Origin of the sequence: Pseudarthrobacter sp. AG30, from assembly GCF_003116525.1 — a bacterium.
Taxonomy (GTDB): Bacteria; Actinomycetota; Actinomycetes; order Actinomycetales; family Micrococcaceae; genus Arthrobacter.
In genome coordinates, this window is record NZ_QEHL01000023.1 from 1 (window position 1) to 49,177 (window position 49,177).

General features: G+C 64.6%; 43 protein-coding genes, 3 pseudogenes and 1 riboswitch. Of the genes and pseudogenes, 22 read left to right on the forward strand and 24 right to left on the reverse strand.

The window, feature by feature from the left end:
* Positions 1–68 precede the first annotated feature (68 nt).
* Positions 69–1,055 (forward strand): annotated as a pseudogene (locus tag DC347_RS18050) (penicillin-binding transpeptidase domain-containing protein); the annotation flags it as partial.
* Between the two features lie 574 nt (positions 1,056–1,629).
* Here the strand turns inward: DC347_RS18050 and DC347_RS18055 are convergent.
* From DC347_RS18055 to DC347_RS18080, 6 genes are all read right to left on the reverse strand, one after another.
* Positions 1,630–1,893, reverse strand: coding sequence for a hypothetical protein (locus tag DC347_RS18055; protein WP_109863928.1), 264 nt, complete (start codon positions 1,891–1,893; stop codon positions 1,630–1,632).
* A 395-nt stretch (positions 1,894–2,288) separates the two neighbouring features.
* Positions 2,289–3,242, reverse strand: a complete 954-nt coding sequence (locus tag DC347_RS18060; RefSeq protein WP_168225756.1) for a M56 family metallopeptidase — start codon at positions 3,240–3,242, stop codon at positions 2,289–2,291.
* A gap of 11 nt (positions 3,243–3,253) precedes the next feature.
* Positions 3,254–3,634 carry a BlaI/MecI/CopY family transcriptional regulator gene (locus DC347_RS18065; protein WP_240617848.1) on the reverse strand — a complete coding sequence of 127 codons (381 nt, stop codon included), beginning with the start codon at positions 3,632–3,634 and terminating at the stop codon, positions 3,254–3,256.
* 179 nt (positions 3,635–3,813) lie between these two features.
* Positions 3,814–4,737, reverse strand: coding sequence for a sialidase family protein (locus DC347_RS18070; protein WP_165838069.1), 924 nt, complete (start codon positions 4,735–4,737; stop codon positions 3,814–3,816).
* Positions 4,738–4,885: 148 nt separating this feature from the next.
* Positions 4,886–5,107, reverse strand: a complete 222-nt coding sequence (locus DC347_RS18075) for a hypothetical protein (RefSeq protein WP_109863932.1) — start codon at positions 5,105–5,107, stop codon at positions 4,886–4,888.
* Entirely contained in the window at positions 5,104–5,334 is a 231-nt protein-coding gene (locus DC347_RS18080; protein ID WP_109863933.1) for a hypothetical protein, read from the reverse strand. Before DC347_RS18080 ends, DC347_RS18075 begins: the two co-directional genes overlap by 4 nt.
* Before the next feature lie 580 nt (positions 5,335–5,914).
* Here DC347_RS18080 and DC347_RS22190 point away from each other — a divergent pair.
* On the forward strand, positions 5,915–6,220 hold the full coding sequence (locus DC347_RS22190; RefSeq protein WP_165838070.1) for a DUF3817 domain-containing protein: 306 nt from the start codon (positions 5,915–5,917) through the stop codon (positions 6,218–6,220).
* A 292-nt stretch (positions 6,221–6,512) separates the two neighbouring features.
* On the opposite strand, the gene DC347_RS18090 is transcribed toward DC347_RS22190, so the two are convergent.
* From DC347_RS18090 to DC347_RS18115, 6 genes are all read right to left on the reverse strand, one after another.
* Positions 6,513–8,828 (reverse strand): bifunctional SulP family inorganic anion transporter/carbonic anhydrase, encoded by a 2,316-nt coding sequence (locus DC347_RS18090; protein WP_109863935.1) that lies wholly within the window; start codon positions 8,826–8,828, stop codon positions 6,513–6,515.
* Positions 8,829–9,323: 495 nt separating this feature from the next.
* A complete protein-coding gene (locus DC347_RS18095; protein WP_109863936.1) occupies positions 9,324–9,947 on the reverse strand; it encodes an isoprenylcysteine carboxylmethyltransferase family protein in 624 nt (207 codons plus the stop codon).
* Positions 9,948–10,934: 987 nt separating this feature from the next.
* Positions 10,935–11,759, reverse strand: a complete 825-nt coding sequence (locus DC347_RS18100; RefSeq protein ID WP_109863937.1) for a M23 family metallopeptidase — start codon at positions 11,757–11,759, stop codon at positions 10,935–10,937.
* A gap of 4 nt (positions 11,760–11,763) precedes the next feature.
* A riboswitch (cyclic di-AMP (ydaO/yuaA leader) is annotated at positions 11,764–12,010 on the reverse strand.
* Between the two features lie 402 nt (positions 12,011–12,412).
* Complete coding sequence (locus DC347_RS18105; protein ID WP_109863938.1) at positions 12,413–13,051, reverse strand: hypothetical protein; 639 nt, start codon at positions 13,049–13,051, stop codon at positions 12,413–12,415.
* Positions 13,052–13,199: 148 nt separating this feature from the next.
* Positions 13,200–14,462, reverse strand: coding sequence for a ZIP family metal transporter (locus tag DC347_RS18110; RefSeq protein WP_240617849.1), 1,263 nt, complete (start codon positions 14,460–14,462; stop codon positions 13,200–13,202).
* Complete coding sequence (locus tag DC347_RS18115) at positions 14,459–15,601, reverse strand: multicopper oxidase domain-containing protein (protein WP_240617850.1); 1,143 nt, start codon at positions 15,599–15,601, stop codon at positions 14,459–14,461. Before DC347_RS18115 ends, DC347_RS18110 begins: the two co-directional genes overlap by 4 nt.
* 46 nt (positions 15,602–15,647) lie before the next feature.
* Between DC347_RS18115 and DC347_RS18120 the strand changes: the two genes are divergently transcribed.
* Positions 15,648–16,322: a metal-dependent transcriptional regulator gene (locus DC347_RS18120; RefSeq protein WP_109863939.1), complete on the forward strand. Its 675-nt coding sequence runs from the start codon at positions 15,648–15,650 to the stop codon at positions 16,320–16,322.
* A 367-nt stretch (positions 16,323–16,689) separates the two neighbouring features.
* Here the strand turns inward: DC347_RS18120 and DC347_RS18125 are convergent, their stop codons facing one another.
* The 6 genes from DC347_RS18125 to DC347_RS18155 form a co-directional block, all read right to left on the reverse strand.
* Positions 16,690–17,145: a hypothetical protein gene (locus DC347_RS18125; RefSeq protein ID WP_165838071.1), complete on the reverse strand. Its 456-nt coding sequence runs from the start codon at positions 17,143–17,145 to the stop codon at positions 16,690–16,692.
* Between the two features lie 144 nt (positions 17,146–17,289).
* Positions 17,290–18,387, reverse strand: coding sequence for a hypothetical protein (locus tag DC347_RS18130; protein ID WP_109863940.1), 1,098 nt, complete (start codon positions 18,385–18,387; stop codon positions 17,290–17,292).
* A 489-nt stretch (positions 18,388–18,876) separates the two neighbouring features.
* A complete protein-coding gene (locus tag DC347_RS18140; RefSeq protein ID WP_109863942.1) occupies positions 18,877–19,185 on the reverse strand; it encodes a hypothetical protein in 309 nt (102 codons plus the stop codon).
* A 286-nt stretch (positions 19,186–19,471) separates the two neighbouring features.
* Entirely contained in the window at positions 19,472–20,401 is a 930-nt protein-coding gene (locus DC347_RS18145; protein WP_109863943.1) for a TIGR01906 family membrane protein, read from the reverse strand.
* Between the two features lie 803 nt (positions 20,402–21,204).
* Positions 21,205–21,699 carry a DUF3515 domain-containing protein gene (locus DC347_RS18150; protein ID WP_109863944.1) on the reverse strand — a complete coding sequence of 165 codons (495 nt, stop codon included), beginning with the start codon at positions 21,697–21,699 and terminating at the stop codon, positions 21,205–21,207.
* A gap of 554 nt (positions 21,700–22,253) precedes the next feature.
* Entirely contained in the window at positions 22,254–22,706 is a 453-nt protein-coding gene (locus DC347_RS18155) for a hypothetical protein (protein WP_109863945.1), read from the reverse strand.
* 195 nt (positions 22,707–22,901) lie between these two features.
* Between DC347_RS18155 and DC347_RS21730 the strand changes: the two genes are divergently transcribed.
* The 3 genes from DC347_RS21730 to DC347_RS22195 all read left to right on the forward strand — a co-directional run bounded on the left by DC347_RS21730 (position 22,902) and on the right by DC347_RS22195 (position 24,688).
* Positions 22,902–23,075 (forward strand): hypothetical protein, encoded by a 174-nt coding sequence (locus DC347_RS21730; RefSeq protein WP_165838072.1) that lies wholly within the window; start codon positions 22,902–22,904, stop codon positions 23,073–23,075.
* Between the two features lie 303 nt (positions 23,076–23,378).
* Positions 23,379–24,083 carry a DedA family protein gene (locus DC347_RS18165; RefSeq protein WP_109863947.1) on the forward strand — a complete coding sequence of 235 codons (705 nt, stop codon included), beginning with the start codon at positions 23,379–23,381 and terminating at the stop codon, positions 24,081–24,083.
* 389 nt (positions 24,084–24,472) lie between these two features.
* Positions 24,473–24,688 carry a DUF3817 domain-containing protein gene (locus DC347_RS22195; protein ID WP_165838073.1) on the forward strand — a complete coding sequence of 72 codons (216 nt, stop codon included), beginning with the start codon at positions 24,473–24,475 and terminating at the stop codon, positions 24,686–24,688.
* A gap of 37 nt (positions 24,689–24,725) precedes the next feature.
* On the opposite strand, the gene DC347_RS18170 is transcribed toward DC347_RS22195, so the two are convergent.
* Positions 24,726–26,039 carry a type II restriction endonuclease gene (locus tag DC347_RS18170; protein ID WP_240617851.1) on the reverse strand — a complete coding sequence of 438 codons (1,314 nt, stop codon included), beginning with the start codon at positions 26,037–26,039 and terminating at the stop codon, positions 24,726–24,728.
* 1,081 nt (positions 26,040–27,120) lie between these two features.
* Here DC347_RS18170 and DC347_RS18175 point away from each other — a divergent pair.
* The 10 genes from DC347_RS18175 (at position 27,121) to ccsB (ending at position 36,273) form a co-directional block, all read left to right on the forward strand.
* On the forward strand, positions 27,121–27,498 hold the full coding sequence (locus tag DC347_RS18175) for a DUF305 domain-containing protein (RefSeq protein WP_165838074.1): 378 nt from the start codon (positions 27,121–27,123) through the stop codon (positions 27,496–27,498).
* A complete protein-coding gene (locus tag DC347_RS18180; protein ID WP_109863949.1) occupies positions 27,495–28,244 on the forward strand; it encodes a cytochrome c biogenesis CcdA family protein in 750 nt (249 codons plus the stop codon). Before DC347_RS18175 ends, DC347_RS18180 begins: the two co-directional genes overlap by 4 nt.
* 43 nt (positions 28,245–28,287) lie before the next feature.
* Positions 28,288–29,844: a multicopper oxidase family protein gene (locus DC347_RS18185; protein ID WP_109863950.1), complete on the forward strand. Its 1,557-nt coding sequence runs from the start codon at positions 28,288–28,290 to the stop codon at positions 29,842–29,844.
* 8 nt (positions 29,845–29,852) lie between these two features.
* On the forward strand, positions 29,853–30,761 hold the full coding sequence (gene lgt / locus DC347_RS18190; protein WP_109863951.1) for a prolipoprotein diacylglyceryl transferase: 909 nt from the start codon (positions 29,853–29,855) through the stop codon (positions 30,759–30,761).
* Complete coding sequence (locus DC347_RS18195) at positions 30,758–31,393, forward strand: DUF3105 domain-containing protein (RefSeq protein ID WP_109863952.1); 636 nt, start codon at positions 30,758–30,760, stop codon at positions 31,391–31,393. The genes lgt and DC347_RS18195 overlap by 4 nt, the downstream gene beginning before the upstream one ends.
* A 48-nt stretch (positions 31,394–31,441) precedes the next feature.
* Positions 31,442–31,696, forward strand: a complete 255-nt coding sequence (locus DC347_RS18200; RefSeq protein WP_109863953.1) for a hypothetical protein — start codon at positions 31,442–31,444, stop codon at positions 31,694–31,696.
* A gap of 2 nt (positions 31,697–31,698) precedes the next feature.
* Positions 31,699–32,607 carry a cytochrome c oxidase assembly protein gene (locus tag DC347_RS18205; RefSeq protein ID WP_109863954.1) on the forward strand — a complete coding sequence of 303 codons (909 nt, stop codon included), beginning with the start codon at positions 31,699–31,701 and terminating at the stop codon, positions 32,605–32,607.
* A 203-nt stretch (positions 32,608–32,810) separates the two neighbouring features.
* Complete coding sequence (locus DC347_RS18210) at positions 32,811–33,485, forward strand: TlpA disulfide reductase family protein (protein WP_109863955.1); 675 nt, start codon at positions 32,811–32,813, stop codon at positions 33,483–33,485.
* A 68-nt stretch (positions 33,486–33,553) separates the two neighbouring features.
* A complete protein-coding gene (locus DC347_RS18215) occupies positions 33,554–35,215 on the forward strand; it encodes a cytochrome c biogenesis protein ResB (RefSeq protein ID WP_165838075.1) in 1,662 nt (553 codons plus the stop codon).
* Positions 35,215–36,273 (forward strand): c-type cytochrome biogenesis protein CcsB, encoded by a 1,059-nt coding sequence (ccsB, locus tag DC347_RS18220; protein WP_109863956.1) that lies wholly within the window; start codon positions 35,215–35,217, stop codon positions 36,271–36,273. Before DC347_RS18215 ends, ccsB begins: the two co-directional genes overlap by 1 nt.
* 226 nt (positions 36,274–36,499) lie before the next feature.
* Here the strand turns inward: ccsB and DC347_RS18225 are convergent.
* Positions 36,500–36,583: pseudogene (locus DC347_RS18225) on the reverse strand (four-helix bundle copper-binding protein); the annotation flags it as partial.
* Between the two features lie 240 nt (positions 36,584–36,823).
* Here DC347_RS18225 and DC347_RS18230 point away from each other — a divergent pair.
* Entirely contained in the window at positions 36,824–37,123 is a 300-nt protein-coding gene (locus tag DC347_RS18230) for an anti-sigma factor (RefSeq protein ID WP_109863957.1), read from the forward strand.
* 1,076 nt (positions 37,124–38,199) lie between these two features.
* Positions 38,200–40,905, forward strand: coding sequence for an AMP-binding protein (locus tag DC347_RS18235; RefSeq protein WP_109863958.1), 2,706 nt, complete (start codon positions 38,200–38,202; stop codon positions 40,903–40,905).
* Positions 40,906–41,211: 306 nt separating this feature from the next.
* Here the strand turns inward: DC347_RS18235 and DC347_RS21740 are convergent, their stop codons facing one another.
* Entirely contained in the window at positions 41,212–41,625 is a 414-nt protein-coding gene (locus DC347_RS21740; protein WP_165838076.1) for a four-helix bundle copper-binding protein, read from the reverse strand.
* 473 nt (positions 41,626–42,098) lie between these two features.
* Between DC347_RS21740 and DC347_RS18240 the strand changes: the two genes are divergently transcribed.
* Positions 42,099–42,617 carry a hypothetical protein gene (locus DC347_RS18240; protein ID WP_133247107.1) on the forward strand — a complete coding sequence of 173 codons (519 nt, stop codon included), beginning with the start codon at positions 42,099–42,101 and terminating at the stop codon, positions 42,615–42,617.
* A 438-nt stretch (positions 42,618–43,055) separates the two neighbouring features.
* Here DC347_RS18240 and DC347_RS18245 read toward each other — a convergent pair whose 3' ends face one another.
* The 3 genes from DC347_RS18245 to DC347_RS21990 all read right to left on the reverse strand — a co-directional run bounded on the left by DC347_RS18245 (position 43,056) and on the right by DC347_RS21990 (position 45,889).
* Positions 43,056–43,397, reverse strand: coding sequence for a hypothetical protein (locus DC347_RS18245; RefSeq protein WP_347886651.1), 342 nt, complete (start codon positions 43,395–43,397; stop codon positions 43,056–43,058).
* A gap of 550 nt (positions 43,398–43,947) precedes the next feature.
* Positions 43,948–45,315: a YibE/F family protein gene (locus DC347_RS18250; protein WP_109863960.1), complete on the reverse strand. Its 1,368-nt coding sequence runs from the start codon at positions 45,313–45,315 to the stop codon at positions 43,948–43,950.
* Positions 45,316–45,547: 232 nt separating this feature from the next.
* Positions 45,548–45,889, reverse strand: a complete 342-nt coding sequence (locus DC347_RS21990; RefSeq protein WP_240617853.1) for a hypothetical protein — start codon at positions 45,887–45,889, stop codon at positions 45,548–45,550.
* A 57-nt stretch (positions 45,890–45,946) separates the two neighbouring features.
* Here DC347_RS21990 and DC347_RS21995 point away from each other — a divergent pair.
* The 3 genes and pseudogenes from DC347_RS21995 to DC347_RS18265 form a co-directional block, all read left to right on the forward strand.
* Positions 45,947–46,597 (forward strand): annotated as a pseudogene (locus tag DC347_RS21995) (penicillin-binding transpeptidase domain-containing protein); the annotation flags it as partial.
* Between the two features lie 359 nt (positions 46,598–46,956).
* Positions 46,957–48,087 carry a hypothetical protein gene (locus DC347_RS18260; protein ID WP_109863962.1) on the forward strand — a complete coding sequence of 377 codons (1,131 nt, stop codon included), beginning with the start codon at positions 46,957–46,959 and terminating at the stop codon, positions 48,085–48,087.
* Between the two features lie 151 nt (positions 48,088–48,238).
* A partial coding sequence (locus DC347_RS18265) for a prolipoprotein diacylglyceryl transferase family protein (protein WP_133247108.1) occupies positions 48,239–49,177 on the forward strand: 939 nt, incomplete at its 3' end.

Consider the following 49,177-nt stretch of genomic DNA (forward strand, 5'->3'; position numbering starts at 1 on the left):
CCGTCATTAGGTTCGGCATGTCCGGCTGGTGGGTACCGTTCGGGCCGTCCTAGTGGGCTCCGATCAGACTGTCATACTCAGGTGGCTTTCAACCTGGATCCACCATGAAACCGTTCATATTCGCCCAATGGTTAAACGAGGGCAAAAGCATCACCGCGACAGTGGATGCGTCCAAACGCGTCTACCCGGTCGGCTTCCCATGGAAATCGACGTGCGGGAAGGTTTCCGGCGCCTACAGCACGGTCCAGAAAGCTGCCCGTCTGGATGCCGCGGACGACCTCCAGAACGCCGAGGAAGGGTTCTACCGGCCCATGCCAGTAAATTACGGGCTGTACAACTCCATCAACACCGCCACATTCGCCTCGGCAGCCCAACTGGACTTCTGCGGAATCCAGAAAGTAGTCGACGCTCTGGGGGTGCGCAACGGCCTGGACAGCACGCCCGTGAACATTCATCAACTCGGCAATCTCCTGGGAGGCACCGGCGTATCGCCTCTAAACATGGCCAACGCCTACGCTACATTCGCCAACGACGGGCAATACTGTGAACCCCGAGCCCTGGTTCGCATCACGCAGGCCGACGGAAGCGAACTCCCCGTCCCGGGAACCACCTGCCGCGAGGCCCTCAAACCGGACGTCGCCAAGGGCGTGAACTACGTGCTTCAAGATGTCCTCAAACGAGGCTCGGGGGTATACATCACACCTAAGATCCCCGCCGGAACACCGGCCGCCGCTAAAACGGGTACTTCAAACAACAACGGCGCCACCTGGGTGGTGGGTTACACTCGAGGACTTGCTACAGCCTCCTTCTTCGGGGACGCGCTGGAGGGACAACAACGCGCAGGACAAAACGTAAGCATCAACGGCAAGTTCTACAAAGGCATCGACGGGTACATGATCGCTGGCCCACAGTGGGCAAATTACATGTCTCAGGTCGCCGGCCTGTACTCCACGGAAGCGTTTCCCGAACCGCCCGAGACGATGATCAGGAACCAGCCCTCAAGCCCACCAACTACGGCAGCGAGGCCGGCACCTTCAGCCTCGCCGTCCCGCTAACCCTGATCGGAGAGGGCGGTGGCGAGGTGGCTGCGCTCACGGGAACCCACCCGCGACGCAGCAATTTCGCTGCCGCCTGAATGTCGGCGACCGGCTCAGAGCGCCTGCGGACCACTCCCGTCGATCCCGCCACAGTCGTCAACCAGCTTGGCAGAGACACCGTCGCAGAGGAGTCGCTGGTCGAGTCCGTCGCGGTCCATCTCACCCACCGCCAGCACCGGTCTGTCCTCGTCGTCCCGCTCGCCCGCACCCCAAACACCATCCGAAGGAGGGCCACTGATGGAACCGCCCGCCCTTGCGCACGACCCGGCACCGCAGCCACGGAGCGTTTCGCCATCGATAGCGGCCCGGCACAAGCCACAGACGACGACACGGATCGCGGAATGAATCTCACGAGGCGCGTCGCGTCCAAGGCCCGGTCTCCTTGGAGGGCCACGGTGCCACTTTGTGCCCGATCTTCTGCCGAAGCCCGCCCCGAGCGCTCGATCGTTACATAGTCCAGCGCTTGGCGCACCTTGAGATAGTCAGGGTGGTCGATTAGGGCAGGCGCTGTGAAATCGAAGATCGACATAGGTCATCCAGGGGTACCATCGGAGCCGCCGGGAGACTCCACGAGGTCGACCAAATGCCTCATGCCTGCTTCGAGGTCGCGCAGCTCCGCGTCGGACGGCACAGCCGGGAGCCCGCGTCCTTCCCGCTTGGCGGCGCTCAGTTTTTGGTGGATCTCCGAGATCAACGGACCAGGGCCGGAGACTTCGTGGAGCTCCTCCGGCGTGAAGCCCCAGGGACCGAGAGCGAGGATCGCGCCGGCTGCCAGCAGGCCCGCCTTCGCATTCATCCCGGGCGCTTGCACGCAGCTCGGCTTCAACCACCCTCTCCAAGTCCTCGGTCCATGCTTCCGCTTCATTCGATGTGATGGTGGTCCCGCCTCGCGGCAACGTCGCCCGCACGAGGCGCAGCAGGGTGATGGCGTCGACCAGCACGCCGGAGCCGGACGTTTGGGAGGTTAGCCGCCCGAAGTAGCCGCGGAGGATCCCGTCGACCGGCTTCAGCGTGTTGAGCCCGAACCCGGTTGCGAGGACGATTTCGTAGTCGATGTGGTTGAGCACACCGTCTCTTCTATGTGCTGCATCTCTTAGTGCCCGCGCCGAGGCGTGCCAGTCGCGTAGGTCGGCACGCGCTTCGGGATTGCCGGGCCCCGCCTAAACGCGGGGAAAGCATAACCGGTCCAGGTCAAGTCGCTCTTGCGATGCCATCGGCAGGGCAGGGCGGCATCGCGCCGGCCGCGGACGCGGGGACGACCGCGAAGAACATCGGCAGGGCCAGCAATGCCCCGGTTGCCAGCGTTGCGACAACGGTCTGCCCTGCCCCCAGTGGCCGGGCAGGTGCGACGAGACGCCGGACGCGGCTCAGCGCGGATTCGTCCCCGGCTCCGAGCGCTGCCGCGGGGGTCGCGCCGTGCTCCGCCATCCGAACCAGGGCCGTGGCCACTGTCAGGCGGTCGGCGCACCGGGCGGCGTTGTCGTCGGCCAGCATCTCCACCAGCCGCCCCAGGGCGCTCCGGGCCTCGCGGAAGGCCGCCACGCCCGGGAAGGCATGACGCAGGGCATCGGCCGCTGCAAGAATGAGATGGTGGCGTCCATTCAGGTGTGCCCGTTCGTGGGCCATCACGGCGTCGAGCTGACCGCGGTCCAGGGCCGCCAAGGCGGCGCTGGTCAAAACAATCCTGCCGCCCCGGCCGGGAAGGCAGTACGCGGCCGCAGCCTGATGTTCGACCACAAGCGCGTCCACGTCACGGTGGGGACGGGCGATCAACGCCAGGGACTGCAGCTGCCGGCTTCTGGTACTGGCTGCGGCTCTCAGGCCCCTGGCCGCGCTGTATCCGACCCTGGCAAGCACGGCGAGAACGGCGAGGACGCCGGTAGTACTCACGACGGCGCCGCCCGGAGTGGAATACTGCTCAACCAGTGCCATCGCGCAGGCCCGGACGAGTTCCGCCAGATCCGTGGTCCACGGCACCACCGGAACTGCCACCGCCGCACCGGCGAGTATGACCGTGGACACCAGCGAAAAGCTCAGAGCCTGCCAGGCGGCAATGCCTATTCGCGGGCACCGCTCCAGCCAGCTGCTCCGCCGCAGCACGACAGGGCCCAGCAGCGCCAGCATCAGCCCAAGAAGAATCAGCATCACCGGAGCAATCATCGGCTGGCCTCGTTCCCTTCCGGACGGCGCGCGTCCAGCGCCTCGCGCAGTCGGGCCGCCTCATGCGCGGGTATCTGTTCCAGGAAGTGCAGCAGCGTCACTTGCCGGTCACGGCTGCCGGCCAGGACCTCGCCCATGAAGGCGGCCGCGTGCTGTTCTCGGGTCTGCGCAGGGCGGTAAAGGAAGGCCCGTCCGGCCTTTTTCCGCGTCAGCACGCCCTTGCGGCGCAGGTTGTCCATCACGGTCATCACTGTCGTGTAGGCCAGGACCCGTTCGCGCTGCAGGTCTTCGAGGACCTCGCGCACGGCAACGGGATGGTCCCGGGACCATATCCGGTCCATGACCAGCTGTTCCAGTTCCCCTAGCTGACTTGCCACAACCCGCGCCTCTCCGTGTCCGGCCGGAGCGGCCGGACTCAACTATGTTCCATAGTAATCCCCCAGGCCCCTAACGCTGAGGACTCGGCGGACAGGACAGCTGAAGTGGGCTACAGGCCCGGTCCTGCATCCACAACCAGCAGCTCTAAAGCAGCGTCCGTACGTTGGCCGGTCGGGACTCAGTTCAGAGCCTTCCAGGTCTGTCCCTGGTCGGTACTGGCGAAGACGGCAGCGGTCGAGCCTTCGGGCGCCGCGGCATAGATTGTTGTGCCGTCCGGGGAGAACGTCGCTGCGGCTGCGCCCTGGGGCACCGTCAGGGGGGTCCAGGTTTTGCCGCCGTCGCTGCTCAGGGCGCTTTCGGCCATGCCGACGGCAAGCAGCCGCTGGGTGTTGGTCGGGTCCCATGCGGCTGCCATCGCCCCGCCCGGACCGCCCAGCGGCTTCCAGGTAACGCCGCCGTCGGCGCTGGCCACAAGGCCGGCCGACATATCGGGGGCGATCAGCCGTTGCGGGTCAGCGGGGTCGACCAGGATCACGCCCATGAACATCCTGCCGGCCTCGGCGTTACGGGCCTCCCAGCTCCCACCGCCGTCGTTGCTGGCCAGCAACCCCCGCGCCGCGGTTCCGGCGTAGACGGTGCCTCCGGCACCGCCAAGGGCGTGGACATCCCCCAGCCCGCCCTGGCCCGTGACCTTGCTGAAGGAGGTCCCGTCCGTGGACCGGAACAGGCCGGGGTGCCCCCCGATAAGCGTCGTATCGCCGCTGGCTGCCGCACCCATCGGATCCGCACCCTTCAACGAGGCCAGCTGAGTCCAGGTCCTGCCGTTGTCGGCGGAGACAGCCCCGCCGTCGTGCCCGCCGACATAAAGCCGGTCCCCGAGGGCTGTCAGCACGTGCAGGTCCCCACCAACGTACGGTTTGATAGCGGCCGCAGTCCCGTCCCTGGACCCACCGCTCGTGGCCAGGAAGAAACCTATCCCGGCGCCGAGAGCGATCACCGCGGCGGTGGCGATGGCCACCCATCGTCGGCTGATCCTGCGCCCGGATTTGGAAGTTTTCGGCTGGGGTTTTTTGATGGCAGTGGGTTTGGATGCAGTAGGCACGTATTGATCCTTGCAGTTTGGGGCAGATGCCGGATGGATGGCCTGTCCGGGTCGAATGGTGTGCGGGCAGAGGCAGACCGCGGCGGCAGCACCAGATAAGTCAGCCGTTGCCGGGCTTCGGTCTTCCGCCGTCAGGTCACTATGGCGGTCAGCGGGATTCGCGGGTCGGGGTTGCCGCATGCAGCGCCGCGATCTCGTCGCGCAGGCGGGTGATTTCAGCCTCGCGATCCACCGGAGCGGCGAAATGTCCGTCGGCCTGGGCCTTGGGCGCCATGGCGCACCGGCCCCGGCGCATCGGACGCAGACAGAAGAAGTACGTGAGGGCCAGCGATGCCACAAGGACCGCCGCGGCGAGGACAAGCCCGCTCATCGGAATCCGTCAGCTGTGGCAGGCGGCTCCACGGTGGTGTCTGCGGCTTCCCGCTGGGCCGCACGCAGTTGGTCAACTTGGGCACGGAGTTTTGCCAGTTCGGCGTCGTTGTCAGCTGGCGGGGACGGCTCCAAGCTGTCTTTACCACCACGCATCATGAACCACATCATCAGCCCCATGGTCAGCGGGCATGCCAGCAGAGCCAAGGGAAGAAGCACTTCACTCATAGTAAGCCTCCATAATTCTCAGGTACGTGTCTGAGGGCTTCCGGTCGGCCGCCGGCCATGTCCGGCATGCCGTACGTCATCTGCTCGTGCATCCGCCCCGTGCCGACAGCAAGCGCGGTGCCTGTTGAAGCTACGACCGAAAGCAACGAAGCGTCGTCGCCGACGGTAGATATCCTTGTCCAGGAGCGCATTGGCGCCGCCGTCTTCCTCATCTACTAAGGCTCATAGTAATACGCAAACCGTGCGCCGGCCAACAGCCGCTGAAAGCCACCCCTGGCGACCCAGCGACGAGGCGCCTAACCTGGGTGCGGCGAAGCGCCAGGCGTCAGCTTGCGGCAAGGGCGCCATCACAGCTCAGGTGATGGCTTTCGTGCACCGACTTGTATTACCCGTTACAGCGAACCGCCCCGGCGCCGTACGCGAAGCGGCCGTCCGATGGTCACGGTAGGCCATACTTCCGCCGGAGCCCGCGGGCAGGTAGTCCCGGACTTTGACGCGGCAGTGGTACGGGTCATGCTGGCGGATCGGATCAGAACGCTCCCCGGCATTCTCCCAGCCAATGCTGCTAACTTTTGGTCCCATGGACTTTCTGCGTGTATTCCGAGTGTTGGCCGTGGCTGAAGCTGCGTCATGGCTGCTGCTTATCCTGGCAACGATCGTGAAGTACGGGATAGGGCAGGCGGGCGGAGTTCAACTCTTGGGCCCTGTGCACGGTGCGCTGTTCGTCGCCTACGTACTTCTGGCCCTGTTCCTGTGGCGGAAAAATCAGTGGACCGGCCGGGTACTGGCCATTGTTCTTGTAGATTCCGTACTGCCGACGGGCGGCTTTTCGGTTGCCCGACGAACGGATTTGGGCGCCCGAAGGGTCCCCGTACCCGTCCCGTAGTCCGCCAAACCCTCGGTCGTTCAGCACGCGCCAGCCGAGAACGTGTTCAGCTCAGGTAATTGGCAGGCTGCCCGATGCGATGCGATGCGAAGCGATGCAGAACGCGGCCGAAACGGCTTGTTCTCTCGCCGGTTTTCGGTGGAGTCGCCCGTAGTGCAGGTATCGAACGTGTAAATCAGGGATCGGCTGAGTGCCGGTCGCCGGCCGGGCCCAAAATCGTGCCGCCGGACCCATAGGCCATCCCGGGAGCGGGATGGCCTATGGGTCCTCAGACCAAGAGACGTGGACGGTGCTAAATCCTCAGGGACTGCCCGGCTGGCTGGTCGAGGTGCTGGATTCCGTCCGCGGTGACCAGGATCACCCGGGCTGTTGCGATGTCGAAGAAGAGCCCCGTGGCCTGCAGTTGGCCTTCTGCCAGTGCGGGTCCCACCAGCGGGTGGTCTTCCAGTTTGCGCAACTGCACGGCCACGTTGACCATCCCCAGCTGATCCAGGCGTCCGAAGCCCGCAGCTGCTGCAGCGGCTGCCACCGGATGCCCGTCCAGGTATGCACGGTGGCTGGGACTGGCGTGTTCGAGCCAGGAGCTGAAGGCCTGGCCCAGGCCGGAGGCATCCGGCCCGGTGCCGGATTCGGCATCTGCGATGACGGCCTTCATGGCTCCGCAGTTGGAGTGGCCGCAGATCACAAGGGAATCCACGCCCAGTCCGGTGACGGCGAATGACAGGGCCGATTCGATGGAGGTGTCCTGTCCGTCGTTGCAGACCACGTTGCCGATGTTGCGCAGGGTGAGCAAGTCGCCCGGGCCGCTGCTGGTGATCAGGTTGGGGTTGACCCGTGAGTCTACGCAGGCGATGAACAGGGTGTCTGGGTTCTGGCCGTCTGCGAGATCCTGCACGTGCGGGAGTACCTTGTCCGCGTGCCGGCGGTGGTATTTGTCGACGCCAAGGAGGATGGACCGCAGTCCCAACTGCTCGACGTCGTCCGCGTCGCCGGACTGCCAGTTCGCCCTTGGCGGCAGCGGGAGTTCCAGGGCCTCCTGACGTTGGGGAGTGTTGCCTGCCGCGTCCCGGAACACAGTATTTCCGTACTCCTCGAGACGGACCGTGCCCCCGGTCGCGGCGTGCTGTTTCTTCCAAGCGAGCAGGGCCTCGTGGAACGCATGGTCGAGATAGTCCGCGCCGAGCTCCACCAGCACGTCCATGCCTTCGGGGATCGAGTGCAGCACGCGGTTCAACCGGGGCAACGCAAAAAAACTGCAGGAACCGGCGATTCCGACGCGCCAGATACCGTCAGGGCCCGGCTTGGGCGGCAGGACATGGATGGTGGCGCGAAGGACACGCCACAACACGAGCACGGCGGCGAAGCCCAGTCCGATCATGACGCCTTCCAGGAGGTTGAGAAAGATGACGCACAAAAGCGTCACGGCGTAGACCCAGATCTCTCCGGTGCGCAGGCTGGTCCTGATGTCCGCGATCTTGATCAGGCGGGCGCCGATCACGATCAGTAGCCCGGCCAGCACGGCCAGCGGGATCAATTGGATCAGTCCGGCGAACAGGGCGGAGAACAGCAAGACCCAGACACCGTGCAGCACGGCGGACTTCCGCGTCCTGGCGCCGGCCTCCACATTGGTTGCGCTGCGAACGATCACCCCGGTCACGGGGAGGCCGCCGAGCATCCCGGACACAAGGTTTGCCGAGCCCTGGCCCACGAGTTCCCGGTTGAGGTCGGTGCGGGGACCGGTGTGCATCTTGTCCACGGCTACCGCGGACAGCAGCGATTCGATGCTGGCAATGAGCGCCACCGAAATGACCGCCATGCCCGCCGTCGCCCAACTCCCCTCGGGCAGCTCCGGCAATGCCACGGCATCGAACACGGACCCGGAGAAGGTGATCCGTTCAATCCCGGGCGCGAACGCTATCGAGACTGCGGTGCCGGCGACGACGGCCACCAAAGGGCCGGGGACCTTCCGTACGGCCTGCGGCAGGTGCTTCCATGCAACGAGCAGCCCGATGACCAGCAGGCCGAGCACCGCCGAGTGCAGCTCCACATTTGTGATCGCCTCGGGAAGCCGGGCAAGGTTTTCCAGCGGTGACCCTGCTGGCTTGGAGCCTAGCAGGACCTGGAGCTGCTGCAGGACAATGGTGACGCCGATCCCGGCGAGCATCGCCCGGACGACCACCGGGGAGACGGCCAGTGCCACCCGCCCCACCCGGCTGAAGCCCAGCAGCAGCTGCACCACACCAGCGGCGGCCGTGATCGCGCAAGTCGCGGCCCAGCCGAACTCGTCCACGAGTCCGGCAACGACGACCGTCAGGCCGGCCGCCGGCCCGCTCACCTGAAGCGGCGAGCCTCCCAGGGCGCCGGCAACGATCCCACCGACCGCAGCAGCGATGAGACCGGCCATGACCGGAGCTCCGGAGGCCGCGGCGATGCCCAGGGACAGCGGCAGCGCCACCAGGAAGACAACCAGCGAGGCCGGGGCATCGTCCCTGAAGCCGTGTAGGAACGTCCTCCTCCCGCGCGGGGCCGCGCCCCTGTGTGGAGCGCCCGGGGGCGGCGCGACGGCGGAAGGGTCGACGGTATCGGACAGGTCAGACGATAAGGCCATGATTTCCTTCTAGGGAGGGGAAGCATCGGTCCTCAACAACGTATAACGGCAAGGTAACAGGGTGATGTCCGGGGCCCGAGTGTTTGCTGAGACTGATGGTGCGTCTTGTCGACCTGAAAGAGCCGGAGATCTGCAGTTGGGGCGGCTGCCGCAGAGGCGATTTCCTACCTTGAGCTTCTCAAAGTGCTGCGCGAATTCTGCCCCATTCCTCATGGTTTCCGTCCTTGTCATTGGCCCAGCGCAGCGGGCGGGGCTAGGTTCGGTTGGCCGGCGTGCAGGATGTCCCTGTCGAAGACAGCTACATATCCCGAGGCGACCATATGAGGGTCGGGTTCTTGTGCGCGGATGCCACGGTTGCCCTTCACGGGAACAGTGTTTTTCCCTGGTGCTTTCCTCTAAGTAGCAGGTGGCGTCGGCAGCTGAAGCGGTGCGCGGTCCCGGGTGGACGGCATCAGCTGCCTGCCGGGGTTACAGACTGCCGTCCCGTGCCAGACATCAACGCTCATTCCGCTGATCAGACCGTAGCCGTCCGATGCCGGGTAGGAATCGGCCCACCCGTGAGGCGTAGTCGGTATATGCGGTGCCATGCGTACGGCGCACGTATGGCTCTTCGACACGCCGCACCTGCATCTGGGTGCCGACAAGGATGGCGGCGAACCCGGCGACCGCGACCACGTTGGGCACCATCAGCGTCAGGCCCAGGAACGCCAGGAACACGGCACTGAAGATCGGGTTGCGGACGAGCCGGAACGGGCCCCAGGTGACCAGGACGGTTCGCTCGGTTTCGTCCACACCGATACGCCAGGATGCTCCCATCGCAAGTTGGGCGGCGAAGGTAGCCAAGATGCCGAGCACGGCAAGTGCCGTGCCGACACCGCGAGCCACCGGGTGGTCCAGAACCTCGAGCGGCGCGAGTCCGGTCAGGTCTGCGATAGGCGCGGCCACGCCCGTGATCAGGGTGCCGAATTCCATGCCCCAGTGCGCCCACCATTGCAGGGATCCAGGCCCGACCGAGAACTGCCGGATCCCGGCGTCGCCCGTGCTGCGTCGCTGGATCACGTGGCGCGCGACGTCGAGCAGGGCAAAAACTCCGGTGAGGATGAGAGCAGCGACAGCCATCACCCATCACCCCTCGTCACTACCCGGTTCATCAACATTATCGAATCGCTTCCTGCCGCCTAGGCTTTTTACCATAACTTTTTGGCGATCCAGCGGCCCGGACGCATCCGCCTCCGGCAATTTCCAGATTGCTGACACTGCGTAAGCTGTTCTGCCCAGCCCGGCTTCGATGACCTTTGGTGAGTGACCGGACGCGCCCCGGACCGGGCCTCGACCGTACTTCGGAGATCAGAGATGGCGGCGTGCATCTTTCACTTCTGCGCCGGCCTGGATCCCCTCGCTTGCGCTACCGATCGCCGGTATAAACGCGAAGCTTCCAGGGGACATGATTAGCGTGTGACGAAATTCGGCCCGAGGCCTGGAGGCGGCGGGTAGCGGGCCGACCCCGCCCAGCATGTCATCGGCGTGGCGGAAAGATGCTCGGCACGGGCTCGGCGTTGGACCGCTAGGTCCTGTGCGAAAGCGCCCCAGCTTCGGTGATCCCGGCCCGGAGTCCGTCCGGCTGCAGGGCATCTCTCCGTTCGCATCAGCGGCAACTTTTGCCCTCATCGCCAGGAGCCAGCGCCAGAGATCGCATCAGATCCCGACGCTCCACGGTAGAGCCGCGCACCAGCCCGGACTGTGGCCGTCAGGACGACCCGGGTTTTCCGGGAACGTGGACTGCGCCGAACTCAGTGATCATTTCCACTTCTTCCAGCGTCAGGAGTGCCGGCAGCTCAGGCGCACGGCCATCCCGGCTACCTCTGACGTGCAGCGAGTGCACTGGGCCATATGCAGCGCCTACATCTGCGGCATTACCGGGAATATCTTGTCCCGGCACACCGGCTACGAAATCGGACATCACCAGGGCCGTCCTGAAAGCCTGTCAGACCGTCTGCACGGACTCCCGGACGAGTGCGAATCGCATGCACGAGCACATTGGCGTATCTGCATGGAAGCCGGCCGCCGCTGCGAGCAAGCTTGCGCGGAGCCCGCTATCAGTTGAATTTAGAGCCAGCCGGTGGGGTCGACAACTTTCCCGTTGACTTCAACCTCGAAGTGGAGGTGGCAGCCGGTGGAGGCGCCCGTGGTCCCACTGAAGGCCACCACGTCTCCCCGGGATACTGCCTGCCCCTTGGTCACGTTGAAGGAAGACAGGTGGTTGTATGTGGTTTTCAGGCCGTTGCCGTGATCCACGACCACGCGGTTCCCTCCGCCATACTGGTCCCAACTTGCGAAGGTGACGGTGCCTGCGGCAGCGGCCAGGACGGAAGTGCCGCACTGGGCGACGAGGTCCTGTCCCCGATGGAAATCTCCTGAACCGCCTGTGATGGGACTGACCCGGAGCCCGAACGGCGAAACTGTGGTCATCGCAGCGAGCGGAGCGCCAAGAGTTCCAGCGGAGGCTGCGCGGGTGAGGGCACCGGCCGACTGGGCACTGAGCAGTTGTTTCAACTTGCCGTCCGGGTCCGCCTTCGTGGCTACCGGGGAGCGGCTGAAGTCGATTCGAGCTCCCGGCGCCGCGGAAATTTCAGGCTGTGGGGCGGCGGAAACGGCGGACGCGGCCTGAACGGGTTCCTGGGCGGCCATCACAGGGCCGGTCACCGGAACAGTCACGGTGAGTGCCAGGCCCGTTGCTGCCAACGCGATGCCGCCCTTCTGGCCGATACCGCTGGAGGCGGCGAAATCAGTGATCTGGCGGAAGGGTCCCCGGCGACGGCGTGCTTCTCGCTGCGGATCGCGGGGCCTGTCCGCGGTAAACACCTCGGTCGCCCGGCGCGCCGAAGCGGGGCCTGTCGCGCGTCGGCGGCCCCTGGAGTATTGCCTGGCCAAGATTTTTTCCTCTCCGGGTAAGCCTGCGAAGTTAGCTGTCGGATTCGGGTCAGAGAGTTCAAAGACCCGGTCCGCCGTAACAAGCACTCTGCGCAGAGATGTCCCCGGAAGGATTTTTAGCTGGATGAGGGCTTGCTGCTGACGGACTTCACCCCAAGGCAGTCCTGCGACTGCCGGTTATGGTTCCTCCGCCTCTGCCAGTTGGTGACTCGTGCACCTGATCCGCTGGCAGAGCTTGGCTCCGGATCAGGTAACGCTTTGGTATCGATGCTTCAGGCTCCACTATAGCTGACTAATCGGACCGTAATCGTTCCGTTAGCTTTGCGGAAGGGGCGTCACGGCATTACGTGCGCCGGGTCAGCGCAACTGGAGGAGTCGGGGTCTCGCCCATCCCGTGCTGCTCATCGTCGCTTAAATATGGTTAAGGATTCGGAACGCCATCATTTGGCCTTGACCACTATCGGCCCGTCGCCTTTGATGCCGTCTGCCGCCTTTGCCCCATGTGGCGGCGGCTGCGGAAGCTCTGACGTCGGACTTGATTCTTTCATTTGCCAGAAGGGCCCGTCCGAACCACATGAGACCGGCAATACTGACTTCACCCGCAGTTCGTTCGGGTGGAAACCTTCGCATTCTCCGGTGGGAACAGCGGATCGTCAGGGCAGCCTGGGCTTCCGCCGGGCGTCCCGGCGTCCCAGGAACACCGCCGCCCCTCCCGCCATCAGGCTCAGGATGAGAAGCACCCAGCCCCCGACCGTGAGGGCTGACGCCGCAGCCACCGCGCTGGCATCGGGCGTGGCAGGAGCAAGGGCGGCGTCAACGGCAGCGTTGGCCCACAGTCGGATGATGACGAAGAGTATCGGCGCCATCCACAACGCCCAACGCACGGTCTTGACGGCCACGTTCGTGCCGATCAGCAGGAGCCAACTGAAGCCGAAAATGAGAGGAAACAGCGTCCCCGCGGTTTTGTGGACGTAGCCGAGCTGCCCGCGGGCGTCATCGTCCATGGCAGCGCGCAGCTGCCCAACATACTCGGTGGAAAAGCCGCCCACAAGGGAATCCGGCATCGCGAGACCGCCGGACAACTGCGTCATCTGGTTCAGCGTGAGCAAGTGCAGGTACCAGAACAAGAAAAGGCTGGCTACGACGCCGGCAACAACGATCAGGTTGCTGTTACCTTGCGCCTTTTGCGGCGACCGGCTGGTTGTGGAGTTGATCACAGGAGGCAGTTGGTGGGCGGGGACCGTGGCTTTGCTGCCGTGTTTTTTGATGCGCTGGGCGGGAGTCTTGGCCATGGCCTCATTATCCCGCGCCAGCTTGATCCATCAGGACAACAACCTGATCGAACAGGTCGGGACCGGCGGGATGGATCCCTACTGTCTCAACGGCTGCTATGGCCAGGTGGCATGGCACGGGCCTCCGCCGGCACGGGTTTGGCCGGTTTCAGGCCACGACGAGCAGGCCGGTGCCGAACATGACGGCCAGGCCTGCCACGATTCCCCCGGCGGTCAGCGGCGTGAAGGTCTTTCCTTCGGGGTCCTTGAGCATTGGCAGGAGCTTGACAGCGACCTGGCCGACGGCCCCGGCGCCGAGACCGAGGAGGAATGCGCCCAGGGTGGGCTGGTACACGGTGGAGCCGATCAGTGCCCCGAGCACGGCAGGGGCGCCGGCGATCAGGCCCAGGACGGCGAGGCGGGCAAGGGAGGGTCTTGTTCGGGCCATGGGGGTGACGATGGCAAGGCCTTCGGTGGTGTTGTGGATGGCGAAGCCGATGATCAGGGAGGCGCCCAGGGCCAAGGAGCCCACGGCGTAGGCCGAGCCGATGGCGAGGCCCTCTCCGAGGTTGTGCAGCCCGATGCCGACGGCGATCAGCAGGGCCAGCCTGCGCGGCGAAAGTGCGGCGGGCTCCCCTGTGGTGTGCAGGTCCTGGTGCCGGCGCATCCAGGCGTCGGTCGCCTCCAGCACCAGGTAGGACAGCAGCGCCCCCAGGATCACGACGAGGGGTCCGCCGAAGGCGCTGGTGCCGGCGACGAGATCAAAGGCCTCAAGGGTGGCGTCGAAGGTCAGGAAGGCCAGCAGCCCGACGGTGACGCCGAGCAGTCCGCGCACCCAGGCGGCGGAGGAGCGCCGGACGAAAGGCATCCAGAGCATTCCCAGCGCCACCGGAATGACTCCGACGTAGACGCCGAGCAGTGCCATCAGGCCGAAAAAGGAGCCGTCGCGTTCGGGGCTCAGCGCGGCGGCGTCGATGGCGGCGGGGATCTTGCCCCCGATGGAGGTCACCAGGGCGATCTCGTAGGGGTCCCCGTCCACCCAGTGGTAGCTGACGGTGATGGTGCTGGTCTGCAGCGGGGCCATGGTCTCGGTGGTCTGGGTGAAGGCTGCGTAGTAGTCCGAGACGTTGACCTGGGCGATGGCCACCGGGTCCGGGCCTTCGTTGCGGACAGTGATGATGATCTGGCCCGGGGTCAGCCGGACGTCCTCCACCGCCACTTCTTCCTTGGGTGGAACTCCCTGGCCGAGCCGGGACAGGCCCGGGCCGTTCAGCAGGGAAAACAGGCCCAGGAGGACGGCTATCAGGACCAGGGGTCCGAGACCGAGCAGCCACCGGGGTTTCGGCCGCCGGACGACTGTCTGATCTGTTGACCTGGATGCCGGCGCTGACGTTGATGCCGGTGCGGCGGGTGTGGTGTGCGTGCGTGTCATGATGCGCTCACCTCGAAGAAGCCCATCCAGCCCAGTTCGGCGAATTCGGTCTTGTGCGCGTGGAACATGTACTTGCCCGGATACGGGAAGCGCAGCTCAAGCATGCCGCGCTGGCCCTGAACCTGGGAGATGGTGTCCGTGTATTCGCTCGGTGTCAGCATGGTCCCGGTGGGGTAGTAATGGAAGAAGTTCCCGTGGACGTGGAACGAGTTGATCGGGTCGTATTCCAGCACGTTGATCAGGTGGATCCGCACGAGTTCGTTCTGTTTGACCTGGACCGGGTAGTCCATGAAGTGGAAGGGCAAGCCGTTGACGGAGTAGAACTCGTTGTCGTCCCCGCCGTCGGTGTTGTAGCCGTTCATGACCATCACCATCTCGTCATCGGCCTTGGGCCGGCCCTCCTTGGGTTCGATAATGAAGGCCCCGTAGAGGCCTTTGGCGATATGCGGGGCCAGCGGTGACTGGTGGCAGTGGTACAGGTGCGTGCCAAACGGGGTCGCATTGAACTCGTAAGTGAAGCTCTGCCCAGGGGAAATGGACCCTGGGCCGATTCCCGGAGTGCCGTCCATTTCGGCCCTGTGGACACCGTGGAAATGCATCGTGTGCGGGTGCGCCCCTGCGTTGGTGAAGTTGATCCGCAGCGCATCGCCTTCCCGGGCCCAGAGCGAGGGTCCGGGGATCCGGCCGTTATAGCTCCAGCCCGGAAACGTCACCCCCGGAGCGATCTCGAAATCCTTGTCCACCGCCACGATGTCCCACTCCCGCAGGGTCCGCCCGTCCGGCAGGGTGCTGGTTTTGCCGCGGTCAAAGTCCCGCAGGATGGACGAAGGGTCAATCCCTGCCCGCTCCACGGGCACCGATCCGGTGGGGAATCCGGCATGCCCGGCCTGTGTCATCGCCACCGATGCCGGGGTGCCTGCGTTCGCAGGCTTGTTGGCGGCCGGTGGCTGCATGGCGCCGTGATTCATGCCTTCCGGACCTGAGGTTTCCCCCGGGCCTTTGGGTTCCGGTGCGGTAAAGGCCGACAGCGCGGGCACGGCAGCAAAGGCGGCGGCACCGGACAGCATCGCCCGCCTGCTCGGCATTTTGGACTTTGCCGATTTCAGGGCGTCCACAGGACCTCCATCTTCAAACATCATTGTTTGAGAAGTCTAACATTCATGTTTTGTTGATAAAATCTCTGTTATGCCTGTATCCGACCTGACCCATTCCGCCCAGGACTACCTCAAGCTGATCTGGACCGCCACCGAATGGTCCGCCACGCCGATCACCATTAGGGTCATGGCCGAGCGCTTGGGGGTGACCCCGCCCACGGTCTCCGACGGAATCCGGAAACTGGCCCGGCAGGGACTCCTCTCCCACGCCCCCTACGGCAGCATCGAACTGACCGATCTCGGACGGGAGCATGCACTCACCATGGTCCGTAGGCACCGGCTGCTGGAGACGTTCCTGGTCGAGGTGCTCCACTATGGCTGGGATGAAGTCCATGACGAGGCCGAAGTGCTCGAGCACGCGGTGTCGGACGCCCTGATCGAGAGAATCGACGCCCACCTCGGCCATCCCACGCATGACCCGCACGGTGACCCGATCCCGACTGCGGACGGTCAGCCCCATCTTCCGGCCGCCGGCCAGCTAACCACCGTGACCCCCGTCCGCGGCGTCACCATCACCAGGATCTCGGACGCCAACCCGGACATGCTCCGATACTTCTCCGAACTTGGACTCCGGCCAAACACACGATTGACCGTCCTCGGCCAGCGCCCCTACGCCGACGTCACCAGCGTCCGCGTTGAGGACAGCGGAAACGAAATCGATCTCGGATCGGCCGCGGCCGCTTCGATCTGGGTTGTCTCCAGCTAACGGGCCGTTTTAGATCTTTCGCATGCACAACGTTTTCGTTCCGGCCAGAACCAGGACGTGACTGTTGGTGACCGGATCCAAGCCGTAAGGGAGCCTGAGGGGGGTTGCGTGCGTCGGGGGATCGAGGCCCGCACGATGGCACTTATCTCCGCGCCCACGGGCACACCCCTGACAATGACGGCGGTCCTGGTGCAGGATGCGCACACTGTGTATCCCTCTCCGGATACCGGGCCAGCGGTATGCTGCGGTTTTGTTGAATGAGTTTTGGGCCACCGGAACCCCCTCCCGCAAGGCCTGGTCTTGGTGCCATGGTCCTGATCGGTGCCGGAATCGTTCTCAACGTGGTCGGATGCTCAGTGGGTGCGGCTCAGGCCTGACGCACGCCGTCGGCGTCCAGGAGAAGGTTTGCGGTGATGAACTTTGGGCACTGCGTGAGCTTGGGCGTGAAGGTAATCGTGCGGACGGGCAACGGTGACCCATCGGCGCCGACACCCGACACCGTGGCGTCAATAGGATCCTCCGTGATCAGATCCAGCCAAAGGTGGCCATAGAGTGTCCCGTCGGGAGACGCGGTCGGAGGGCACACGGCATCAGGGCCCTCGCAGCCTTCGTTCACGGGCTTGGTGCCGGCAGCCAGCGCCAGGTCACCCTCCTTGCACACCCCGGACTGGCATGCCTTCAGGTGGACAATGCGCACCGCCGGGACATAGCTTTGCAGGACAGTCACCGTCACCACAGGGGCCTGGGCAATCGCAGGGCATGACGTGACCGGTGACACGCATGCCGCGGCCAGCAAAGCTGTGGCCAGCCAAATCCTGCGCATGCTTCAGCGTAGATACGGTGCGCCGATCCCGGGCACCCCCACCGCATCCAGGTATGCGGAACCGCCATCGAGACCGGATCTTTACGGACTGTCCTTCAACAGCGCCCCGGATATTCGGTGCCGCTGGCTCCTTGCCAGAACTGCTTACTCCGGTGACCTGGCCACATTCGACGATGTCATTCCAAGGACGAAGACGGCGGCGAAGGACACCCCCGCTGAGACGATCACTACTCCTGTAACCATCTCCGGAGACCACAGAACGGGTTCTGCGGCGGCCACCGCAACAAGCTGTCCCGGCCAGAGCAGCAGAGGCAGCAGGGGTGCCATTACGAGTTCCCGAACCCGCACAGAGGCACCAAGCCCACCCAAACCTGCAAGCGCGAGGTCAGCGCCCGCGCCCGCGGCCGCGGCGGCCATGATGACGCCGGGGTTGGGGAAGTCCGCCAGGACGGAGGCCAAGAGGGCAAGTGATGTGACGAGGAAGGTCACTGTTCCCGGGACGGCCAGTCCGAAACGAATCAGGAGCGCCAGGGGAACCACGATGACCAGCGACGTCACGAGGTAGCTGGCAAGACCGGCGGACGCGATCGCCTCTCCCGTTATGTGTTCAGCTGTTCCTTCGGGGGCATGTGATATGGCCATGGTCGCCTGGTCCGCCAGAAACCCGGACAGGTAGCTGAGGGCGAAAGCGGCGACGGCGGTTATCGCCGTTACGGCGAGCAGGACAGGAACTCCCGTCAGCCGTGAGGATGAACCGGCCCGCAGCCGGGAAGCCCTGATGGGTCCGGAGAACAACAAGGCGCCCCCGGCGAACAAGACCAGATGCGTGGGACTGAGCAGGGCGTCGATTCCGAACTCCACACCGAAAAGCTGGTGCCAGACCATGTCGGAGATGCCTCCCACGCCAAAGACGGCGGCGCCCGCAACGGCGTGCCCATAGCCGGCGGGAACAACGGCCAGGCGGGCCACTCGCTGGCGAGCGGCCGCGCGCCTGCCAAGCACGGCCAGCCATCCCACGAGCATCAACAGGCCCCCATACAGGAAGGCATGCCATGGAGTGAAGAAGGAATCAGGCAGGCCAAGAACATGGGCACGCCCATCCAGGTATACGGCGGTCACAATCAGAAGACCAAGAACCGATGTGACCAGATCCTCGGCCACCAGTGTGGGCACCGCCCGCCCTGGCACGGCGCCGCTGTGCTGAGCGGACGACGAGGACTCGCTGCTGGACCGCACCTTCATGAAGGACCTCCTCTGTTGGCTTCCGGAAGGGACGGGTCTTCGCCTGGCTCTGCCAACACCGCCAAGGTATACCGCTGGGCGGCGTATCGGTCAACGGGCTTTTGGGGCCGTGCTGGAAACAGTACGTTCGTGGGTTTAGCCGATGCATCGAGATCCGGTCTGGTACGGGAAGGCCGCGCTTGAGGGTCGTCAGGGGTTTGGACAAAGGCGTCCCCGCACTTGGGGACGCGGGTGCCTGCGTGGACCTGGGCGAATTTGCTGACAATCTGCCCGGCGCTGTTGAGTTCAACCCCGATATATTGATGATGAACGCCGCGTCGGACCAGCCAGCGAAGGTGCAGACGTACGCTGCACCGGCGAACCCGCTGCCGCTTGGACTACTCCTCGCCGCTCTTCGATCTGGGGGCGGTCCTTGCCTCGACGGCTAACCCGGTCCGCTTTCCCGGAAAGAATCAGGAATGATCCGTTTTCGACCGCCGACGGCCGGCCTCAGGCACCTGAGTTTCTGGCCCGGCGCTGCGCCACGTAGAAGATGCCCCCGCCCAGTGCCAGCAGCGCGGCCGCGATCCCCGCGACCAGGGGCGCGTTCTCATCATTGGGTCCTCTGACCTGATCCGGGACGGCAGCTGCCGGCGCCGTGGCCGGCGGGGAGGTGGCCGCAGATGCGGAACCGGATGACATGGCGGAGCCGCCATGGTTCATGCCGGGCATGCTGCCGCCGGAGCCATCTGAGCAGCCAGCCAGCGCGATGGCTGCGGCGATCGCAGCGGCCGGGATGGTCATGTACTTCTTGTTCATGAAAATTTCCTTCAAGACATCAACAGACGCTGGGCGCCATCGTCAAAGCGCACGCCAGCTGAGTGCAGGGTTTCTAAAATCCTGACCGGTGTACGGGTATCGGCTGGCAGCAGAGGGTTCATAAAGAGGCCGGAGCGATGGCAGCAATCGGCCGGCATCGGGTCTGATGGGTGGTGGAAAGTTTGGCTGGGCTCGTGTCTTTCGAGGCCTTGTCCGTTGACGTTGCGATTCAGAGGTATATCCGTGCCAGTTCACCCAGTCTGAACAGGATGCCGGCCGGACAAGTTCACCGGGCATGCGCTGTCATGCCTCTGTTGCCGTCCTCGGGAAGTCGTGGCCGCCGGACGGGCCAGCCGAAGGCAACAGTGAGCGTGGTGACGAGGAACACGAGGGCGGCGATCGTCATCGCCGCGTCGGTCCAGAACTGTTCGGGAAACAGCCTGATCAGCGTGTCATCTACCCGGAACGTCCAGGTACCGGCGGCGAAGAACAACGCATGGATCTGAGTAAAGAAAGCTTCCCAGGCCAGGACCGCAAAAACCGTCAGCGCCACGATCAGGGCCAGCGTCAGCGCCGCCCCGGAGAACAGGGCCCTTCGGACCGCTCCGTGATACTTGCGGGCGAGGTACACGCACGAGGCTACAGCGGCCAGAAGCATCACGAACGCCACGAGGAAGGAGACCGAGAGGACACCCTTGACGTCCGCCATGTGTCCCACTTCGCTTTCAAGGAACAACCTTCCGCCCTCTGCGTTCACGAGTCTGCCGAGGTATCCGGCCGGGGCGAGGTTCAGAACATAATCGAGTGTGTAAGAGCCGTAGATCAGGCGTTCTTCGGTGGAAAAGCCGAAGCTGTCAGCCGGAAATCCGGGGCGCTGGTATTCGACCCAGAGGAACAACGGCGAAGTCACAGCCCGGACGGCACCGGCGACCACAATCACCGGGAAGAACACCGCCACAAGGACCTGAAGGAATCGTCGGAACAGGGATCCTGGGACGGCCGCGTGCCCCCTCGAAGGTGCGCTGTCGGCGCTGGTGGGCAAGTCGCTGGTTGATCCCCCGATGCCCGGCCCGGCTGTCGCTGGGCGGACCGGATCCCCGGGGCGGCCGGTGATGTCGCCGGCGGTTTCCTGGCCTCCCGCCAGCGGTTGTGGCGGAATCCCGGGAGCGTCTCGCGGGGATTCCATGGTCCTGCGGGGGTTTTCAGATCCGGCCATATGGATTCTCCTTGACTGTGCGCCGTCACACCACGCACATCAGTGCGACTTCTTCTTCCAACAAGGCTACAGGTCTCCATAGCCGCCGCGCTTTCGATTCCGCAAGAGCCGGCCGCCGCACGGAAGGGTCCACCGTTCCCGCCTGCCGTGCCAACTCCTTTTACGGAACGGCGGGAACCAGCCGCCTCGACGCCATGGATGGTCACCGTTGACCGGTCGAGGAAGTCCAGCATCACAATTGAGAACCGGGATCCGCCCACCCAAGAATTCGGACCGCCAAGGGATCACGGTTTTCGATGGGCATCAGCGCGGACTTCTCGAGCCACACCAGATGCGACCTTCCGAACCCTGGGTCCGGGCCGTTCTCTTATTCGGCAACACAACCGAATCCGTACAGGAAAAACTGCCGGTCTTGACCGCGAAATTAATCTTCGTCGTGAGTCCTTGGCTCGGCCTGCGAAGTCGAGCGTGACCAGGTAGCCCCTGAGTGCCAGTTGATTGATCGTCCTGGCCCTGCTCCGCCCCGACGACTTCGGCATAAACGCAGTTCACGCTGTGGCACACCGGTGAACCCGAAACTTCAGCACCCTGAAGTTTCTTGGCGCCGGGTCCAGCGCAGCGCGCGTAGAATTCGCCAGCCGTAGCCGCATGCTGCACAGCCAACTGGGAACCCAGGACCGAAGCCGCTACGGTCCGGCCCTTCACGGTCATTGACCGGAGTCACCGCGAGGGAGGGGTGCGTTTGGCCGGATCTGCATGCTTGGCGAGGTCTGTGGGACGCACTGTGGCGGCTCTTTCCTACCTCATCTGGTGTCTTCCTGCCCGAGGCACCTCCTTGTTGCCGGGATCTTTCCAACCGCATCGGCAAGATCGGCCAGGACTGTTGCCGAACTGATCTTGTCCGGATCCATCAGGATTTCCGTAGCAGGCTCGCGGCCGAAGGTGGTCAGTGTCCACACCGGGTCCCCTTCCTTGATAACCCAGTCGATGCCGTTGACGCTGACGCACCTGTCAGTTGTGGGGCCAGGTACGTTGACACCGCAGCGGAGGATCACGCGGGATGGATCTCCCCAGGCGGACGTGGCCTGGCTGTTGGTCTTGCGTAGGGTGGCATCCCCGATAGCGTCGGGAAGAGCCACCATCATCGGTGCACAAGCGGGGTTTGCCGCATCCTTCGCGGGTGTTACGTCCACGACTGGGGAGCAGGCTGTGATCACAACCAGGATTGCCGCTGCTGCTGGAAGACCGAACCATCGGATGGGACCACTGACGGTGGTAATTTTGTGGAGCGGGCGCATTTGTCCACCCTATCCGGTGCGTGGGATGGCCCCCCGCGCTGGGCCCGGAAGGATATATGGCAGCCGGCTTTTGAGGCTGAAACTGCCGTTTCAAAGCGAAACGTGGGCATCCCGAACACGTAAAGGCACATCCAAAATCTGGGGATTCCTGCCATGTTCGAGGGTACAAGCGCCGGTTTCGATGCCCTGCTCGGTGGTCCGCATGCCCAGGCAAGCGCGGGTCGGTTCATTTCAACCAGCTGACTCCGGACCATCCCGAAATTCGTGCCTCGGTCGTTACTTCTCCCTCTTCCGGCGAGGGTGCCTAGCCCCAGGGGAAAGACCTATCCACCCCCTGCGGCCGGTCAGCAGCACTCAGGGGCGCCCCGCTCCCCCGGTTATCTGCGCGCGCAACCCGAAGGAGCCGCAGTCACGTTGCAGGCGTCCTGACCGTGCCGGCAACGTGTGGGCGCATTGATTCAAAGACAAAGCGGCCGGCTTTGACCGTCGTCGGCCACCAAGTAGCGGCGGGGCGCAGCCCATGAGGTCCATGGACACGGGGCGGTCATGGTTGCTCAAGGATGGGCTTTGGGGCGCCGCCGAATGATCCTGACTACGACCGCCGATGCGACGCCAATTGCCATGACAACGAACATGACGTATCCGGATGTGAACAACCATCCGGCGAACTCAGAATGCGAGGACGCTGCATCCGCCTCCGTGCTGATCGACCAGCCATAAGCTGCAGTGATAGCCGTCCACAGCCCGCCCGCGACACAGACAACCCACGAGATCGGCGACATCCATGGTTTCTTGTCCCGATACGAAAGCGCCACGCCCAGCAGCGCTATGCCTGCGACGGCCAGGACCAGGCCACTGAAGTAAAAACGGCCTGCCACTATTCCAGCGAGAACGCCCAGGGATCCAATGATGAAAAGGCGCCGGGCACCGAGCGGCATCTGGGGCCCGCCTGCACCCGTGACCGGGACCGCTTCTGACATGCGGGGCATCTCTTCCTTATCACTCATCGGGTTTCTCTATTCCTTAGTATCGTGGTTTCGGGCGTGGCCACCGAACGACCGCCCCGATGCGCCTGACACCATCTTCTTGGTGAATCCAGCACTCAAACAGTACAGACTCGCCTGCCACCCTGGTGAATCCGGGCACCCCCGACAACGCGCTGAGCGGCAGCCGCGGCCGGGGTGTTGAGCAAGACCAGGAGCATGCGGACCATCGACGTCGAGTTGTTCGACAAGACCGGCACTCTGAGCAAGGGTGGACCCGAGCTCAAGGATGTCGCCGGGGCCGGCCCGATGGGGCTGCTGAAAGCCACACTGCCCTTCATCTACAAGCACTACGCCGTGACGCGGTACGGACGCAGGCGCCTTCAAACATAACGCCCTGTCGCGGTTGGTCAGCTACCGCAGAACCTGGCCCGGCCCCAAGGATTAGTGGGCCACGTGTGGGTCGCCGCGTTGATGAGAACTCTCTGATTCCGGGCTGCACGCTTTCCGGGCAGGATAACCCCAGCCAACATCGCCCAGAGCGTGGCAGGAGATGTGGGGCTCATTGGCGGATTTCACCGCGGCGTCAAACCCGGGCGCTTCGGATCGGACCGTGCCTGGGTCACAGCCGACGCCGGGCCATGAGACACTGAAGAGCGATTTCCATCGCCTCTATTTTGTCTGGGAGATGCCCGCATGGAGATTATTAGTCAAACCGTGCTCGATGCGGCCGGACAATGGTGGATCTACCCGCTTCTGCTCGTCTTCTTCTTTGTTGACGGCTTCGCGATGGTCGTCCCCAGCGAGACCCTCATCGTCGCGCTGGCGGCCTTCTCTCGGCAAAGCGGCGAACCCAGACTGTGGATTCTTGGCGTCACCGCCCTGCTCGGAGCCATCGCGGGGGACAATACGGCCTACCTGCTCGGCCGGAAAATCGGCCTGGAGCGGTGGGGGTGGATGCGTAAACCGAAGGTCCGGAAGGTGTTTGGCTGGGCACAATATGAGCTGGAGAAGCGCGGCGCCGTGCTGATCTTCACGGCGCGTTACATCCCGTGGGGGCGCGTGGCCGTGAATTATGTTGCGGGCACCACCGCCTTTCCGCGCCGCCGGTTCTTCTTCCTGGATGCTTTCGCGTGCATCACCTGGGTGGTGTATTCGGTCGGACTCGGCATGCTGGCCGGTTCCTTCCCCTGGCTGCACAGCAACCCTTTGCTCAGCGCCGGCATAGCCGTGGCGTTCGCAGTCGTTGTGGGCATCGTCATCGACCACCTCCTGCGCTGGTGGCACAAACGCCTCGGCCGCCATGACGCCAGGCCCGCTTCGGAACCGGCGGCAAGCGGTGAGCCGGCGGACGCGGTGCCCGCATCGTTGGACGCCCCGGCCGTCAAGCCCCGAAGCTAGAAACAGCCCAGCAGACGAATCCCGGCGGCCGAACGGACGGAAAATGGACGTTGCAGCGCCGTGACCCGGACAAGGTTCTGCCACCTCTTGCACTAGCTGGCCGGGCAAGGTCCACTATGAACAGGCACGATTTCAGGGCCGCCTTCGTGCCGTGCCGACCGCGGCCACAACTCCCCTAACGGGCACGAAGAGGCCGAGCCGGAGGCAGACCCTATGCATGGCCGATGATGCGTTTGTCCGGCATTCCTTCAGCGCCTGAGGCTCCTACGGCCTTCCAAAGGATTTCTGCGTGATCCCGGGTGCTGGCCGCGGCTGAAACTGTTCATGGCTGGTGCTCATTCCGGCAATGATGGTGAAGTATTTGACGGGACAGGCTGCGGAATTCAGGTTTGGGTCCGGTCCGCGGTGCGCTGTTCCTTGCCTACGTTCTTCTGGCCCTGTTCTGGTGGCGCACGAATAATTGGACAGGAAGCGCACTGGCGATGGTTCTTGTTGATTCGGTGCTGCCAATTTCTGGGTTGCCCGGCGGACGGATCCGGACGACCAGAAGGTCGCCGTACCGACCCCGTGAGTCTTGTCTCGGCTTCGGTCCCTCGGCAGGATAGTCCTCATCCTGCAGATGCGCCGTCGTGGCCGAGATGTTCAGCCCAGGTCGCGGGCAAGCTGCTCGACAGGATGCAGGCCACGCCCGAAACGGGCTATCGCGTGCCGGTTCGTCTCGAGCTCCCCATAGGGCAGGTATCGGACGTGCAGATCAGTGATCCGGCTGAAGGCCGGTCGCCGGAGCTGGGTCCGAACTTCCTCCTCACGGGCATCCGGAGCCACGAGATACAGTGCCTCTACTGCCCCGGTTTCACCCGAGAGAGCCAGATCAAGCATGCGGACGATTCCTGAGTATATCGATGTGCTGTGCTCAACTTCGAAGGCGGCGGTCACGCTTCCGCCCGGTTCCAGCCACAGGACGTCAATGAGCCTGATGGCGCTGGCGGCGGTGCCGTTCACCAGCCCTGCCGGCAGCTCCGTCAGGCAGCCGTCGGCCAGGCGGCCTCCCGCGTAGGCTCTGCCGCGATCGTTGCTGGCGATCCACACATCGAACCCGAGCGAGAGTCCGAGGTCACGCAGCCACCCCTGCACTTCGGTGTGAGTGAGGTCATCGCGCTCCGCGACGGCCTGCGCCTTGTCCAGCCTTGCTTCCTCACGGACCCGGGCAAGGTCGGCATGCCACGCTGCCCTCGCTGCGGCTGTCTCGGGACCCGGCAGCGGTGGGGCAGGGAAACGGCCGCTCCCGATGTCGAAGAGCAAGCCGGCGATCGCGCCGAGGTCGTTCGAGAGCAAATCCCGGAATGCAGTGTTGATGGACATCACGCCCTCGCGCATGCTCAGGTATTCGTCCCAGCTTCCGAGCTTCACCTTGCTTCCGGTCAACGCGTTATAGCCCTTGACGATCGCGGTGTTGAACGGCGGCATCAGCGTGGGGTGCAGGAAATACAGCAGATTAGCGGCGGCCGGGCCCAGCCCCTTGACTTTCCGCCGGGTGAACGACCTCACTGCCGCCAGCAATTGCGCCTCCGTATTGCAGCACCGGCACGTCTCCAACATCCGGCCGAACGCCAATTGGTTCTCGCGGTCCTCATAGATGTCGGGGATCCGCAGCTTGGGTTTCCAAAGAAACGCGTGATCTGCACCCTTGAAGATCTGCCGTTGCTCGGCGACCCCATGCACCACCGTCTCAAGTGAAGAACCCCGGAAAGCGGTACCGAACGTGCCGGCCTCGATCTCCGCACTCACCAGCTCAATCCCACGGCGAAGGGAGCGGAAATTCTTGACGCGCTCAGGCCAGAGGAACCATGTCCTGTAGGTGCCGGCAGGATCCTCCCGCCAGCGTAAAACCAGCTCCCGAAGGGCGGACTCGTCAAAGGGAGACAGGGAGGGCACAGGGAAGGGATCCGGGGTCACATTCAAAGTATGGGTGAATGGCCCCGCCCTTGCTTGGAATGACGCGCAGGTCCTGAGCGGTCGAGGCAGAGCGTATGACCTGTTGAGTCGAATGTCGGACCTGCGGCAGTTCGCGACGCATCCAGGGCACGACGCATCGCTGCGGTTTTTCACCCGCCAGTCCCCCGTGGCATGCCTGTTTTCCGTGCCCGATTAGGGCGTCCGCTGAAAGCGCAGCTGCGGGGCCGGATGAAACCAGCCGCGGCCGGGTATTCGCGGACCAGGGTGAACGGCCTGCGTGTCTGACGCGACACGGTATCCTTAAACGAAATCACGCCTGTCCGGAAGGGAGGAACGCCATGTCCGCACCTGCAGCGAGCCGGTCCCTGACCCCGGCGTCCTTGCACCGTGCGGGTCTGATGGTGTTGCTGCTGGCACTCATCGCCGGAATCTTCGGAATGCACCTTTTAACCGGCACCCCTAGCGTGTCCGGAGCCGTCACAGAACCCGGACCAGCAGCACTACAGACGCTCCCGGGACAGGCATCTACACAGACTGGCCGGGCAGTTTCCCGGGCCGCGGAGCCAGCGCCCCCGGCATCGTGCAGCAGCCCCCTTGAGCCCAGCCCATGCTTCGACTTCAAGAGCTGCGCCACGATGGCCGGGATGGATGCAGTCTGCGTCCCTTCACATGACGCCGCGTCTTTGGCAGTTCCTCCGCCCGGTCTCTCTTTGGCGGTGCTATACGGCCCGGTCGCGATCGTTCCCGCGGCCGAAAGCCTTTACGTCGCCGGAAGTCCTTCTCCAGGCGACCTTTCCATCAGCAGGACGTAAAGGGCCCGGCGGCGTCGGCATTTGCCCGGCGCAGCATTTGAGCTCCAAGCCCGAAACATGTATCCCGCCTGGCGGATCTTCCCCCGCCCCTTACCGGGGCGCGTTGACAACCCCGCATGAGGCGGTCTGCTGAATTTTGAAGGACAAACCTTTCCATGGATAAGAAGTACCTATATCCTCCTCCGGCTGCCGCGATCCCCGCGGCTAGTGCCCCGGCCCTACAGCCAGCCCCGGCGGGAGCACCGGACCATCGTGCACACTGTCAGGCCGTGGAGATGAAAGACACGGTGGTCAAAAAACAGGGCAATCCGGACGCCGTCACCGCCCTGGCTACCAAAAACACGGCGCAGGCACCCGAGATCGACAAAATGACCGTGTGGCGGCAGAACCGGAACGAGCCGGCAACGAGGTCCCCGGCCTACAGCATGACCGGCATGGGGACGGAGGACATGCAAAAGCTCGACACCGCGCAGGGTGCTGACCCGTCCAAGCCCGCCCTTATCATCGCCTCCCATAAGGGGGCGGTGATGATGGTCGGGACGGAAGAATTCCGACGCCAGCCCCCGGCTCCCGGCCCGAACGTCCCCCGGTCAGCTGTGACCACGGGCGTACTCGTTGCGGCTCGCCGATGCCTCCTGATGCCATGAACATCGGCGGGTTTTTCGCGTCCACGGTCACCTCCGGTGCCTTGGTCATTGCCATACCGCTGGCCATGGTTGCCGGCCTGGTGTCTTTCCTGTCGCCTTGCATCCTGCCGCTGGTTCCCGGCTATCTCGGGTACGTGTCAGGACTGACCGACCCCACCCAGCCGCGCAACCGCCGCCGGGTCCTGGCCGGGGTCGGACTCTTCGTGCTGGGGTTCGCTGCCGTATTCACCCTCTACGGGGCCGCGTTCGGGGCCATCGGGGCCTGGCTCCTGCAGTGGCAGGACACTTTGATGCGCGTCCTTGGCGCCGTGGTGCTCCTGATGGGACTGGCGCTGCTCGGGTTCGTGCCCTGGCTGCAGCAGACCCGGAAAATATCATTTAGCCGCAGGACCGGGCTGGCCGGTGCCCCGTTGCTCGGCATTGTGTTCGGTCTCGGCTGGACACCGTGCATGGGCCCGACACTGAGTGCCGTGCTGTCGTTGAGTGTCACCACCGGAAGCGCCAGCCGCGGGGCCCTGCTCGCGTTCGCCTACTGCCTGGGCCTGGGCATTCCCTTCACCCTGACGGCCATGGGACTGGGCTGGGTCAGTTCAGCCCTGGCCTTCGTGCGCCGGCACGTCCGGATCGTCAACATCGCCGGCGCCGCCATGCTCATGATCCTCGGTGTGCTCATGGTCACCGGTGTTTGGGTGCAGTGGATCTACCAGCTGCAAAACCTCTCCGGGACTTTCCTTACCCCCATCTGACAACCGCGCGGAACGATACCTCCCGCCGCACCAAGGACTATTCATGAACATTAATCTGAACCGCCGCTTCTTTTTGGGCCTGTCGGTGGCCGGCGCGGCGGCTGCCGCCCTGGCAGCCTGCTCGAATACGCCGGTCTCAAATGCCGTCCGGGTACTGCCAACCGACCCCGCCATCGCGGACCTCGAAGCAGACCGGCCCTTCACCGGGGCGACCGTGAGCCAGGACCTGAACGCCGGCACCATTACAGCAATAGTGGCCGGGAAATCGGTTACGACCTGGGGCTATAACGGGAATCTTGTCGCCCCCACGATCCGGGCGAAGGCCGGCGACCGGCTCACGGTAAACCTGGAGAACGGACTGGACGAGGAGACGGCCATCCATTGGCATGGGCTGGCACTGAGGAACGACCAGGACGGCGTCCAGCATGTCACGCAGGATCCGATCGCCGCCGGAGCCGGATTTGCCTATGACTTCCGGCTCCCGCACCCGGGCACGTACTGGTACCACTCCCATATGGACATGCAGCGCGAACGCGCACTGTATGGGGCGATGATTATCGAGGACCCGGCGGAACCACTGAAATACGACAAGGACTGGGTCATAGTCCTCGATGACTGGATGGACGGCATCACGGGGACCCCGGACGAGGTCCTGGCCGAACTCTCCCAGGGAATGTCCATGGGCGGCATGGACCACAGCTCCATGGGGTCAGGTTCCGGCGGCTCCTTCCCGGGGCCAACGGAATCAGCAGTTCCGCAGATGAAGCACATGCTGATGGGCTCGCGCAGCGATTTCCTTGGCGGGGATGCCGGGGACGTGGGCTACCCGTTCCACCTGTTCAACGGAAAAACCCCGGAGCAGGCCGAGATCCAGGCCGCCAGGGCCGGGGACGTGATCCGGTTGAGGATCATCAACGCCGCCGGGGACACTGCCTACCGTGTCGGAATCCCTGGGCAGAAACTCGCCCTCACCCACACGGACGGATTCCCGGTCAAACACCAGGAGGTCGACGCCGTGGTGCTGGGCATGGGCGAACGCGTCGACGCGCTGCTGACGGTCCGGGAAGGGTACACCCCGGTGCTGGCGCTGCCCGAAGGAAAAATCGGGCAGGCCCTTGGGTTCATCAGCACGGGCACGGGAAAGCAGCCGTTGCCGGCGGTGCTGCCGAACGAACTGGACGGAACCACGGTCGACGGCGGGCAGCTCAAGGCCGACCCCTCGGTCACCCTCAAAGCCAGGACCGCGGACCGCACCCACGAGCTCAAACTCACCGGCGGAATGGAGAAATACGACTGGGGCATCAACGGCGTCCGCTTCGACATGGCCAAACCGTTCGAGAACGCCTTCGAGCTCAAGGCCGGTGAACGCGTGGAAGTGAAGTTCATCAACGACACCGACATGTGGCACCCCATGCACCTCCACGGCCACACCTTCCAGGTCGGTGACGGCGGTGCCCGCAAAGACACCGTCATCGTAAGGCCCAAACAGACCGTCAGCGTGATTTTTGACGCGGACAACCCGGGCCAGTGGCTCGCCCACTGCCACAACGCCTACCACGCAGAAAAGGGCATGATGGCCCTCTTCTCCTACATCAAGTGACAGGTATCATGCGACCCTTAGCAACCACGGACTTCTTCATACCGTCCCCGACCATCAGCGCCTTCGAGCTGGGGCCGCTAACCATCCGCTTCTACGCACTCGCCATCCTGGCCGGCATCGTGATCGGCACCTGGCTCACGGCCCGCCGGCTCCGTATCCGCGGCGGCACGACATCCCAGACCCTGGACATCGTGGTCTGGGCCGTGCCGTTCGGCATTCTCGGGGGCAGGCTCTACCACGTCATCACCGACAACCAGCTGTATTTCGGCCCCGGCAGGGACCCTTGGGGCGCGTTCCGGATCTGGGAAGGCGGACTGGGCATCTGGGGCGCCGTGGCCTTGGGCCTGGTCGGGGCAGCCATCGGCGCCCGTCGCGCAGGAGTCCCCTTCACGGCGTTCGTGGACGCGGCAGCGCCCGGGTTGCTGATCGCCCAAGGCCTGGGCAGGTGGGGCAACTGGTTCAACAACGAACTCTACGGCGGACCCACCGACCTGCCATGGAAACTCCAGATCTATGACATGGACCAGGCCACCGGGCAGGCCGTCCTCTCAGCCGACGGCACACCGGAAGTCCTCGGATATTTTCAGCCCACGTTCCTTTATGAGTCGCTGTGGTGCCTGGCCGCAGCGTCACTGCTGATGTTCCTGGACCGGAAGTATTCCCTCGGTGCCGGGTCCGTGTTCGCGCTCTACATCGTCTTTTACACCACGGGACGTTTCGCCTTCGAACTGATGCGTTCGGACCCCGCCAACCTCATCCTGGGCCTGCGCGTGAACACCTGGGTCTCCGGACTGCTCTTCCTGGCCGGGCTGGCCCTCTTTCAGATCCTCAGATCCGGTCCCCGGTCCTTCGTGCCCGGCACGCGGCCGGAGGAACCCCAGCCCTCTTCTCACACCAGTAAAGGAGACCCTGCATGAGTAATGCCAGCAAGCGACGCGCTGAGAACCAGGCCATCCTGGCCGAGCTCCGGGCCAAACAGAAGGCCAAGCAGCGCAAATGGAACATCCTCGTCTACGGCAGCTTCGGCCTGGTCCTGGCTGCCATCATTACCGCCGTCGCGATCGTCGTTACCGGAGCCGTCCAGGAACGAAACGCCGCCACCGAGGCAGCGAAGAAGCCCATCGAGGGAGTCCAAACCTTCACGGACCTGTCCCGCAACCACGTTCAGGACGCCGTCTCCTACCCCCAGGAGCCCGGGGTCGGCGGAGACCATGCAGGGGTCTGGACGAACTGCGGCAGCTATACCGAGCCGGTCAATGACCAACGCGCGGTCCATTCCCTGGAACACGGCGCCGTGTGGCTGACCTACAAACCGGACCTCCCACCGGAAGCGGTCAGCCGGCTCACGGAACTGGCCAAGGGCAACCGCTACGTGCTGCTCAGCCCGGACAAAGACCAGACCACGCCCGTCACAGCCACCGCATGGGGAACCCAGCTCACCCTGGACGACGCCGCAGACACCCGCATCCCCGCCTTCATCAGCGCCTACGCCCAGTCGCCGAACTCTCCGGAACCCGGTGCTGCCTGCACCGGCGGCAGCAACGGCTGAGCACGGTCACATCGTCTAGCACGGTCACATCATCGAAAGGGAGAACCCATGAAAGACAACAAGGCAGTCGCAGACCATGAGGCCGCGCATCGTCGTCACCGGCGGCTCGTGCGCCTCGGCCAGGTGCTCATGGCCGCGGGTGCCGGGGTCGCCATCTGGCACTGGATTCTGCACCTGGCACCGTCCGGCGAGCAACCCAGCCTGACCCTGGATCTCTACGCCGGGTATCCGACCGGAGCGGCCCTGTTCATGATCGGCGCTATCCTTGCCGGCCGGACAGAGACTAAGAAGAAGAAGAGCTGATCATGCCGCCCTGGGACGTGGTCGTGTCCTCGTGGACGCTAAACTGGCCGGCCCTGGCCATCACGGTAGCGGCCGGTGCTCTGTATGCGCTGGGCCTGCGGACTGCCAGGCGCCGAAACGTGCGGTGGCCGTGGTGGAGGACCATGATCTTCTTCGGTCCGGGTCTTGGCAGTTTCGCAGTGCTGAGTTTCGGGTTCACCGGCGCTTACAGCCATGATTTGCGCTGGGCCTTCACGTTGAAGATCACCTCATACCTGTTCCTCGTCCCGCTGCTCGTCGCCGCCGGCAAGCCCTTGACCCTGGCCCGGGAAGTGCTGGGGGACACCGGCCAAGAGCGGTTGCAGGCTTTTCTGGGGCATCGGGTGATCAGGGTGTTAAGCAACACCGTCGTGGCGGCGTTGCTGGGCTTGGCCCTGTTCACTCTCTTCCTGACCCCGGCGTTCTACCCAATGCGGACGGACCCCGTGTGGGACTCGGCATTGACCGTCCTCGTCCCGCTGGCGGGCATGCTGATGGTGGTACCGATCATCGAAGAAGGATCAACAAAGGACGCCACGTCCCTGATCATTGTTGAGTTCATCTTCGTGTTCATCGAACTCGTCGCAGATGCCCTGCCGGGAGTGTTGCTGCGGATCAGCCCCCAGGTTCTGGACGGGGCAACCCAGGTCGTGGCCGGCCACCCGGCCTGGCTGCCGAACCCGTTGCGGGACCAGCAGCTTGCCGGGGACCTGCTGTGGTTCCTGGCCGAAGCCGTGGACGTGCCCTTGATCATCCTGATGTTCGTCCGCTTCGCCCGCAGCGACCGGCGCGAAGCGCGGACCTTCGACGAGCTCACGGATGAGGAACTGGAGGCCCTGAACCGCGAACACCTTAATGGTCCCCGCCTGCGGGAGGGCACCAATGAGCGCTGAACTGCCCGCCCGATCGGGTACGGCACCAGCCCGTGCTGGGGGCGCCTCCCGCATGAACGAGGCCGGATTGACGGTCCGGCCGTTCACCATGACCTCAAAGTGCAGATCGAAACCGGTCCAGTGGCCTGGCGTTCCCGCCCCGGCGACGTGTGCACCGGGCCTTAGCCAAGACCAACCGGAAGTTACAATTTCTAAGGATTGCCATGTTTGATCCCCCAGCCACAACACCATCACCCACGGGTGCGGGTGCGCAGCAGCATCCGGCCCTCCTCTCGCGTCGACGACTCATCTCATCGACCCTTCTGACCGGGGTTGGGGCTCTTTTGCTTTCCGGGTGCGGCAGCAGCGGCGATGCTCTGTCGCAGCAGGCCAAAGCGGGTGATAACAAGAACTACATCGCCGGCGACGGGTCCGTTACCGAATATGCTCCGGCGGACCGCAAGCAGCCGATCGTCCTGAAAGGCGCCCTCTTTGACGGTACTGCGGTCGATTCCCGCGGCTGGGCCGGCAAAGTGACCGTGCTGAATTTCTGGTACGCGGCGTGCGCCCCTTGCCGCCTTGAAACACCCCGGCTCCAAGCCCTCTCCGAACAGTTCAAGTCCAAGGGAGTCCAGTTCTACGGCGTGAACGTCCGCGATGAAGAACCTGCTGCCACCGCCTTCGAGCGGACCTTCGGCGTCACCTACCCCACTCTGCAGGACAAGGATGGCGGCATCCTGCTGGCCATGACGCAGTACGTCCCACCGCAGGCCGTCCCCACCACGCTCGTGATCGATAAACAGGGCAGGGTCGCTTCCCGGATCCTGGGCCTGGCCGACCAGGGCATCCTGAAATCCCTCATCGAGGGCGCCGTCAACGAGGCCGTGGACGCGGACTAACGCACCTTAGGGAATTCTCCCCCCACTGGTCCGCACCCTACCCGCCCGTCAAGACAAGAAGACAACCCATGACTACAACTACCCCACCGAATACCGAACCACCTCAGGAACAAACCGCAACCGTGACCTTGCCGGCCCTTGGCGCCAAGGGCATGCTCCGCTGGGCCTGGACACAACTGACCAGCATGCGCACGGCCCTGTTCCTGCTGCTCCTGCTGGCCGTGGCGGCGGTGCCCGGCTCGCTGTTCCCGCAGCGGCCGGTGAACGCAGCCGCGGTCACCCGTTACCTGAAAGACAACCCCGGTGTCGGGCCGATGGTCGATGCCCTCCAGCTTTTCGATGTCTACACCTCGGTCTGGTTCTCCGCCATCTACCTGCTGCTCTTCATTTCCCTGATCGGCTGCGTACTGCCCCGGGCCAGGGCGCACTACAAGGCCCTGCGCTCCAGCCCGCCACGCACGCCACGACGGCTGTCCCGGCTGCCCGAGTACGGAACCATGGTCCTCCCCGCGGACGCGGGAACCTCCGCGGCGGCCGCCATCAGCGATGCCGCGGCAGTGTTGAAGAAGCGGGGATACCGGGTCGAGGTCCGCGACGCCGACGGCGACCGGCCTTCCCTGGGCGCCGAGCGCGGTTTCCTGAAGGAGGCCGGCAACCTGCTCTTTCACACCTCGCTGATCGGCGTGCTGGTCTGCGTGGCGATCGGGGGCATGTTCGGATACCGCGGACAAAAGATCATCGTTGAAGGCGACAGCTTCATCAACACCCTTGTCAGCTACGACGCCTTCACGCCCGGGACAAACTTCAACCCCGCATGGCTGGAGCCCTTCGGCGTCACACTGGATAAGTTCGAGGTCCGCTTCGACAGGGAATCAACAAAACAGTTCGGCCAGCCGATCGACTTCACCGCCGCCCTGACCACCAGGGACGGAGCAGACGCGCCGCCGCGCCAGCAGATCCTGAAGGTCAACGATCCGCTCTACTTCGGTGAAACCGGGATGTTCCTTGTCGGCAACGGCTACGCCCCCGTCGTGACCGTCAAGGACGGGACCGGTAAGACCGCCTTCAGCGGCCCCGTGGTGTCTGTCCCGAGCGACGGCGTCTATACCTCCTCCGTCGTGATCAAGGTCCCCGACGCCGCACCGTCGCAGCTGGGCTTCGTCGGGTTCTTCCTGCCCTCGGCGATCAAGAACGACCAGGGCGTCTCCTACAGCTTTGACCCCGACCCGTTGAACCCACAGCTGAGCCTGAACTCCTACTACGGGGACCTTGGACTGGACACCGGCCTCCCGCAGAACGTCTACGTCCTGGATGTGAAGAACCTGACGCAGCTCAACGGCCGGGACCTGCCGGCGGGCGGCATCACCCTCGGCGCGGGCGCCACCTACACTCTTCCCGACGGGAAAGGCAGCATCAGTTTTGACGGGCTCAAACGCTACATCGGGGTCGACGTCCGCTCCACGCCCGGCCAGACAGGGGTACTGGTGTTTTCGCTGTTGGCCGTAGCCGGACTGGTCACCTCGCTCTACGTGAACCGCCGCCGCGTGTGGGTCAGGACGGGAACCCACGAAGACGGCCGCACCATGGTCGAATACGGGCTGCTGGCCCGCGGCGAGGACCACCGCCTGGCCGGCGAGGCCGCCGCGATCCGAGAAATCCTCACCCGCCAGTGGCAGCTTGCCTCCGATACCTCCGGCACCCTCTCTTCAACCACCAGGAAGGACCAGTAATGCTCCGCATCAACGAAACCATGGGCCAGTACAGCGAACTGTTCATGCTGCTCGCCGCCGGCACCTACACCGTGGCGTTCATCGCCTTCGCCTGGGACCTCGCCAACAGCTCCAAGACGCTGCAGGCCGTGGACCGGAAAGCGGCTTCTTCGGCCGCTGCCGAAGTCAGGATTCCGGTGGCTGCCGGCCGTGGGGGCGGGAACGACGCCGACGGGCCGGAAGGACGGGCGGAGCGCCCGACGTCGGGCCTCACCGTCGAGGACGGCACCGCCGACGGAAACATGCGCTACGCCGGGGAACGCCGTGTGCCCGCCCGGGTCGCCGTCGCCCTGACCGTCCTGGGCGCCGCGATCCACGCCGCCGGCGTGCTGACCCGGGCCCTGGGTGCCGGGCGTGTGCCGTGGGGCAACATGTACGAATTCCTCACAACCGGCGCGTTCCTGGTGGCGGCCGTGTTCCTGCTGGCCCTCATCCGCCGCGACCTGCGCTTCCTGGGCACCTTCGTGCTCGGCCTGGCCATCATCATGCTGGTTGCTGCCTCCGTGGCCTACTGGACTCCGGTGGGGCACCTGGTCCCCGCGCTCCAGAGCTACTGGCTGATCATCCACGTCTCCATCGCCGTGCTCTCCTCGGCCCTGTTCACCCTCACCTTTGCCATGTCGGCGCTTCAGCTGGTCCAGTCGCACCGGCAGAAGACGCTCGCCGCCGGCGGCCCTGACAAACTGGGATTCATGCGCCTGGTGCCGTCAGCCCTGAGTCTGGAAAACCTCTCCTACCGGATCAACGCCATAGCCTTCATCGGCTGGACTTTCACGCTGATGTTCGGCGCCATCTGGGCGGAGAAGGCCTGGGGCCGTTTCTGGGGCTGGGATACCAAGGAAGTGTGGACGTTCGTGATCTGGGTGGTCTACGCCGGCTACCTGCACGCCCGGGCCACCCGCGGCTGGACCGGGACCCGCGCGGCCTGGCTGTCGATCGTGGGCTACTTGTGCGTGGTCTTCAATTTCACCATCGTCAACCAGTTCTTCAACGGCCTTCACTCCTATTCAGGGCTGTAGAAGTCAAAAGCAGGATGCTCAGGCATGAGGCGAAGTGTTCTTCTTCCGGACTGCCGCCACGGGACAGAGTAGCGCGCAGGCAGGTGACGCCCGAGCCGGAATAGACGTTTCGGGCTCTCCAAAGGAGGTGGCTTCGAACCCGGCGCTCTGTTGCGTGGCCCACGGCACCCCGGCAGGGGCGTCCGTGAGGGCCGGGCTACGCCTGCATTCCGGCCTGCCACGGGCTCTAACCGGGCGAGGCCAGCAGTTCCGCGCACGCCTGCTCGCAGCGGCGGCACGCTTCGGCGCAGATGCGGCAATGCTCGTGCATGCGGCGCAGGCAGCGCAGGTCTGCGCACATTTGAAGCAGGGTGTCGGTGCATTTCGGCCAGCTTGTGCCGGTGCCATCGCCGAGATCCTGGTTTAAGAAACGGGCTCCAAACCACCCATGCAAAACGCCGGTTATGTGAACCAAGAACCGTGGCGCTGACGTCTATAGATAAACAGGTGAGCCGCCTGTCCCGCAGGAAACCTGCCCGATTCCGTTCCGCTTGGGGAGGCCGCCGAACAAATGAATAACGAGAATGACAACTATGGCCAATGGGCCGCCGCTTATGTTCTTGGCTCCCTGGCTCCATCGGAGCGGATTGCATATGAGTTGCATTTGGCCCAGTGCACGCGCTGCACTTTGGAGGTAGCCGAGATGGCCGGGGTGCCTGATCTGCTGGCTCTCCTCACGCTGGAAGAAGTAGAGATGTTCACCGAGTTCGGTGCAGTCCACGCTCCCGGAAAACCGAAGGTCGTCCTGACGGCCAAGAGTACGGGCTGGTACGCGGCCCTATGGGATCTCTGGCGCTGGCACCTCCGATGAGGGCATAAGTTGCCGCCTTAACTGGAGAGGCCAGGCCGGGGCTGCGTGTTCTTAACCGGATTCAGTGGCCGCGATTTCAACCCGGCTATTGGTTTGCCTCATGGGCGTTCCCCTGATGTGGCTGTTGTGTCAGGACTTGCCGGGCCCGATCTCTTGCTGGCCCTGAAACACCTGCGAGGCGGTCTCGGCCAGCCGTACGGTAGAGGTCGTGGGCCCATTCAAATTCGGTTGCTGCATCCCGATATCGGGCTTCATCAAAGAGGCGCCGGCCGATCTGGTGGCGAACTAGTGCTTCCAGGGCCGCACTCCTGGCTAGGCGAAGGGCGTCCTCTTGCAGCCGGGCTGCTTCATGCCATTGGTACTGGCGCTGATAGGCCTGGGCGAGTAGGAGCAAGGGCCGGAGCCTCTCACTGGAGGTGACCAGCAGCGCGAGACCCTCAGCGAGGGCGGCGTCCTCGTGCCCCAGGAGGGATAGGACCCAGACCCGTTTCAGAGCTGCGCGGTCCTCGCAGCCGTTGCTTCGGAGCCTGCCGGTCCCCGACGACGTCGCGAAGCGTCGCGCGATCCGTGATCCAGATTTCTTCGCCCTTGCTCACGCGGTTTTCCGCCGGCAACCAGCTACGCGTGTAACGCTGTACAGCATCGGGCCGCCGGTTTCGTTCGGCCACAGCCTGGAAATGTTGGAGAACACGCTTAACGGTGAACAGCACGGGCGGCAATCCCGAACAGTCCCTTCGGCGCCGCGCTGTAACGTGACTGACTGTGTTCCCAGCGAGACTCCTCATAGCTGGCGACCGTTCCCTGGCAAAGCGGCGGACCCAACCTGTGGATTCTTGGCGTCACCGTCCTGGTGTCGTATCTCTCCAGCGCATCGACCGCGCAGCAGTGGACCGCTCCGTGAGGATCGCCCCGCCGTCCCGGCCAGGGGGATGTTCTTCGCTGAACGATCGTTCACAGACCGTGGTGCCTCGAGCGAACCGGAAGTGCGGCCCCGATGGAACTACATGATACGTCACACAAGCGTTTCCTAATTATTCCAGTTGAAGTTAGGCAAGCCTTCCCTCTATGGTGGCGCAGTGACTCTCCCCCTTGAAATCACGGGGGTTACCTTTGCCGCGGGGCTTGCCCGCCATGGTGACCGACCCGCCATCCTCACAGGTTCCCGGGCCGTCAGCTACAGTGAACTGGCCGGACGGGTGCAGGATTTCGCGCACCGTCTGGGCACCTTCCGGCGGCTGGTCGTGCTCGCCGCCGACAACAGCATCGACACCCTGGTGGCCTACCTGGCCGCGCTCTCCAGCGGTCATCCGTTGCTCCTGGCCCCGGCGGACAACCCGGCCGCCCTCTCCTCGCTCGTGGCCGCCTACGATCCCGATGTCGTCATCCGTCCTGCGGCCGGCGCGAACGGGACCGGTGCGCTGCAGCTGGAGGAGATCCGGGCCGCGACCATCCACGAGCTGCACCCGGACCTGGCCTTGCTGATAAGCACGTCCGGCTCCACGGGATCACCCAAGCTGGTGCGGCTCTCGCACAGCAACCTTCAGTCCAACGCCGAGTCCATTGCCGAGTACCTGGGCATCACCCCCGATGACCGGGCCCTGACCACGCTGCCCATGTACTACTGCTACGGGCTCTCCGTCATCAACAGCCATCTGCTTCGCGGTGCGGCGTTGGTGCTGACCGGCCTGTCTGTGGTGGATGAGTGCTTCTGGCAGCTGTTCCAGAACCGCGGCGCCACGTCCTTTGCGGCCGTGCCCTACACCTTCGAATTGCTCGACCGTGCGGGCTTCGCTAGCCGGGACCTGCCCACCCTGCGCTACATCACGCAAGCGGGCGGACGCTTGGCGCCGGAGGCCGTTACCCGCTACGCACGGCTGGGCCGCAGCAAGGGCTGGGACCTGTTCATCATGTACGGGCAGACCGAGGCCACGGCCCGGATGGCCTACCTGCCACCGCACCTAGCCGAGGAGAACCCCGGAACCATCGGCATCCCGGTTCCCGGAGGAGAGTTTCGGATCGACCCTGCCCCCGGCCCGGATGACCCTGGAGGCCCGATTGACCCCCTACCAGGGCCCGGCGAGCTTGTCTACAGCGGACCCAACGTGATGCTCGGCTACGCCCAGGAGCCCGCGGACCTTGCCCTGGGCCGGACCGTCCAGGAGCTCCGCACAGGTGACCTCGCCCGGCAGCACTCCAACGGATTGTTCGAGGTGGTGGGCAGGCGCAGCCGCTTCGTTAAAATCGTGGGCCTGCGGATCGACCTCGGCCAGGTGGAAAAGGTCCTCGCCGGCCAGGGCATCAGTGCAGCCTGCACCGGGACGGACTCCCAGCTCGTGGCTGCCGTCGAAGGAACCCACGACGGGCGGATGCTCGCCAAAATGCTCGCGCAGGAGCTGGGCCTGCCGCGCCCTGCTATCACAGTTCACGCCGTCGCCGAACTGCCCCGCCTGGCGACCGGCAAGACCGACTACCCCGCCGTCCTTACCCTCGCTGCTGCGTCTCCCGGAAGCACGAAGTTGCCTGCAGCCCTCATTCCGGGATCAAGTACAGGTGTGGGCGGCACCGGGGCAGCTGGCACCGCCGTCGCGGACGGGAACGGAACTACCGACGACGGCAGGGACCCTGCCGCGGGCGGCCCGCCCGGGGACGTGAAGCGGATTTTCGCCGACGCCCTGGAGCGTGAGGACATCGGCGACGACGATACGTTCGTCTCGCTGGGCGGCGACTCGCTGTCCTACGTGGCGGCGTCGCTCCGGCTGGAGCGGGCTTTGGGCCATCTGCCGGCCAACTGGCACGTGACGCCCATCAAAGACCTTACGCCGCGCCGGCCAAGCCAGCCCAAACGCAGGCTCAGGCGGATCATCGCGCCGCTCGAGACCAGCATCGTGCTGCGGGCGGTCGCGATCCTGACCATCATCAGCACCCACATCGACCTGATCCGCTGGCCCGGCACGGCCCACGTCCTGGTGGCGGTGGCGGGATACAACTTCGCGCGCTTCCAACTGGGCGGCGAGCGGCTTCCCCGGTTCCGGCGCCAACTCCGCAGCCTGGCCAGGGTGGTGCTGCCCACAGTGGCGTTCATCGGCGCGGTGATGCTGCTGTCCGGCGACAAGTTCCACTACACCACCGCCAACCTTTTCCTGCTAAACACGATGATTGGGCCCGCGGGATGGACTGACGCCTGGCACTTCTGGTTCATCGAGGTGCTGGTGTACGTCCTGGTGGGCACTATCGCCCTGCTCTCCATCCCCTGGGCGCACCGCGCGGAGAAACGCTTCCCGCTGGCGTTTCCCCTGGCACTCGTGGGCCTCGGGCTGCTGTTCCGCTACAACCTGGTGCCGCTCGACATCCTGCACACGCGCCCCGTGCTGTGGCTCTTCGCCCTGGGCTGGGCGATTGCCCGGGCCCGGACGTGGCCGCAGCGCCTGGCGCTTTCCATCCTGGCGGCGCTGACCCTGCCAGGCTACTTCGAGGACCCCTGGCGCGAAGCAACCATCCTGACGGGCATCCTAATGGTCACGTGGATTCCGGCCATCCCGTTGCCCCGGGTTCTTCACCGTGCTGTGGGAGTGGTCGCCAGCGCCTCGCTGTACATATACGTCACGCACTGGGTGGTGTTCCCGGACTTCAAGGAGGGCCAGCCGGAACTTGCCCTGGTTCTATCCGTGGCCGCAGGCATCGCCTACTGGGCCATCGCGGTGCGGATCCTGGGTGCCGCAGAGCGCGGCCAGTCACGGCTGTGGAGGCGCTGGAAGGCCCGACGGCAAGCACTTCCGGCGTAGAAGCCCACAGTACCCGCACGCCGCGGAGTACAACGGCAGCCCACCGTCCCCCAGAGTTGCAGCACCGACCTGCCCGATCCCGCTATAGCCCCGGCACCATCGACGACGACCCGGGTCTGGCCCCACAAGCGGTACGGGAGGCGGCGTTGGAGCACCGCCAAACCCCACGGGCACCACGGAGTCAGCAACTGCCCGGAGGACAATGCGAGGGCCAGGACCCTGCGGAACTGCTAAGGCCGGGGGACGGACGCCGGATCCGGATGGCAAGGGCGCCTGTCCCTGCAGTCCGGACCCGTTCCGCATGCTTCAGCCGAGCGAGGCCAGGAGCTCCGCGCACGCCTGCTCGCCGCGGTGGCACGCTTCGGCGCATACCCGGCAATGCTCGTGCATGCCGGCGTGCCGTTCGCACTCGTCCGCGCACGCTCTGCAAACGGTCTGACAGGCTTCCAGGACGGCCCTGGTGATGTTCGCGTCATAGCCGGTATGGCGGAAGAGGATGTTCCCGGTCGTGAGGCAGATGTCGGCGCAGTCAAGGTTGGTCCGGATACATTTGGCCAGTTCCGCGACCATGTCTTCGCTGAGACAGGCGTCCGCGCAGGCCGTGCAGGTCTGGGCGCATTCGAGGCAGGTGTCGATGCATTCGGCCAGCTTGTGCTGGTCGATGTTGCCGAGGTCCTTCGGGTATGTATCGAGCATGGTGTGTACGCTTGCGTGGGTCACTTTTGCCGCCTTTCGATTAGTTCGACTTCGAGTTCTCCGCAGCCCCGGCCTTTGGGGGCAAGTGCTGCGTCGGTCCGCCACAAGGGCGACGTGCTGCAGGCCAAGGTACCCGGGTCCGCGGAACCGGCAACGAGTGGCGGGCAAAGGGGGATGCCGCCACCGCCCGGAGGCCGCCAGGCGGAACCGGGGACTCAGCCCATACACCGGATCCCGGCTCTTCCGGGTCGAACACCTCCGGGCCAGCATAGCCAAGGCCTTCAGCGACCGCTAGGCTCCCGGAGCACCCCGTGAACTGAACACGCCGGAGGAAAGCGGGACCTGCACGCCAGGCGCTGTTCGACATCGACGTCATCCAGGGGCTGCGGACCGCTCGTCCACGTCATCGCCGGACTTCTCCTGTTTCTCCCGTGAGCGGCGCAGCCGTGGAGCGGGTAAAGTGGGGGGACGTTTTTGTGGAAGGTGGACCTGAGCAGATGCCGACTCATCCCGGGCCGTTGATGAGCAGGTTCCTGGCGTGGACCCGCTCATTTCGCCGGGCAGGAGGGCGCCCTGTCGCTCTCGCCGGAATCATCGTCCTCTGCCTGCCCGCCTTGATCCTCGGCGCGCTGCTGACCGGCATGCTGCTGGCCGGGCCTCGTCCGGCCTCCACCGGCCCCAATCCCGGAATCACCGAACCCGCCACCGGCTCCCCTGTGCCATCTGCGGAAGTAGACCGGGTCCACGACGCCCTGCACGAACTTGCCTCCCAGTGCCAGGCCGGAATCGACGAGACGACCCGGCAAAAGCTGGACCAGGACGTCGAGATGATGGTCGAGTTCTCCCGCCGCTACCCGGACGCGCGTTTCCCCATCGACGACGAAACCGGAGGACCCGTGGGACTGCTGCTGGTGGCCAGGAACGCCCTGGAGCGGTGCGCCCCGGAGTCCGCAGCCAAAGCCGATTCCGCCCTTCCCCCCGAATTCCGACGACCCGCGGCCTCCCCTCCCAGCTAGGGATGACCGGAGCGGATTCCTGCGCCGAAGCCTGGAAGGCCTTCCCCGAGCGCCAGCACGCTCGACGACGTTTCCACTACCCATAGACAGCGAAGGACAACATCGGCCCATCCTGAGTTGCGTTATTTTGATCGATCGACGATACCCCACCCGGCGATCCTCGTCGGGTGGGGTATCAAGGAAGGCAGTGGGTTCAGTTGTTCGAGTTGTCTGACATTCGTGGGCGTTTAGGTCAGGGTTCAGGCAAGCTGCTCGATGGGGTGCAGCCTTCGGCCGAAACGGGCTATCGCTTCCCGGGTTCCTTAAGGCCGCTGTAGGCAGATAGTGGACGTGCAGGTCAGCTACCCGGCTGAATGCCAGCCGCTGGAGCTGGCCGCGGAGTGCGCAGCCTGCCACGTTACTGGCAACCTTCGGCAACCAATCTCATGGTCATGTCTTCTAGCGGAGCCTGTCCGGATCGTTGCGTCCCTCGTGGTTGGCTGCATGACCCAGCCATTCGAGGGGACCACGGGTCTTCAGGAGCGCAAAGACCATTCCTATCAGCACGACCAGCGTGGCCTGGGTGTAGTACATTCCTTCCTCGGTCCATCCCGGCGGCAGCGGCTGGGGATGAAACGACGCCACCACGGCCACGTGCACCGTGTAAAGGGTCAGCGTCATCGCCCCGGCGCCGCGAAGCGGCAGCAGCAGATCCGCGCCCAGCCGGTCCCCGAGCCTCCCTATCAGGAGGCACAGCCCGATGACCGCCACGGCCACCCCGCTGGTATGCAGCAGATCCAACGTGTCCTCCGGAAACTGAAAGTCGCTGATGCAGTGGGCGTGTATGACGCAGGGCCTCATACATTTCCTCTTTGCTCATCAGGCTCGACGTCGGCTGTAATCTCCAGTCGAACACATCGTCCTGCGGTGACCAACCCGCGCATGTCTCTGCGTGCCGCGGCCTGTTGCCAACGACAGGCTGGACACTGCCAGGCCCGGCCCACAAGGGGTGAGCACCAGGACAACCCGGCCCTTGTCCCTCACCAAATGAAGCGGTCCCAGCCACTTGGGCGCGAACGCTTCCCCACGCACTATTGACAATCACGCGTACATACCAGGTGCTCCCAACCAGGCTACGAATTCACCTGAATTACCTGCATCCCGGTCCGCCAGCAGCCGGCCCGGCCAAGACGGACAGGGATACGACACAAAATGCGGAAGCTAGGCAGCAGCCACATCCCCGGCTGTTGCTGCGTTCAGCAGACTAGTCTCGCAGCGCCGCGGTCTGGGCCGTCAGGGAAGCCTATCCGCACCGTCGCGACATCTGTTCTCAATGGAAGTGCCCTTGCGTCTATCTCGCATCCGGTTTGGACTTCAACGGTGCATTTGTCGGCAGCTGGTCCCTGCCCCTGGAAAGGATTGTGTCGACACCTGTAATTCGGGAAGCGTTCGCACCTGCGGAACGGGCCCAAGGGAAGGATCGCCGGGGCCCTGTTGCTTTGACAACCAGGACGGCGATGAAGCTCGTGACAGGGATGGCGAGCACCAGCCCCACGGAGCCGACCAGGGTTCTGACCACCTCCTCCGACATCTCGGTGCTGGTCAGCGCCTCGCCCAGGGGGCGGCTGTAGAGCATCACTATGATCATGATGGGAAGGGCGGCGCCTGCGTAGGCGAACGCAATCGTATAGACGGTGGAGGCAATGTGATCGCGTCCGATCCGCATTGCGGAGCTGAAGAGCTTGCGGGCGGAGGTTTCCGGAGCCAGTTCGTAGAGTTCCCATACCGCGGACGATTGGGTGATGGTGACGTCGTTGAGCACGCCAAGCCCGGAAATGATCAGTCCGCACAGAACGATGCCGGAGATCGAGATGTCGCCCGATATGTTGGCCAAGGTGGCGGCCTCGAAGCTTCCGCGACCTGACAGATTCGCCGCGTCCGTTGTCCAGGCCGCCAGCAGCGCGGTGACGCCCAGCCCGAACATGGTGCCCAGAAGTGCGGTGGATGTTCGCGCGGAGAACCCGTGCGCGAAATACAGCATGCCGATCATGATCACGGTCGACCCTACGACTGCGATCAGCAGCGGGGGTTTGCCTTCCACCAGGCCGGGGAGCATGAACCCGGCCAGCACGGCGAATGCGCCCACCAGTCCAACCAGAGCCCGGAGCCCGCGCCAGCGAGCCACGGCGACGACCACGACGGAATACAGGACGGCCAGCAGAAAAATCGGCACGGTACGGACGAAGTCGACAAAAATGAACCGGGGTGTGGCCTGCTGCCCGGCGCCGGCACCTACGGATGCCGTCAAATCCACGTAGCTGATGTTGTCTCCGGCCTTTACCCCATGGGACTTCGCGACGTCAGGGTTAATAATCACCTTGACCGGGCTGCCACCTTTATCCGGCTCGGTAAACGCAAAGACACATTCGGATGCACCCTGTCCGCCGGCATCCGGGTCTGCTTCCTGGGTACAGCTTTCCTGAACCACGCGCTGGATCTTGCCGGTCTCAAAGGTAGCGCCGGGCGCACCGGCGTACGGGTTGGCAAGGGTGAGGCCTTCTCTGCCCCCGGAGGGCCACATCAGGATCATGGCGGCCAACGTCAGCAGAGCCAGTGGTACCAGGACGGCGAAAAGCAGCCGGTTTGCCCGACGCCTCAGGGCCACCGCCTCCGATGACGGATCCGTCTCGGTAAGAGAGTGGGTGTGTCCGTGGCCCATCAGTAGTTCAACCTCACGCAGTGAACTCTACGGCTCAAGGGATCCCTTCCCGCACTGACGGCTGTCGGGGCTGTGTTGTGCCCAGCCCCGTTAAGCAAGCGTGTCGCACGTCCTGCCCACTGTCATTCGCCCTGGTGAGGCTGCGGCTGAGCGGCGGAGCCTTGTCCTTTCCCGGGTTCCTCTGTCAGCTCCAGGCCCGGACTGGCTCCCCGGCTCCGGACTGTCCGCAGGATCATGGCTGCGAGCAGCCGGCCGCCATGGTGATGAGTGCCCCGAGGCCGATGTAGAACAAGGCCGGCGCGATGGCTGGTGCGGCCGCAGAGGCGTCAGCGGCCGCGGTAATGACCCACCAGTACCCCGCCGTTGCTGCTGTCCAGATCGCACCGGCGCTGCTGACGAGCCAGGACAATGGGGAGAACCATCTGGGGCCGGCACTGTAGGAGAGCGCCACGGCCAGGGTCCCGGTTCCTGCCGAAGCCAGGACAAGGCCGCCAAAGATGAACCGGCCTGCCAGAATCCCCACGAGCATGCAGGCTGCGCCGATCAGGACAAGCCGTCGGGCCGGAAGCGGCATCCTCGTGCTGCCAGCTGGCACCACTCCAGGAGGCGTGGTGAGGGAAACTTCGTCACCTGCGGTAAAGTCCTGGGCGCATACAGCAAGGCCCAAAAAGCCGCCGGACTGGACGCAACCGACGACCTCCAGAACGCTGAAGACGGGTACTACCGCTCGATGCCGGTCAACTACGGCCTCTACAACTCGATCAATACGGCCACGTTCGCCTCCGCGGCGCAGCTGGACTTCTGCGGAATTCAGAAGGTGGTTGACGCCGTGGGAATCCGCAACGGTCTGGATGGCACCCCCGTCAACATGCACCAGCTCGGGAATCTGCTCGGTGCCATTGGCGTGTCCCCGCTGAATATGGCCAGCGCGTTTGCAACCTTCGCAAACAACGGTCAGTACTGCGCCCCGAGGGCGCTGCAGGCGGTGTCCGCGGCCGACGGCAGCCAGCTTCCGGTGCCGGAAGCCTCCTGCAGGGAAGCCGTTAAACCTGACGTTGCCAGGGGCATGAACTACGTACTCCAGGACGTGCTCAAACGCGGCTCAGGAGTCTATATCAACCCGAAGATCCCATCCCAGATACCCGTGGCGGCGAAGACCGGGACATCGAACAACAACGGCGCGACCTGGGTGGTCGGCTACACCACAGGTCTGGCCACCGCTTCGTTCTTCGGGGACGCACTGGAAGGCCAGCAACGGGCAGGCCAGAACGTCACCAATGGACGACCAGGACAGCGGCATCCTGCTGGCCATAACCCAGTACGTTCCCCTCAATCAAGCCCCTCAGCGACGGTGCCGGGCCGACGCGGAACCAAGGGCAGGGGCTGCAATAAGCGGCGTGAAGGCCGCGGAGCCTCGGATGTGGCGGCTGGCTTCCGAAGGCCATGACAACGGAGGATGCGGGCAGCCGCGGAGCAGACCCGCTGCACCCTTGACAAATACCCCCCGGGGGTATATTTTTGATTTATTGAACGCCACATTTCGTGACGCGAGAGCCCAAATGCCCAGACTCCACAAACGACCGGGGTCGGGGCGGGAACGACCGCATGCGAAGCGCATGGATCCATCTCACGGAGGTCGGTATGGTTTCTAACCCCCGAATTGAGCCTCTGCAGCCGGGGAAACGCTCCGGAGCAGATCCGCACAAGAACACGCCCGCCAGCACCGCTGCCGAAGACCTGATCGCGGCGGCTCTCGGCATCGCCGTTGTCACGGCCGTCTATCTGGATGGACGCGCTCACGTTCTCGGTCTTCCGGACTCCTTTTTCACCCCGTGGCATGCACTTCTGTACGGGGGGCTGCTGCTGCTCATCGTGTGGCTGGCTGTCATCAGCAGACGCACCGCAACACGGTACAGGCTTGATCGCCCCGCCCGCCTCCCCGCCGGCTATGGACTGGCCGCTGTCGGTGCCGCACTGTTCGCGGTGAGCGGCGTTTTGGACATGGTCTGGCATCAGATCTTCGGGGTGGAATTCGGACTCGACGCGCTGCTGAGTCCGACGCATCTTTTGCTGTTCATGGGTGGTGCCCTCCTGCTGTCAGGTCCGGTCCGGGCGTTCCGTCTTCGGGCCCTCCCCTTGTCGATGAGCGGGCGCTTGGCGCCGACGCTGGGTGTGTTGGGGATCGCCGGCATCGCGGCGTTCGCTCTGAGCTTTCTCTCCGGATTCATCACGGATTCAGCGACCGTCGCCGTCGGGCACGCACCTGAGGGTACTGATGCGCACAACATTGCGGAAGGTTTAGCGTCGGCGGGTCTGGCAAGTTACGTGCTGACCTCGCTGATCCTCGTCGTTCCCCTGGCGTATTTGATTCGTTTCCGGCTCGCGAGGCCGGGGACGGCACTGATCGTGGTGACCTCGGTAGCCCTGCTGGCTGCCGTCCTTGGGGATTTTCGCAACATGGGCACGGTGATCGCAGCCCTGGCGGCCGGAGCGCTCCTCGATGTCGTTCTTTTTGCATTGCGGCGGCTCAGCGTCCCGCTTCGCCCACAGGAGCTTGTGCTGGCTTCGTTGCTGCCCCTGCTGGTTTGGCCGGGCCAGCTCCTGGCAACAAACATGGCACGGAGCGTCCTGTGGTCCCTGGAGATGCTGACAGGAGTTGTGATTGTCGCCGCCCTGGCCTCATTTGCCACGGTTTTCGTGCTCGGTCCCGCTTCCCGTGCCGTCAATGAGCCCGGTAGCACAGAACAGGAAATCTCCAGCCCTGCCGAATGAGCCTTGCATTCCAAATCGACCCCACCGCGGCACGACGTCCCCAGGAGGGACGGAAAGCCCTGTGGACGCCGGACAACTGTCCAATCGTTCCGACCGTATCTCACCGCTTTTCTGATCCCCTGCGGTCGCATCACAGAAGGACATATTCACGATGACTAAGAAACGGCGGAGGCCGGCCCCGAAAAGACCCGGGCACTCCCCGGCCAGGCATACCCCGGCACGTCCCGGCCCGCGCCGCCCATCTGCCGCAGCGCAGCCAGCCCCGACCGCGCACTCACTCACCAAAGAAACAGGCCGCAGTACCAAGCTCTTCGACCCGCTTGAGCCGCAGGGGCTGGTCGCCACGTATTGGCTCGACACCGCCGCATGGGAGGGGCCGAATGATCTCTCTGTCCGGTTTTTCGGTAACCGGGCCGATGGAGGCGTCGGGGCGCCGCCGGAACGATTCGAAGTGTATGAAGATGTCGACTCGATCAAGCCGGGAACCGGGCGGATCGCCGTCACCTCCCGCATATCCGGAATCACCGGCGGGGTATGGAATGTCACCGCGACGCCGGTCCCCCGTAACGACAGTGACCCTCGGCGTCGCGCCGCAGCTCTTAGTGGATGCCTGCCGCAGCGAGCCTCGGTTCATACCAGGTTTCACGCCCTCGCCCAGGGGCCCGGCGTCCACGCCTGGTCCTGGCCTGTACTACTGGGTCTGGGCGCGGTCCTGGCTATTCTCGTTCAGGCCCTGTTCCTGACCAGGCAGGGCATTGACCCGGCAGTTCCTGTGTGGCTCACCGTACTGGCCAACGCGGTTGGCGGGGTGTGTGCCCGGCTCTGGTCGCTTGCCCTGAACCGCCAGCCGCTGAGCGGGTTCTTCAAAACCGGTGCGTGCATCCAGGGGTTCCTGGCCGGTGCGCTGGCCACCATCATCGTCGGGTCGCTGGTCGTTGGATTGCCGACGGGCCGGATCCTGGACGCGACGGCGGTCGGACTCTTCTTCGGCATGACCCTGGGTCGGACCGGATGTTTCTTTAGCGGGTGCTGTTACGGGCGCCCCACCGCCTCGCGATGGGGGCTATGGGGGACTGCCCCGGCTTTTGTT

Excerpts from the sequence above, each read along its gene's own strand:
- DC347_RS18165 (WP_109863947.1), top strand. The coding sequence starts at position 23,379 with ATGGAGATTATTAGTCAAACCGTGCTCGATGCGGCCGGACAATGGTGG.
- DC347_RS18075 (WP_109863932.1), bottom strand. The coding sequence starts at position 5,107 with ATGAGCGGGCTTGTCCTCGCCGCGGCGGTCCTTGTGGCATCGCTGGCC.
- DC347_RS18090 (WP_109863935.1), bottom strand. The coding sequence starts at position 8,828 with ATGGCCTTATCGTCTGACCTGTCCGATACCGTCGACCCTTCCGCCGTC.
- DC347_RS18195 (WP_109863952.1), top strand. The coding sequence starts at position 30,758 with ATGAGTAATGCCAGCAAGCGACGCGCTGAGAACCAGGCCATCCTGGCC.
- DC347_RS18060 (WP_168225756.1), bottom strand. The coding sequence starts at position 3,242 with ATGCTGATTCTTCTTGGGCTGATGCTGGCGCTGCTGGGCCCTGTCGTG.
- DC347_RS18185 (WP_109863950.1), top strand. The coding sequence starts at position 28,288 with ATGAACATTAATCTGAACCGCCGCTTCTTTTTGGGCCTGTCGGTGGCC.
- DC347_RS22190 (WP_165838070.1), top strand. The coding sequence starts at position 5,915 with ATGGACTTTCTGCGTGTATTCCGAGTGTTGGCCGTGGCTGAAGCTGCG.
- DC347_RS18145 (WP_109863943.1), bottom strand. The coding sequence starts at position 20,401 with ATGGCCGGATCTGAAAACCCCCGCAGGACCATGGAATCCCCGCGAGAC.
- DC347_RS18150 (WP_109863944.1), bottom strand. The coding sequence starts at position 21,699 with ATGCGCCCGCTCCACAAAATTACCACCGTCAGTGGTCCCATCCGATGG.
- lgt (WP_109863951.1), top strand. The coding sequence starts at position 29,853 with ATGCGACCCTTAGCAACCACGGACTTCTTCATACCGTCCCCGACCATC.
- DC347_RS18115 (WP_240617850.1), bottom strand. The coding sequence starts at position 15,601 with ATGATGTTTGAAGATGGAGGTCCTGTGGACGCCCTGAAATCGGCAAAG.
- DC347_RS21990 (WP_240617853.1), bottom strand. The coding sequence starts at position 45,889 with ATGCCGCTTCCGGCCCGACGGCTTGTCCTGATCGGCGCAGCCTGCATG.
- ccsB (WP_109863956.1), top strand. The coding sequence starts at position 35,215 with ATGCTCCGCATCAACGAAACCATGGGCCAGTACAGCGAACTGTTCATG.
- DC347_RS18240 (WP_133247107.1), top strand. The coding sequence starts at position 42,099 with ATGCCGACTCATCCCGGGCCGTTGATGAGCAGGTTCCTGGCGTGGACC.
- DC347_RS18140 (WP_109863942.1), bottom strand. The coding sequence starts at position 19,185 with ATGAACAAGAAGTACATGACCATCCCGGCCGCTGCGATCGCCGCAGCC.
- DC347_RS18130 (WP_109863940.1), bottom strand. The coding sequence starts at position 18,387 with ATGAAGGTGCGGTCCAGCAGCGAGTCCTCGTCGTCCGCTCAGCACAGC.
- DC347_RS18055 (WP_109863928.1), bottom strand. The coding sequence starts at position 1,893 with ATGAATGCGAAGGCGGGCCTGCTGGCAGCCGGCGCGATCCTCGCTCTC.
- DC347_RS18095 (WP_109863936.1), bottom strand. The coding sequence starts at position 9,947 with ATGGCTGTCGCTGCTCTCATCCTCACCGGAGTTTTTGCCCTGCTCGAC.
- DC347_RS18155 (WP_109863945.1), bottom strand. The coding sequence starts at position 22,706 with ATGAGTGATAAGGAAGAGATGCCCCGCATGTCAGAAGCGGTCCCGGTC.
- DC347_RS18260 (WP_109863962.1), top strand. The coding sequence starts at position 46,957 with ATGGTTTCTAACCCCCGAATTGAGCCTCTGCAGCCGGGGAAACGCTCC.
- DC347_RS18110 (WP_240617849.1), bottom strand. The coding sequence starts at position 14,462 with ATGACACGCACGCACACCACACCCGCCGCACCGGCATCAACGTCAGCG.
- DC347_RS18180 (WP_109863949.1), top strand. The coding sequence starts at position 27,495 with ATGAACATCGGCGGGTTTTTCGCGTCCACGGTCACCTCCGGTGCCTTG.
- DC347_RS18120 (WP_109863939.1), top strand. The coding sequence starts at position 15,648 with ATGCCTGTATCCGACCTGACCCATTCCGCCCAGGACTACCTCAAGCTG.
- DC347_RS18200 (WP_109863953.1), top strand. The coding sequence starts at position 31,442 with ATGAAAGACAACAAGGCAGTCGCAGACCATGAGGCCGCGCATCGTCGT.
- DC347_RS18215 (WP_165838075.1), top strand. The coding sequence starts at position 33,554 with ATGACTACAACTACCCCACCGAATACCGAACCACCTCAGGAACAAACC.
- DC347_RS18230 (WP_109863957.1), top strand. The coding sequence starts at position 36,824 with ATGAATAACGAGAATGACAACTATGGCCAATGGGCCGCCGCTTATGTT.
- DC347_RS18250 (WP_109863960.1), bottom strand. The coding sequence starts at position 45,315 with ATGGGCCACGGACACACCCACTCTCTTACCGAGACGGATCCGTCATCG.
- DC347_RS18080 (WP_109863933.1), bottom strand. The coding sequence starts at position 5,334 with ATGAGTGAAGTGCTTCTTCCCTTGGCTCTGCTGGCATGCCCGCTGACC.
- DC347_RS18210 (WP_109863955.1), top strand. The coding sequence starts at position 32,811 with ATGTTTGATCCCCCAGCCACAACACCATCACCCACGGGTGCGGGTGCG.
- DC347_RS18205 (WP_109863954.1), top strand. The coding sequence starts at position 31,699 with ATGCCGCCCTGGGACGTGGTCGTGTCCTCGTGGACGCTAAACTGGCCG.
- DC347_RS18125 (WP_165838071.1), bottom strand. The coding sequence starts at position 17,145 with ATGCGCAGGATTTGGCTGGCCACAGCTTTGCTGGCCGCGGCATGCGTG.
- DC347_RS18105 (WP_109863938.1), bottom strand. The coding sequence starts at position 13,051 with ATGGCCAAGACTCCCGCCCAGCGCATCAAAAAACACGGCAGCAAAGCC.
- DC347_RS21730 (WP_165838072.1), top strand. The coding sequence starts at position 22,902 with ATGCGGACCATCGACGTCGAGTTGTTCGACAAGACCGGCACTCTGAGC.